This is a genomic window from Pseudacidobacterium ailaaui (assembly GCF_000688455.1).
In the GTDB taxonomy this organism is placed as follows: Bacteria; Acidobacteriota; Terriglobia; order Terriglobales; family Acidobacteriaceae; genus Pseudacidobacterium; species Pseudacidobacterium ailaaui.
The window spans coordinates 3,424,991-3,482,661 of sequence record NZ_JIAL01000001.1; the positions used below are offsets into that span (position 1 = coordinate 3,424,991).

Below are 57,671 nucleotides of genomic sequence, written 5' to 3' on the forward strand. Positions count from 1 at the left end.
AGTGTTGAGTTCTGATTTGGTACGTAAGTAACCTTGAAATCTGCATTATCGCGGTTAAAGAGGGCTGTTCCACTTCCTGTCCAGTTATTCAGCCCATTGCTGGTCTGAAACTCCTGCGAAATGAGCGGCTGTAACAGCTTGATCATGGTCTGGGCAGCGGGGTCAATTCGATTGGGACAAATGACATTCAACACGCCATTGCAGGAAACCTGTTGCTTATTTGCGCCGTGCGCATCGCCAGTGGCGGGGTCGTAAATGATTGGGTTGCCGGGCAAATTGCGAAAATCGCCCTGGATCATCGCAGATGTAGGAAGAGTCCGTGTATCCGGACCAGCCAGTTGTCTTTGGGTCGTGCGTTCATAATCTGCGAAGAAGAACAACTTATCCTTTATGATTGGGCCGCCAAACGCACCTCCGAACTGGTTCTGATTATTTCGATTCTTTTTCGGAAAGAGCTTCGGGTCGGTCTGGAAGTAATTTCTCGCCGCAAAATTTTGGTCAGTATGATATTCGTGCGCGCTGCCGTGAAATCGATTTGTGCCCGATTTGATCTGCACATTAATGGCGGCCCCACCTGCCATTCCCTGCTCTGCATCAAACGAATTGGTAACAACGTTCACAGATTCTATGGCATCTGCCGGAGGAACATAAGCCACATTTGCCGGCAGCCACGGATATGCATCCTGTGCTCCATCAATCCGTGTATTATTTCCCTGGTTCGAGAGCCCATTCATATTCGTATTGATGGCTCTCTGCGGATTTCCGGCGAGGGAGTTTGTTTCCGCAGTCAGTCCAGCTCCCGGGATGGTACGAAGCAAGGACTGAAAATTTGCCCCCTGAGATCCCATAATGGGCAGATTCTCTATTTCCCGCGATGTCAGGTCTGTATGTACATCTGCTTTGTCTGTCTGAAGAATGGGAGGGGCCGTTGTTACAGTAATGCTCTGCGTAGCCGAGGCCACTTTCAGTTGAGCGTCCAGCCTGGTGACTTCATTGGCACGTACAGCGACATTCGTCGTTTCCTGTGTAGCAAACCCTGAAGAAACCACAGTAATTTTGTAACTTCCTGGCAATAAAGTTGAAAACCGGTAGATCCCATTAGAATCCGTAGTCGTAGTCTGACTCGTTCCCGTATGTACATCTAAAGCTGTAACTTGTACTGCATTGATCGCCGCGCCGCTGCTGTCTGTAACGGTACCGGTCAGCGATCCATACAAGACCTGCGCAGATGACCGCTGCACGAAGCTGCAATTCCACAGCAACAAGCAGAGCAACATGCTGCATTTCAAAAACCAATTGTGTTTTCTGCGAACCCTCTTCATTACCGCCTCCAAGCCATATCCTGCTATGTGCGCACCGGGCCTCGTGGGGCCTAAAATTAAATCAATTTAGTACGCGATGCGAACTATATTGATTCCTCCGAAGGATTGTCAACTGGATTTTTTTTGATCCCAGGCAGTCAGAACTGAAGCCTTGTCCAAAGAAAAATCCTGTTTATTTAAGATCCGAAGCAGTTTCTTCTTTTCAGCAATCGCATTACACTGGATTTTCGCTTTATTGCAAACTTTATTGAGTCTAATCAAACCTTTGTCTGGAGCTGCATGAACCCGTGCATTTTTGATTTGAAAGGAAGAACGGCCGTTGTGATCGGGGGCACGTCGGGCATAGGCCGCTCGATTGCGCTGGGACTGGCCAAGGCCGGGGCCGACGTTGTCGCTTCTTCTCGACACTTAGAGGATGTTGAAAAGACATCCGCAGAAATCCAGGCACAAGGCAGAAATAGTCTGGCAGTTACGGTCGATGTACGGGACCGTACTTCATTACAGGCCCTTCACGATAAGGTGTTGGAAAGATTCGGCAGAGTAGACATTCTGGTGAATTCTGCCGGGACCACGACTCGCATCTCTACCCTTGACTGCTCAGAGGACGATTGGAACCTGGTTCTGGAAACAAACCTGACTGGGACATTTCGTTCCTGCCAGATATTTGGGCGCACCATGCAGGCACAGCGGTATGGAAGGATCATCAATATTGCTTCTCTGGCTACCTTCGTTGCTTTTCACGAAGTGGCTGCGTACGGGGCAAGCAAGGCTGCTGTTGCTTCCCTTACCCGCTCGCTGGCGATTGAGCTGGCCCGCGACGGCGTTTGTGTGAATGCTATTGCTCCTGGAATTTTTCCAACATCCTTGAATGCTGACCTTCTTGACAGCACTCCTCGCGGGCATGAGATGCACATGCGAATCCCGATGCAACGCTTCGGGCATACGGACGAATTGATCGGCGCGGCGATTTTTCTTGCTTCCGATGCCGCTTCGTACGTAAACGGACAGGTCATCGTGGTCGACGGAGGATATCTTGCCAGCGGAGTGAATCAGTAATCCAGAGTCATTCCGGTGTACATTGGACAAAAGACGGGAAAGACTTGGGACGCATAGGACAAACAGGAAAAGGAATGCGGCATGTGGACCTGACCTCGGCCGAACTGGCATCGAGTGAAACGGCCCGCCACATTAACCGAGACATTATTCTGCAACTGATCCGGACACGCCAGCCCATCTCTCGGGCCGACTTGGCACGCATCTCAGGGCTTCAGCGCAGCACTGTTTCACAGATCATTGAGCAATTGCTAGAGGAGCGTTGGGTGCGCGAAGGCGCGCTGGCACATCTGCCCCGTGGGCGGCGACCCACTCTTGTTCACCTGAATGACGATTTAGTTGTCCTCGCAGCCGATATTCATCCACGGCAGGCAACAGTAGCGCTCGTAGATCTGAATGGACGCCTGCTGTCCCGGTCTACACTGCCTATCGGTACAAATCCGGCGAAGGCCCTTCACGCCATCACGGAGTGCATGAAACGTATTTGTGATGCGCATCCTAAAAAGTCGATTGAGGGCATAGGCGTCAGTCTTCCGGGACGTGTGGATCCGAAGACGCAGCGTCTGGTTTTTGCACCGAACCTGCATTGGCCAGACTTCGACATTAAAGGCACGATCGAACGTGAGATGCATCTCCATACTGAGATGGAAAATGCCGCCACGGCCTGTCTACTCTCTGAGCTCTGGTTTGGCAGAATGGACGGCATTCGTGATGCGGTGTTGATTACGGTCTCAGAAGGCATCGGCTCTGGTGTAATGACCAATGGACAGATCGTCTCCGGCAGAAATGGGATGGCCGGAGAATTTGGTCATGTTCCGCTCGATCCCTCCGGACCGCGCTGCGCCTGTAATGCGAATGGGTGCTGGGAAATGTTTGCCTCCTGTAATGCAGCCCTGCGCTACTATAGCGAGCTTGATCCAAGGGGAAAACGCATCACATTCCACGAGCTCCTGAGCCTTGCGGAAGAGGGCAATACACGCGCTATCGACGCTCTGAGTAAACAAGCACGGTATCTCGGCAAGGGACTACGCACAGTGATTGCTGGCCTTTCACCGGAAGTCATTCTGGTTGCTGGCGATGTGACCTCAGCCTGGGCACGTTTTGCTCCGCTGGTGGAAGCGGAAATCAAATATGCTGTTCTGGCCGGACATCCACCCCAGCTTCTTCCAACTCATGAGGGCGATGTGGCCCGTCTTCGCGGCGCTGCCGCATTACTTTTGCAAAGGCATTCTGTTTCATGAAGATTACTCGCGCTTGGGTCAATATCTGCTCTCCGGGACGTAATTTCGTTACCCTCAAAGTAGAAACCGACGAAGGCTTTTACGGACTGGGCGATGCGACGCTTAATGGCCGGGAGATGGCGGTCGCCAGTTATCTTACCGAGCATGTGGTCCCCTGCATCATCGGGCGCGACCCTTTCCAGACTGAGGACATCTGGCAATATCTCTATCGTGGAGCATATTGGCGGCGTGGACCAGTCACCATGGCAGCCATCGCTGCCGTGGATGTCGCACTATGGGACATCAAGGGTAAAGCACTCCAAACTCCTGTTTATAACCTGCTGGGCGGCAAGAGTCGGGAAGGCGTGCTTGTGTATGCGCATGCGCATGGCAATTCTACTGAAGAAGTAATCGCTGATGTTCAAAAACATATGGAAATGGGTTACCTCGCCGTGCGCGCGCAGAGCGCCATTCCTGGACTTGATTCTACCTATGGTGTTCCGAAAAAAGCACAACCCTATGAGCCTGCCGAGCGCGGTCTGCCTTCTGAAAGCCGATGGTCGTCGGAGCTGTATCTGCGGCACACTCCGAGGCTGTTTGAGAAATTGCGTGCGGCAATCGGGGAAGATGTGCATCTGCTGCACGATGTTCATCACCGCCTGACACCAATCGAGGCAGCCCGACTGGGCAAAGAGCTTGAGCCGTTTCACCTCTTCTGGATGGAAGATCCTGTCCCGGCTGAGCTGCAAGAGGGCTTCAAAATCATCCGTGAGCACACCACTACTCCGGTTGCTACGGGCGAGGTCTTCCACAGCATCTGGGACGCCCATGATTTAATTCGCAACCAGTGGATCGACTACATCCGCATGTCTGTCGTCCATTCCGGTGGGCTGACGCATTTAAAAAAGGTCGCTGACTTTGCCTCTCTTTATCATGTCCGAACCGGATGCCACGGAGCTACAGACCTTTCGCCTGTAACGATGGCCGCTGCCTTGCACTTTGGCATCGCTGTGCATAACTTTGGGATTCAGGAACACATGCCACATTCAGCAGAAACAAATGCTGTCTTTCCTCACGCATATTCCTTCAAAGCTGGATATATGTATCCCGGCGATGCTCCAGGACTAGGCGTAGACCTGGATGAAAGCCTCGCAAAAAAGTATCCATACCAGCGGGCCTACCTGCCCATCAACCGGAGACTGGATGGAACGCTTACAGACTGGTAACTGGCCATATCTCGCTGTTGAAGATACGAAGATAGGGCCTGACTCCACGAAAGCGCAAAAGGTAAAGCCATCTTACAATAACCCGGACCATATACCAGAGATGGAACTATCAAGCAAACTCAAGCGAGACTATGCTCGGTGCATTCTTAGCTTTTATTCCATACGCAGCACAGCTATCGGGTCCACAGCGGCCGCCTTCCGGGCGGGAAGATAGCTCGCCACAAGTCCGCACACGGATAGGACCAGGACAACAGCCAACAGAGTAAAAACATCATAGCCGTGGAAACCATATATAAAAGAGCGCATGACTCCGCTGATGGCAAAAGCCATGGCAGTCCCTGCAGCAACGCCGATGCCGAGGAGAAACAGAGCATGACGCAAGACCAACCAGACTACGGCTTCGCGAGGTGCTCCTAAGATGAGGCGCACACCGAATTCCCGCGTCCGCTGACTCACGGAATAAGAGAACAATCCATAGATTCCCGCTATGGCGATTCCAAGCGCCGCAAGGCCAAAGATAGCAAGCAGGCGGGCTGCAAGGGTTTGGTCTCCTAAGGAATCGGTCACGATCTGGTCCATCGGACTCAATCCATCAATGGCAATCTCTGGTTGTAATTGATGAACAGCAGTCCGTATTGCGCGTTCCGTGGTATTTGCAGGAAGAGACCCGCGTACGGAAATATTCATGATGAATGAAGCAAGGATAGGATAGAGATCGTCACTGGGTTTTAGCTGCATCAGATCAAGATCAAATTCCGGCTGGGATTCGTCGCCGGCGGAAAGCTGGCGCACGTTGTCTGAGATCCCAACGATGGTAGCCCAATTCCGTGGGCTGTCTGTTTCGTTTACCTTCATCTGCTTTCCGATCGGGTCTTCTCCGGGAAATACCCTATGGACGAAAGCCTGGTTCACAACCGCTACAAGAGGAGAATCTGGTGTGTCCTTCTCATCGAAGAAGCGGCCGCGAAGCAGCTGGATGCGGAAGGTCTGAAAATAGCCGGGATTTACGGTGCGTAGAATTGCATGTTGCTCACTTGCTGCATCGGGCTTCGGGCGGCCTCTTATCCACACTGAACCGCTAAAGGACCAGTTTGGCTGCATCGGTCTTACCGTTTCCAGCCCGACAGCGGTTATACCAGGAGTATGCTCCAGCTTTTCTTCAAGAGGGCGATAGAAGGTCTGAATCAGATCGGATGCATCCGGATTATATTGCAGTCCAAAGGCCCCAGTACCGTGTGTCGGCAGGTAAATTTCTCCCGTCACTACTTTTTCCGGCACAAAACCAAGTTTCGCGTGCTGCAGAACCAACAAGGTCCGAATCATCAATCCGGCCGCAATGAGCAATGTTAGGGTCAGCGTAATCTCCGTTACCACAACAGCATCACGCAAGATGGACTGGCGCCTGCTGGTTCCGGCAGCGATACTGTTCTCGCGTAACCCTTCCTGAGCAGAGGCGTTGGCTGCAATCCAGGCCGGGACCAGTCCGAACATCAAGGCTGAAACGATTGAGGCTACAAGAAGAAATACAGTCACAGAAATGCTGATGTGAATGTTTTCTCCATAAAGCAGCTTTGCTGAAAGATAATGTTTCAACATGCGCAGAATGGCAGCGGCAACACCCAGTCCTGCAATACCTCCGCTAAGCGCAAGCAACATGCATTCGGTGAGGTAGCGTTGCATGATCCTTGCGCGCATGGCACCCAGTGCGGAGCAGATCGCGATTTCGCGGCGTCGCCCGTTGATGCGCGTAAGCATCAGTCCGGCCACATTGGCACAGGCAATAAGCCATACGGCGACTACGGCAAAACTAAGCGCCAGAAGCGCAGGACGCACATTACGGGTGAGTGAATTGCGATAACTTACTACCCGAATGAGTTCTTTGGACTCGTCTTTGGGAAATTCTTTGCGAAGTTGCTGCCGGATCTCATTCAGTTCAATCTGCGTCTGAGGCACGTGGACTCCCGGACGCATCAGACCAATGAGACTTAAACTGGAATTGGAACGATCGTGCATCGATCCGATTTCAGTTTCCAGAGGGGCATATACGAAATCCCCAGTTCTGGGATCAGGAAACCCAATCCCTGCCGGTAATATCCCTATGACCGTGTAGGGATCGCCATTCAGCTTGACGGTGCTGCCGATTGCATCCCGCGCGCCATGCAACTGTTCCTTCCAGACGCTGTAACCAAGAATCACCACATGATTTCTGCCCGGTGTGCCATCATCATGGGCAAAGCTGCGTCCCAACATGGGCCGTATACCAAGCAGGTCAAAGAGATTGGTGCTGCTGATGACCTGCGGCGTCATTCGAGGTTCCTCTGCGCCGCCTAGCGTGACGAATTTATAGGAGTACCAGGCAACTCCCTGGAGAGAACGGCTGCGGGCAGCGAAATCCTGAGCGTCCGGCAACGACATGACTGAAAGATCCTGACCTGAACTGCTCTGCCCTCCGAAGCGAACGATGCGGTCGGCATTTTTGTATGGCAAGGGACGAAGGAACACCTGGTCAATGACCGAAAACATGGCCGCGTTTACGCCAATACCCAGCGCCAGCGTCAGGATGGCGGTGAGGGTGAAACCGGGCGTCCTGCCCAACTGGCGCAGAGCGTACTTTACGTCACTCCAGAGAATGTCCTTCATTCATACCTCGTAGGAATTTCAACACGATACCACATGCCGACCGAGGTTTTCGGCCAAACATAGATCAAGAGTCTTTGAAACTATGCGGGACTGCTTTCGGTCTTTGCTTTTCATCTGGAGGCAGGTAGCAGGAACCAGAAACTCGCTCAATCCTCTTTTCTGACTTTCTTATGGAATACTCTATGCTTACTTTTATGTCCCAGAATTTTTATATAGCCACCAGCAACCCGGGAAAGCTGCGCGATTTTGCTGTTGCGGCTGAGGTTTTTGGGGTTGCCATTGTTCCCTTACCGCGGCTGAAGAACATTCCTGCCCCAGAAGAACATGGAACGACGTTTGCTGAGAATGCCTGCCTCAAGGCCATTTACTATAGCCGTTCGTTCTGGAATCACCTGGTCATTGCTGACGACTCGGGTCTGGAAGTGGATGCACTGGGTGGGCTGCCGGGCGTCCGCTCGGCACGATATGCGGATGATGCAGGGTTTGGTGCTCCGGGGAGTACGGATGAACGCAACAATCTTTATCTGGTGAAACAGCTTGCTGCTTGTGCCGGTGAGAAATTGAGCGCACGTTACCGCTGCGTGATTGCTCTTGCACGCAATGGCGACGTTTTGCTGACAGCAGAAGGGACCGTGGAGGGAGAAATTCTACTATCTCCGCGGGGCACCGGAGGCTTTGGCTACGACCCGCTCTTTTATCTGCCCGGCCTGGGCAAAACCATGGCAGAAATCGACCTGGCACAAAAGCAAAAGCTGAGCCATCGGGGAAATGCCCTTCGTTCCCTGCTTGAGCGGTATGCCGGTCCCGCCCGCGAGAAGGCTCAAAGACCTTAGACTTGTATTTCCTGGAAATCCTTTGACTCTTTCTTGACGATGGTTCTTACCAGCACCAATAATAAATAGTGACTTCTCTGAAAGATTCACCGGTACACAAACATCTCTACCTCAACTCCTGCTTTCTGGAGACCAGGTTGCGGGAAATGAAACCAAAGGCTGGGAAGATCGAATGAGCACTACAGCGGTCAGCCCGCGCGCGCTCCGCGTCGTGGGCTTCTGGGATTCAACGAACGGGAAGAAAGCGGTGATGGCCGTAACAGGGGCCATTCTGTTTCTTTTTGTGATAGGGCATCTGGCCGGAAACCTGCAAATCTACGAGGGACGCGCAAAATATAACGGTTACGCCCATTTTCTGCACACCATAGGTGAGGTGCTGTGGATGGTGCGCGTGGTGCTGATTGCCTCTGTTGTTTTGCATATCACCGCAACAGTGCAGCTTGCACTACGCAAAAAGCGGGCACGTCCGATTGGATATTCACGCAAGCAGGCCATTGCTTCCTCCTATGCTTCACGAACGATGTATTGGAGCGGTCCAATTCTTCTGGCTTTTGTGATCTTCCATCTGCTGCAATTTACGGCCGGATATATTCATCCCCAGTCACAGTTCATTGAGGGAGATGTTTACCATAATGTAATTGCCGGATTCAGCGTGTGGTGGGTCTCAGCCTGGTATATCTTTTCGATGGTTCTTCTCGGCATGCATCTACGCCACGGCATCTGGAGTATGTTCCAATCGGTAGGATTCAACCATCCGCGACATACTCCAATTTTGAAGTCGGCAGCACTGGCGATCGCCACTCTGATTGTTCTCGGTTATATCTCCATTCCGATTAGCGTTTTGCTGGGGTTTGTAAAAGAATGATACTCGACGGAAAAGTACCTTCTGGCCCGATAGAACAGGCCTGGGACAAGACACGCTTCGAAATGAAGCTGGTCAACCCGGCAAACAAGCGCAAGCACACGGTGATTGTGGTGGGCTCTGGCCTTGCCGGAGCGTCAGCCGCAGCCACATTGGGCGAACTTGGATACAACATCAAGTGCTTTTGCTTTCAGGATTCACCTCGGCGCGCCCATTCGATTGCTGCTCAGGGCGGCATCAACGCTGCTAAGAACTACCAGAATGACGGCGACAGTGTCTACCGCCTTTTCTACGACACGGTAAAAGGCGGAGATTTCCGCGCGCGCGAAGCCAATGTGTACCGCCTGGCACAGATCAGCGTCAACATTATTGACCAGTGTGTAGCACAAGGGGTCCCCTTTGCTCGTGAGTACGGCGGTACGCTGACCAACCGGTCTTTTGGCGGCGCGCAGGTTTCTCGTACCTTTTACGCCCGTGGACAGACAGGCCAGCAGCTTCTGCTCGGAGCATACCAGGCGCTGGAGCGGCAGGTAAACGCAGGGACAGTGAAGATGTTTCCGCGCACCGAAATGCTGGACCTGATCGTCATTGACGGCAAGGCCCGCGGTATTGTCACGCGCAATCTGGTCACCGGCGCCATCGATATCCATCTTGCCGATGCAGTCATCCTTGCTTCTGGTGGATATGGAAACGTCTACTATCTTTCGACAAATGCGAAGGGCTCGAACGTAACCGCAAGCTGGCGAGCGCACAAGCGCGGGGCACTGTTTGCCAATCCCTGCTACACGCAGATTCACCCCACTTGTATTCCCGTCTCGGGCGACTATCAATCGAAGCTGACGCTGATGTCAGAGTCGCTGCGCAATGACGGACGTATCTGGGTACCGAAACAAAAGGGTGACAAGCGGCCTCCGAATCAGATTCCTGAAGACGAGCGCGACTACTATCTTGAGCGCCGTTATCCCAGCTTCGGCAATCTTGTCCCTCGCGACGTGGCCTCACGCAACGCAAAATATGTTTGCGACGAAGGCCGCGGCGTGGGCGAAACCGGACTTGGCGTTTACCTCGATTTTTCCGACGCCATCAAACGGCTAGGTGAGCAGAAGATCCGCGAGCGCTATGGGAACCTCTTCGACATGTATCAGCGCATTACAGATGAAGATCCCTACAAGGTCCCCATGCGCATCTATCCGGCCATCCACTATACGATGGGCGGGCTATGGGTGGATTACTACCTGCAAAGCACCATCCCCGGCCTCTTTGTGCTGGGTGAAGCAAACTTCTCAGACCACGGCGCAAACCGTCTGGGCGCAAGCGCGCTGATGCAAGGCCTTTCCGATGGGTACTTCATCATTCCCTACACTCTGGGAAATTATCTGGCATCCACCAAGCTTGAAAAAGTCAGTGAATCTCATCCGGAAGCGCGCAATGCTGAAGCATGCGTGAAGATGACCATTGAGAAGCTACTCTCCATCAAGGGCCGGCGCACAGTGGATTCCTTCCATCGAGAACTAGGCAAGATCATGTGGGACTACTGCGGTATGTCCCGCACTGCCGAGGGTCTTGAACATGCCATTCAGAAAATCCGCGAACTGCGTGAGGAGTACTGGCAGAACGTGAATGTCCCGGGCAGTGGGGATGACCTGAACCAGAGCTTGGAAAAGGCAGGTCGAGTCGCCGACTTTTTTGAGCTTGGCGAGCTGATGTGCATCGATGCGCGGCATAGAAACGAATCCTGCGGCGGCCATTTCCGCGAGGAATACCAGACTCCGGACGGAGAAGCACAGCGCGATGATGAACATTTTTCTTATGTTGCGGCCTGGGAATACCGTGGAGCCGGAAATCAGCCCGAACTGCATAAGGAACCGCTGGAATTTCACTATGTCCACCCCAGCCAGAGGAGCTACAAGTAAATGAAATTAACGCTGAAAATCTGGCGTCAAAAGAACCCCAAAGAGGCCGGGAAATTCGTCAGCTACACGGTTGATAACGTGAATCCGGACATGTCGATGCTGGAATGTCTGGATGTGCTCAATGAGTCTCTGATTGAGCGTGGGGAAGAGCCTGTTGCCTTTGAACACGACTGCCGTGAGGGCATCTGCGGGTCCTGCGGGTTCATGATTAACGGCATTCCGCATGGTCCGCTGCCTGCTACAACAGTCTGCCAGCTCACCATGCGTCACTTTAAGGACGGGCAGGAACTCGTGATCGAGCCGTGGCGTGCCGCTGCTTTTCCGCCGATCAAGGACCTGGTCGTAGACCGCCGCGCCTTTGACCGCATTATTGCGTCCGGCGGCTATATTTCGGTCAACACCGGCAATGCTCCGGATGCCAATTGCATCCCGGTGGGCAAGGACCTCGCAGACAAGGCGATGGATGCGGCCGCATGCATCGGATGCGGTGCCTGCGTGGCAGCATGTCCAAATGCCTCTGCTGCTCTGTTCACGGGCGCAAAGATTGCGCATCTGAGCATCCTGCCGCAGGGCAAACCAGAACGGGACCGCCGTGCCCTGAACATGGTGGCGCAGATGAATGCCGAAGGCTTTGGCGGATGCACCAATATCGGCGAATGCACCGGAGCATGTCCGAAGGAGATTCCGCTGGAAGTCATCGCAACCATGAACCGCGATTTTATCCGGGGAAGTTGGAGGGAGCGCGACAATGTCGTGCGGACGATTACTCCGATGACCGAATGGAGCACCGGTTCCAAACTGGACGTGGACCCACACGCAACCAGTTAGTTAGTTTGAAAAATTCAAAAGCAGATAAGCAGGAACGAGGACTTGCTCTTTCCTGCTTATTTGCTTTGGTTCAACATCTCGTAGAAATAGACACTTCCGCCGGAATTTGATTGGCGCCAATCGATGATTCTCATCAGACCCGGGCCTCAGCTTGGGCTGCACGGTGAGTTTCATCTGGATGCGATAATCTGAAACCACTGTGGTTGGTTTGGATCCCAAGCGGGTTTTCTGCACTACCTGGGTGCTTCTGGCCGGCCTTCCGGCCACTGGGAAAAGTACACTTGCGCATCGGCTGGCGGAGCAGCTTGAGCAGGCGGTCATTCTGGACAAAGACCGAGTGCGACAAGCGCTCTTTCCTGGCCCCATGACGGACTATTCTGACGAACAGAACTCGATCAGTATGAAGGCCATACTGGAGGCGGCCCAGTATCTCACCCGGCAAAGACTGGCCCGATACATCTTCTTTGATGGACGAACTTTCAGCCGCTTCAAGCATATCGAAGAGGTGTGTATGGCGGCCGAAGCCGTGGGGGCGCGATGGCGTATTCTGCACCTTTTCTGCACGGACCAGGTGGCAACCAGACGCCTACATTCTCCTGACCTGAAACATCCGGCCCGCAACCGTGACATGGCCCTCTATTACCGGCTTAAGGCTGCTTTTGAAACCATTCCTCACCCAAAGCTGGATCTAGACACTTCGGGCGGCATCGAAGACCTATTGCCGGACGCGCTTGCTTACATTTCCATCTAAGGACGTAGGATGTATATTCCTTTCTTATGCCCAAAAAGAATGCTCTGAATACGCTCTGCATTGATATCGGAGGCACCGGATTAAAAATCATGGTGCTGGATAAAAACGGAAATCCGCTGACCGAACGTCTGCGAATACCTACACCAGCAGATCCCACACCAGCGAAGGTGATTGCTGCATTAGACCGATTAAAGAAAAAGGCGCCTGAATTTGACCGGGTGGCGGTGGGCTTCCCTGGAGTCGTCAAACTTGGTGTTCTTTATACGGCCGCGAACCTGCATCCGAAGTGGGTTGGATTTAACCTGCAGGCCGAACTGGAAAAGCGGTGGAAAAAGCCGGTGCGTGTGGCCAATGATGCCGCTGTCCAGGGATATGCTGCCATTCGCGGCCAGGGCGTGGAGATGATTCTTACTCTTGGAACGGGTCTTGGATCTGCACTGTATACAGATGGACATCTTTGCCCGGGGCTGGAGCTGGCCCATCATCCGTGGATGAAAGGCAAGACCTATGAGGACTATCTGGGCAAGCGCGGCTTGAAAAAGCATGGCCATAAGCGCTGGAACAAGTTGCTGGCAAAGGCCATCCAGCAAACATCAGCAACCTTTAACTGGGACCACCTTTACATTGGCGGTGGCAACGCAAAATTGATCAACTTTCCACTGGGGGAGAACATTGAGGTAGTCTCCAATGAAGATGGCTTGCTTGGTGGTGTTGCCCTATGGAAACACAATGCTTAAGCTGGCTTTCCTTAGTGGACTGTCTTAGCATGACTTTAGCAGGAAACCATGCCAAGTCGCTTGCAAGACCTATTTCAGAACCGCACCGTGCTCTTTGATGGGGCCATGGGCACCATGCTTTACTCGCGCGGAATTTTCATCAACCGCTGTTATGACGAGCTGAATCTTTCACAGCCTGAACTTGTCCGCTCCATTCATGATGAGTATCTGCAGGCCGGCGCAGAGATTATCGAGACCAATACCTTCGGTGCAAATCGCTTCCGACTTGCGCGCTATGGTCTGCAAGACCAGGTAACAGCCATCAATCAGGCTGGCGTCCGTATTGCGCGGCAGGCGGTCCATCAATTGAAAGACAAACAGGCAGGGACGGCTTGGGTGGCAGGCTCTGTAGGGCCCCTGGGCGTACATCTGGAGCCATTGGGGAAAACGTCCCTGGAAGAGGCCCGCCTCGCATTTGCTGAACAGGTCCGCGCCTTGGCCGCCGGAGGTCCCGGCATTGGCGCAGATCTGATCGTGATTGAGACCATGCCTGCGCTCAATGAAGCCGAACAGGCAATTCTTGCCGCACGAGAAGCCGCTCCGCACCTGCCCGTGATGGCGCTCGTCACAGTGGACGAGGAAGCACATTGCCTGGACGGTGCAACCGCAGAAGCGGCGGCCAGCAAATTAAGCATGTGGGGCGCCGATGCGATTGGGGTAAATTGCAGCACCGGACCCGCCACTGTGCTGACGGCGATTGAATGTATGGCTGCGGAAAGTGATCTCCCACTGGTGGTCATGCCCAATGCAGGGATGCCGCGTGCAGTGGATGGGCGAAATATTTATCTGTGCTCGCCAGAGTACATGGCCAGCTTTGCCCGCAAGTTCCTCAAGGCAGGCGTGCAATTTATTGGCGGATGCTGCGGTACCACCCCTAATCACACCCGTGCAATGAAATCAGCCATGCGTGCAGTGGATGCACAGAAATCGTCCCATGCACATCCGTCGCGCGCCCCCATTGTGACGGAAACACCTCCTCCGCCTCTTGCTGATCGCTCACGGGTAGGCAGGCTGATCCACGAGGGAAAATTTGTCACAATGGTCGAGATTGTCCCCCCCAAGGGGATTGACTGCTCAAAGGAGCTGGCTGGTGCCTCTTTGCTGGCCGATCTGGGTGTCGATGTCATCAATGTGCCGGATTCCCCCCGGGCCTCAGCACGCATGAGCGCGCAGAGCCTGTGCATCCAGATCCAGCAGAAAGTCGGAATTGAAACAATCTTGCACTACACATGCCGTGACCGGAATGTGCTCAGCATCCAGAGCGATCTGCTGGGCGCCGCATCCATTGGCCTGAAAAATATTCTCTGCCTGACCGGTGATCCGCCCAAGCTGGGCAATTATCCGGATGCTACTGCCGTCTTCGACGTGGATGCAATTGGTCTGGTCAACATTGTCCGGCGTCTTAACCATGGTCTTGATATTGGGGGAAATCCAATTGGGGCATCCACTGGATTCACAATCGCCTGCGCAGCCAATCCTGGTGTTCCGGATATTGAAAATGAAGTCCGGCGCTTTGCGTATAAGGTAGAAGCAGGCGCAGAATATGCTATTACCCAGCCAGTATTTGATTTAAGCGTGTTGGAGGCTTTCCTGAGGCGGATCGAGGAGTTCCGCATTCCAGTGATTGCGGGCATCTGGCCACTCACAAGTCTGCGCAATGCAGAATTTATGAAGAATGACCTGAGGGTCTCGGTCCCGGATTCGGTTATGCTGCGAATGCAGGCGGCACCGACTCCGGAAGCAGCGCGGGCAGAGGGAATTCTGATTGCACAGGAAATGCTCGAAGCAGCGCGCCCCATGGTACAGGGCGTCCAGGTAAGTGCGCCTTTCGGACGCTATGCCTCCGCCGCTGAGGTACTGGCGAGAGTGTTGCCAGGGGCAAGACAACCAGAAGAAGGAGCTAGCGTTGGCCAGCTTTGAAGAATCTCTAAAGCGCCTGGAAAAGATTGTAGAGCAACTGGAACACGGCGATTTACCACTTGAAACATCTATTCAGTTGTTTGAGGAAGGCACACGCCTTTCCATGGAGTGCAAAAACCTTCTTGATAAGGCCGAGGGCAGAGTACAGATTCTGATCAAGCATCGAGACGGTACGATGAAGGCAGAATCTTATCCTCCAGGAAAATCTGAAGAAAGCCAGACCGACAGAACTACTGAGGAATAAGCATCACTTTTTGCAGACCTGCGCCCAGGTTTCGCTGACGAACACCACATCTAGAAAACGCGGCCCATGGACGCCTCGAATGCGTGTCATCTCAATGTCAGCTGTGGCAGAAGGACCAGAGACAAAAGTAAGCGGCTCCATAGCCAGGGGCTGTAGCCGCGCAAAGGCCTCCGGAACTGTTTCAACAATCTGGTGATCGCACACCACGCATAGCAGACGGTCGGGCAGAAGCGTAAGTCTGCGCGCACCCACGATCACGATGGTGCCTGTATGCGCGATTGCAACTTCACATCCGCAGATCGCCCCTTCAGCAAGATTCAATTCTTCTGCAGTAGCGTCAGCTTCGGGCTGCCAGCGAAATCCTTCCGGCAGAAGCTTTTGAGGAAATCGATCAGCAACTACGGCCGATTTCTGATGGTTGCGAAGCAGGACTTCAGCAAGAGCGGACGGAAGCGTATCCGGCGTGGCTGCTGTGACACGCGCATCATATTCATGAAGTCGTTCGATAAAAGTCTTCCAAATCGCTTCCCTGCCCATGCAAGCCGTCTGTTGATATGCACGCTCCAGAGAAGCATAGTCAGATGTAGGCAGATCAGCATTGCTCCGCCGAATGCGATTAAAAATCGTTTCGCGTGCCGTGTTGGTCTCATTCATGATTTTTCTTCTCCTGGCGCGTTTTCCACCAACTACGGAATGTCTGCTCCGGCATCGCACGCAGGTCGCGCACAGTGGTCCAGTTCCCTAGCATTCCTGGGAGATGCCTCACCCACCCGTGAGAAACAAAAGGTCTCTGCCCGAGGCGCCCAAGGCGCTGTGCAGCCTCAAATCTGCGGTGGTTCATGAAAACTTGGGCCATGGCCTTCATACCAAGGGCTTCGAGAGACGCACTGCTCTGCTGCTCACGAACAACCCGCCCACGCAGATGAATCAACACCTCAGGGATATTGATCTTTACCGGACAGACTTCATAGCAAGCTCCACACAAAGAGGATGCATATGGCAGCGTCTGCGCATGCTGCATATTAAAAAGCTGCGGCGTGAGAATGGCCCCGATGGGCCCGGCATAAATCGACCCATAGGCAAGACCGCTGGTCTGCCGGTAAACCGGACAGGCATTCTGGCAAGCCCCGCAGCGAATGCAGCGCAGGGTCTGGCGCGATTCTCGATCCGCCAGGATACGCGTGCGACCATTGTCCAGAAGAATAATGTGGAAATTTTGCGGGCCTTCTCCTTTGTGCACGCCTGTCCATAAAGAGTTGTACGGGTTCATCCGCTCTCCTGTTGCCGATCGCGGCAACAGTTGCAGAAAGACCTCCAAGTCACGGAATGTGGGAATGACTTTTTCAATGCCAGCAATCGTGATGAGAGTTTCTGGCAGCGTAAGACACATGCGGCCATTGCCCTCAGATTCAACGACACACACGCCTCCGGTTTCTGCGATGAGGTAGTTTGCGCCACTGAAACCGATTTTTACTTTCAGAAATTTTTCGCGCAAATACTGTCGCGCTGCAGCCGTTAAGTCTTCTGGGCGGTCGCCAAGCTCTTTTAGCTGCATTGCCTGCATAAAGATCTCGCGCACCTGCTGACGGTTCTTATGCAGCGCTGGCACAACAATGTGCGAAGGCTTGTCATGCCCAAGCTGGATGATCATATCAGCAAGATCGGTCTCATGCGCATGTATGCCGCTTGCCTCCAGTGCGCGGTTCAGGCCGATCTCGTCTGAGGTCATTGTTTTGACCTTGATGATCTCGCTACCGCCGGCCTGCTTCACGACGTCTAGAATAATGCGATTGGCCTCGTCCGCATCTGCTGCCCAGTGGACATGACCTCCAGCTGCAGTGCAGTTTTTCTCGAATTGTTCCAGGTAACGGTCAAGATGACGCAGAGTGTGCTCTTTAATGGCGCTGGCCGAAGTACGCAACTGCTGCCAGTCCGGCTGCTCGCTCACAACCACAGCACGCTTTCGAGTAATGACGTTGGTCGCATGACGCACATTTTTGCGAAGCTGTGAATCATCGAGCAGAGGAAGCGCAGCTTTCTGAAACGGCAGTGCTTCAGCGGCCTGGCCAACGCGGATGGTCATTGTCTTCCACCTTCTGTGGATGCGAGGATTTCGGCCAGATGCACAGTCCTGATACCTGCACGGAGCCGGTGTAAGCCGCCAAAAATGTGCATGAGACAAGAGTTGTCGAGTGCCGTGCATACCTCGGCCCGGGTGTCTTCTACACAGCGAATCTTGTCAGCAAGCATAGCAGCTGATACGTCTCCCATCTTCACCGCAAAGGTACCTCCAAAGCCGCAGCATTGGTCTACATCCTGCAACTCAACCAGGTCAATTCCCCGTACATTCCGCAACAGACGAAGGGGCAGCTCACCAACCTGCAGGCCGCGCAGTGAATGACAACTGGCATGATAGGTCACGCGATGAGGGTAGTATGCGCCGACATCCTCAAGACCAAGCTTGTTTACCAGTAATTCAGAAAACTCATAGACGCGCGGCAAGAGCCTTTCCACAGCCTGAACCAGAGCGACTTCGCCAGTGGCCTCAGCCATTTTGGGATAATGATCGCGGATCATGGCCACGCAGGAGGATGAAGGAATACAAACCGCCTCAGCATCGCTAAAGATTTCGACGAAACGGCGCATCAGTGGCACAGCTTCCCGCTGATAACCGGTGTTGTAGTGCATCTGTCCGCAGCAGGTCTGTTCGAGGGGAAAATCGACTTCGTGCCCCAGGCGTTCCAACAAACTGACGACGGCCTTTCCGGTTTCCGGGAAGAGAGTATCGTTGTAACAGGTAATAAAGAGTGAGATCCGCACTTTAAAATTGCCTCAATAGCTGTTCCTTAACGATAATGCCATCCTAATTTAATAGAAATACTATTTCCAATAAGAAATACGTGAAATCGCTATTTCATTACACTGTAGCCGACACTTATGAAGACCAATTCCGTCCTTCTCTGCTTCTTGCTCGTCCTCACAGGGGCCATTGCTGGCCATTGCCAGTCTAACGTAAAGCAGGCCCCTTACCTTGATCCATCCTTGCCTGCGCAACGCCGCGCTGCTGATCTGGTTTCAAGGATGACGTTGGAAGAAAAGGTCTCACAGATGCAGAACCACGCTGTGGCCATCCCGCGACTAGGCGTCCCTGAATACGATTGGTGGAGTGAGGCCCTGCATGGGGTAGCTCGCGCAGGATATGCCACAGTGTTTCCGCAGGCCATTGGGCTGGCTGCTACCTGGGACACAGAACTGGAACACCGTGTAGCAAGCTTGATATCGACTGAAGCGCGCGCCAAATTCAACGAAGCACAACTCCAAGGTGACCATAGTATTTACCGCGGCCTCGACTTCTGGTCGCCTAATATCAATATTTTTCGTGATCCGCGCTGGGGGCGGGGACAGGAAACCTATGGCGAAGACCCGTTCCTGACAGGACAGATGGGTGCGGCCTTTATTCGCGGAATGCAGGGTGACGATCCGAAAATCTTCAAGACCATCGCCACGGCAAAACATTATGCGGTCCACAGCGGCCCGGAGTCCACACGACACAAAGCGAACATTGACCCTTCCGCTCATGATCTTCAGGACACTTATCTGCCAGCCTTTCGCATGGCGGTGATCGATGCAAAAGTGGATTCCATCATGTGCGCCTACAACAGCGTCCATGACTCTCCGGCCTGCGCCAGCCAGTTTTTGCTCGATGAGACCCTGCGGAAAAAGTGGGGCTTTGAAGGCTATGTGGTTTCTGACTGCGGAGCAATTAGTGACTTTTTCAGCGCCGATGGGCACCACTTTTCTCTCGACGCTGCCCATGCCTCAGCAGAGGCTGTGAAGGCTGGCGATGATCTAAGCTGCGGCTCAGAATACGCCTCACTGATCAACGCCGTGCACCAGCACCTGATTGATGAAAAAACAATCGACCAGGCCGTCGAACGGCTCTTTACCGCGCGTTTCAAACTGGGGCTGTTTGATCCTCCCGGATCAAACCCCTTCTCGCGCATTTCCCCCGGGGAATATGCTACTGCGGAACATGCAAAGCTTGCATTACAGGCTGCACAGGAATCCATTGTGCTATTAAAGAACGACACCCATACGCTACCGCTTTCTGGCAGGGTAAAGAAGATTGCGGTGATTGGCCCGAATGCAGAGTCGATCCTTGCGCTCGAAGGAAATTACAATGGCGTACCTTTATATCCGGTAACTCCGCTGGCCGGGATCGTGCAGAAGTTCACGAATGCAAAAGTGCTCTATGCACAGGGATCGCCGCTTGTGTCTGAGTTGCCGGTGGTTGTGCCAAGCTATGTCTTTCGCGACAAAAATGGTAAGGTCGGAGGACTCACGGCCGAGTATTTCGCAAATGCGGATTTCAGCGGACCTGCTGTCATCCAGCGCGATGCACACATTGATTTCGACTGGAACCGGGTAGCGCCCGTTCCGATACGAGCTGCGAAAAGCTTCAGTGTTCGCTGGAGCGGCAGTTTTCAACCGCTTGCACCAGGAGATGTAACCTTTACAGTGCAACCAGGGCGCTGCGAACCTTACTGTGCTGCTCCTTATGCCTACAGTGTTTTTGTAGATGGCAAAGAAGCCGCACATGTAATCAATGATCATCCTCGCCACAAGAATCAACCGCTTACCTTTACAGTCCACTTCAATGATGCAAATCCGCACCCATTTCAAATGGAGTATGCGCGTCAATCTGTTGACTATGGCGCAGGTATCACACTCCAATGGAGACCAGATGAAGTGCAATTGCGACAACAAGCGGTTGATCTGGCAAAACAGGCTGACGTTGTTGTGGCTTTTTTAGGTCTTTCCTCTGAGGTCGAAGGCGAGGAAATGCCGGTGCATGTTCCTGGATTTTCTGAAGGCGATCGCACCGACATCGCCCTCCCTGCGGTGCAAAGCGCATTACTCAAAGATGTTGCTGCAACAGGAAAGCCTCTCATTGTAGTACTGCTGAATGGCAGTGCTCTTGCGGTAGATTGGGCACAGCAACATGCCGCGGCTATTTTGGAAGCATGGTATCCGGGAGAGGCTGGAGGAGCAGCCATCGCTGATGTTCTGAGTGGGGACGCAAATCCAGCGGGCAGACTACCGGTAACGTTTTATCAATCTGTAGATCAATTGCCTCCATTTGATGATTACAGAATGGAAGGTCGCACCTACCGCTATTTTCGCCAAAAGCCGCTCTTTGGATTTGGCTATGGACTGAGCTATGCAACATTTAGATACAAAGATTTACGCCTTTCATCAGTAAAATTGAGAGCTGGCAGCGCGCTTCAGGCCAGCATAAGCCTTGAGAACACCAGCAACATAGCCGGAGATGAGGTGGCGGAACTGTACATTACACCACCGCCGGCACCCGGTGCCCCTAACCACTGGCTGGCTGGATTTCAACGCGTGCATCTGGGGCCGCACGAAACAAAACAGCTCACCTTTAACATTGATGCGCGCGATCTCAGCATGGTAGATGAAAACGGCCACCGCGCTGTGCAAGCAGGCAATTACAAAGTATTTGTTGGCGGCGCACAGCCGGGAGACGCTGCTTCCGGCGCAGAACAGCACCTTACAATTGTAGGGTCGCAGAACATTCAGTAGATGCGGCCTTGATCCGCAAACAACTGAAATTCCCGAACATGCGCTTCACTGCTTGTCGAAAGCAGATTGAGGCGCACCCGCTGGGTAGTTACGGGCTTAAAGATGTCTATTTTTTTATGCCCGATGGCCTGGCCCTTCACAATACGCTGCCATGCTCCATTTTTGTAGATTTCAATGGCATAACTCTGGATGTGCTGTCCATCATTTAACCATTCCATGGTGAGCGCGCGATCAAAGGTTACGGGCCTGGGAAATGTAACTTCAAGGGTTGCATGATGCGACCCGATTGGCGCAGACCAAAATGTCTCCGGATCATTGTCAAATGCTGCTGCTTCATCCGATGTTGCAGGACGGGCATGTTCTTCTGTGATGAGATTGTGGCTATAAAGCTGACGAATGGCTTCGCCAAATTCCTGTAAACGCTTCACATCAGCTTCCGGCAGCCGTCCGGTATTGTCAGGAGCGATGCCTAGCATGAGTTGTCCGCCATGTCCCACTGTTTTGTTATAGATGTCTACCAGTTCAGACACGCTTTTCAAACTTCCTTGATCATTCGGATGCCAGAACCAGTGCAGTTTATGCAAAGGGGTGTCGGCCTCAATCGGACGCCAGCGCAGATAACCACTGCGATCCACTACGTTCCAGTTCTCATAGGAGATTTCGCCAGCTTCGGTTCCAACCCATCGCAGGTCAGCGAATTTAAACAGGCCCACGTCAGAAAAAACCATCGTATTCGGCTGATAGGTACGCAATTCATTGATGATCTTTTCAAAATCATAGGTGCGGCCGGCGCTCCCTGCTCCATCTAACCAGAACTCGACCAGCTGCCCATAACCGGATGCCAGTTCAACCAGTTGCTTCAGATAAAATTCATCGTAGGCGATGGGGTCTTTGTACTTGGGCTCATGGCGGTCCCAGGGCGAGAGATAAATTCCAAACTTCAGCCCGTTCACACGAGCTGACTCAGAGGCCATGCGAACCAAGTCACCCTTTCCGTGCATCCATGGACTGCTCTTCACACCATAATCCGTCTGTGCGCTGGGCCACAGATCAAAACCGTCATGATGCTTGGCCACCAGTACGGCATACCTGGCTCCGGCCGCCCTGGCTGCTTTCATCCACTGGTCTGTGTCGACGCAGCAAGGATTGAAAACGCTGGGGTCCGCAGTGCCGTCACCCCATTCACGATCCAGAAAAGTATTGGTTCCAAAATGAATGATGACACCAATCTCCATGTCCTGCCATGCAACCTGCTGCGGGCTCGGCGTAATACTAGAGAAATTCTGGGCATGCGCAACAATGGCAAGCATCCCGGCAATGAGCAAAGACAAAACAATTGGGCGCAAAGACCTTACAGCCATAGGCTCCTCTCACTGGATGAGGTCTTTTCCAGTATTGCAAAGAATCTTTTATTTATGGAAATGAAAAGGTACCAGTCTTGTAGCTTTTATCGAGAAATCATGGCATTTTGCATCGGAGCAGAGACAGCAACACGCTTTTCGGGCTGCGCCGGTGCAGCCGATGGATGCACTGCCTGATAGCAGAATTGCAGCCCGATCAGGAAAAGCCATACCGTCAGCACTAGTCTTAACTGCCTGTGTGGAAGCTTGGGAGCAATCAGGGTGCCTGTGATGGCCCCAACCACGCCTCCAGCAAGAAGCTTTACCAAGAGCGTAGTGTCTGGGGTATGCGCCAGCAGATGCAGGCTACCACCAAGGATGGAAAGACACATGGCAAAAGCCAGATCTGTACCCACGACTTCTGAAGCACTTAAATTGGTAAAACCAAGCAGGGCGACGGTTCCCAGAGCACCCGCCCCAGAAGAGGAGAAACCAAGTTCAGCGCCAATAGGAATCATCAGAACAGCAAGCCAGCGACGGCGCTCCTTACGTCGGGGCGTATCTTTTTTTGCACGAAGGGCCTTATAAAAATGCAATCCTGAAGCGAAAACAATGATGCTGCCCAAGGCAAAATATAGAGGGGCATGGTGGCCATGTCCCACCACATGGCGGAAGAGGAGCACACCAAGCAAGACTCCCGGCAGGCCTCCCAGCAACATCATTCCCAGCACCTTCCAGACCACCTGGTTGCGCATGATCTGGACCGGGACCACGATCAGCTTTACGATCGACGCATACACAAGAGCAGTTCCCACGGCAACAGGCAACGGCACATGCAGAAACATGACCAAAGCCGGGGCCGTGACCGTACCCGCCCCGACGCCGGTAATCGCGATGGCAAATGCGATGAGAAAGCCGAAGAGCAGTTCCATTCTTTATTGGGCCTGAATGTGGATGCCGCACTCTGTTTTGCGTCCGGCCCAGCGGCCTGAACGCGGATCTTCGGGATCAAGAGGCAGGCTTGTACACGGTTCACAGCCAATGCTTGAGTAACCCCTGTCGTACAGCGGCAGAAGCGGAATGCCGTGCTCCTGTGCGTAATACCAGACATCGCGGGTCGTCCATTCCGCAAGCGGACTGATTTTGACCAACTCATGCCCGCTGGGTAATTTGAAATGGTCTACAGGCTGCAGATTTGCGCGCGTCCTGGCCTGCTCACGCCGCATACCCGTGAACCATTTTGTGTAATGCTCCAGTGCAGAAAAGAGCGGTCCAACCTTGCGCAACTTGCAGCACTGGTCAGGAGCGGTCTGGTGCAGAATGCCGAATCTGGCCTCCTGCTCAGCCACGGTCTGTTCAGGCAACAGGTTGATGAGGTTTAGGTTCCAGGCTTCAGTCATTTGGTCACGGTATGTATATGTTTCAGAAAAGTGATAGCCCGTATCCAGAAAGAGCACAGGCACAGCCGGGAAGATGGACCGCACCATGTGCAATACAACCATGTCTTCTGCCTGAAAGCTACAGGTCACGCACTCAGTAACTGATTTTGTTACACTTTCTGCAATCAGACGACGCGCAGCACTGACTTTTTCTGTAAGGCCCGGGACTTCAAAACTCATTTTCCATCTCCAATAAAAGTGCATCTGCCTGTGCCTTGAGGTCGTCCCGGCGTGGAACCGGCCTTCTCAACAGCTCATGTGCGTCTGGCCCGAGGGTAATGATCTCTGCTATCGCCTGTGATTTTGAGGGCACCAGAACAGAAAGTCCTGTATAGAGGAGAGCCCGCCATACTTCAGGCTTCTGGCTGCGGGTAATGACCACGTCTCTTCCGCTGGCAGAAAGCTTTTCTTCAAGCACACTTACTAAAACCTCTCCGGGCAACAACAGCAGGGTTCCGCTCATCTGCGAACGTTGGTTCTTGTCGAGGACCGTCTGCCGGACCATCCCCGCTCCCACAGTCGCATTATGGACCGGATCAATCAGAACAAAGCTGCCAGTTGTTCTGTTCTCGCTATATGCATCGAGTAACAACGGGCGGTTCGTGCGGACTTCAACCTCGCCAATCTCGTTGAGACGGAGGAGTGGCGAGGAGTGGCGATCCAGGGTTTCAATGTTCAACCTGTGCACCACACGCAGATGGGTCTTTACAGTCTGCGTTGTGTGCTTAAGCAGATATGTTTTTCCAGGCACAAATGGTTCTGTATGGAGCCAAACCAACGAGGCAGTGAAACGATCAGACACAAAAGGAGCATCCTCTATGTGTGCGATAAGGTCGCCCCGGCTAATGTCAATCTCGTCTTCGAGAGTGAGGGTAATCGATTGTGGTGCAAAGGCGGAGTCGAAATCACCGTCAAATGTATGAATGCCTTTGACGCGACTCGTTCTGCCCGAAGGCAAAGCGACAATTTGATCACCTAGTTTTACCGTACCCGAAGCAATCTGTCCTGCGAAGCCACGAAAATCCTGGTTGGGGCGGATGACGCGCTGCACCGGAAGGCGGAATGCAGCACTGCGCACTTCTTCCGCAATAGGTACACTCTCCAGATGCTCCAGCAGCGTTGGACCGTGATACCAGGGAGTCTTTTCGCTGCGCGAGACTACGTTATCGCCAAGCAAGGCACTCATGGGGATGGCCAGAAGATCGCGGATGCCGAGCTTTGCTGCGAGATCCAGAAGGGCCCGCTGGTGGTTCAGAAAGACCTCTTCGGAAAAATCCACAAGGTCCATCTTGTTGACAGCGGCCACCACATGGCGGATTCCCAGAAGCGAGGCAATAAACGCATGGCGTCGTGACTGCGTCAGGATTCCCTTGCGCGCATCCACCAGAATGATGGCCAGCTCCGCGGTAGACGCGCCGGTAACCATGTTGCGCGTGTACTGTTCGTGCCCTGGAGTGTCGGCAATGATGAACTTGCGCTTTGGCGTTGCAAAGAACCGGTACGCTACGTCAATGGTGATTCCCTGCTCTCTTTCGGCCCGCAGCCCGTCAGTCAGCAGAGCAAAATCAATGGCGGATGCTTCTCCAACATGACTGCGCGTAACCGCCTTGACCTGGTCTTCATATACGCTACGCGAGTCATAAAGCAGACGGCCGATTAGCGTTGATTTGCCATCATCTACACTGCCCGCGGTCGTAAAACGCAAAAGGTCCTTTTGCTGCTCGGCAGCCAGAAACTCTTCGATCGTGAAAGGAGCCGCGTCCTGATTCAGATCATCCAACACATGAGACAATACAGCCATCAGAAATATCCCTCGCGCTTCTTTATCTCCATCGAACCGTCCTGGTCGTGGTCAATGATACGGTTGGCACGTTCGGAGGACCGAAAAGAAATCAGTTCAGCAATAATTTTGGGTAGCGTGTCTGCGTCTGAACGAATCGCGCCCGTGCAAGGGCTGCATCCCAGTGAACGTAGCCGGCAGCGCACCCACTGCTCTTCTCCAGGCAATCCTTGTACAAAGGGCTGCTCTATCGGAATCAGGCTGTCCCCACGCACCAACATCCGGCGCTCTTTGGCAAAGTAAAGCGGCACAATGGGAATCTTTTCAAGGTGGATGTAGTGCCAGATGTCGAGTTCCGTCCAGTTAGAAAGCGGGAAAACGCGAATACTTTCTCCAGGACCAATGCGTCCGTTGTAAAGGTTCCACAGCTCAGGACGCTGATTTTTGGGGTCCCACTGTCCATTTATGTCGCGAAAAGAAAAGATGCGCTCTTTGGCGCGCGATCGCTCTTCATCACGGCGGGCACCTCCAAATGCTGCATCAAAGCCATAGAACTTTAACGCATCCAAAAGCGCTTGTGTCTTCAGAAATCCGCAGCATTTCTGCGTTCCCAGTGAAATTGGATTTGCCCCATTGGCCAGTGCTTCCTCATTCCGCCAAACCAGCAATTTCAGCCCCAGCTCACGTGTATAGTTGTCGCGAAATTCCAGCATTTCGCGGAATTTATAGCCAGTATCAATGTGTAAAAGCGGAAATGGAATGGGTGCCGGCCAGAAGGCCTTCTGCGCGAGGCGCAGCATTACAGACGAGTCCTTGCCGATGGAATAGAGCATGACCGGCTTATGAAACTCGGCCGCAACTTCGCGGATAATGTGGATGCTTTCGGCTTCCAGCATCTTCAGATGCGTCAGCCGTTTCTGACTCGAAACGATTGCTTCCTGTGAATTGTAGATTGCTGTGGCCACGGCTTTGTAAGCCTTCCTGTTTCGGGTGAAATAAGAGAGGCGGGAAATAAAAAACCCGCGCTCAGGACATCTGGCTGCGGGTCTGATCCTTACCTTAGCTGTTCCGTGTAGAAAACTCAGCGATTTCTACTTACATTCCAGCTTCCATACCCTCGCCAAGACGCGCTGATGGTGTGACAACAGCGACAGTCCATTCGACATGCGAGAGTACAGAACATGAAAGCCATGTGTTTTTCAGGATCTCGCAAAATATGATAGTTGTCAAATAAAAGTTGACTCAATTCCAATCTTGACGCATACTCTCACGTATGCATCGCACTCGGAACAATCTCTCCTGTCAATGTTGCGCCAGCAACTTTGTTCCGTCGCCTGGATGCAGATACTGATCTCTTCCCTCAATTTCATATCAAAACCAGCGCTTGCAGGGCTCAGGTAAAAGCATGTTACATCCTCTGATTCACCCGCATCTTCTTCTCATCGACTGTCACATCGCCTGTTGTTGACGCCCCCGCTCCTTCTTCTGTCATTTTTCAATTTTCTTCCCAGGAGTTTGCTTATGAAGCGCGTTCCCTTGCGCACCCATTTTGTCTTTTATTTCTATTTCTTGACGGTGTTCTCATTCTTGCTTGCAAACACGAGCGCAAAAGCCCAGGTTGTCGGCGCCACCATCTCAGGGACGGTGCGTGACGCATCCGGTGCCGCAGTCCCTCAAGCTTCCATTACGGTACACAATTTGGAAACGGGGGCCGAGCGTAGAGTTTCTTCTGACGGTGAAGGTCACTATGCTGTTCCATCCGTTCCTGTCGGACGCTATGAAGTGACCGCAGAAAAAGATGGTTTCTGCTTGCAATCCCGGAGCGGTGTCAATCTGGTCATCGGAGAAAGCGCCGTAGTGGATTTCTCTCTTGCTGTGGGTGAAGTCAGAGAAGAGATTGCCGTAACAGATGCGCCCCAGACGGTAAATCCAACGACACAACCTGTTTCTGGCCTGGTAAACGAACGGCAGGTAAAAGAGCTTCCCCTCAACGGACGCAGCTTTGATGAGCTGATTACCCTAAATCCGGCGGTGGTGAATTATACCGGTCAACGTTCCGGCTCAGTAGGTACGACGAATTCCGCTCCTGGAAATATGTTTGCCGTTGCAGGACGCCGCCCGCAGGACAACCTGTTCCTACTGAATGGAATTGAGTACACGGGCGCATCGGAGATCAATGTTACTCCCGGTGGCGTGAGCGGCCAGTTGCTCGGAGTAGACGCAGTGCGGGAGTTTAACGTCGTCTATGACACCTATGGCGCAGAATACGGGAAGCGGACCGGTGCCCAGGTAAGTATTGTAACTGCATCAGGCACAAATCAATTGCATGGCAGCGCTTTTGAATTTCTGCGGAACAGCGCCCTCGATGCACGAAACTACTTTGACCAGGCAGATATTCCCATCTTCCAGCGTAACCAGTTTGGCGGATCCCTGGGCGGTCCGCTACTAAAAAGCAGACTGCTGTTGTTTGGCAATTATGAAGGCTTCCGCCAGACTCTGGGTCTTTCCAATGTAACTCTTGTGCCGGACAACACCTCGCGCGCACAGGCCATTGCCAGCGTACGGCCATTGCTGGATCTTTGGCCAGTGCAAAATGGCCCTGAACTGGGAGGAGGCATTGCCATCGCCTACAATCATCCCCTACAGCACATTCGCGAAGACTTTGGTACTACACGGCTTGATTACAATATTTCGCAAAAGGATTCGGCTTTCGCCGTCTATACAATTGACGACAGCACAGCAAAGACCCCGACCGTCAATCCCCTTAGCGTAGTAGACACAGATCTGCGAGAACAAGTACTGAGTGCTCAGGAGCAGCACATTTTCTCATCCGACATCCTGAATACGGTGCGCATCGGATTTTCCCGCGGCGCATTTTTCTTCACCGGGGAAACCCCAGTCAGCATTCCAGGTTGGGTTGCGGGCAAACCTATCGGCGCGATTGTAATCGGCGGTGGAACAGCACTGAATGGCGCATCGCAAATCAGTCTGGCAGGGACGAACGCAGGCAGTAACCTAAGCGCTGTACGCAATCTTTTTACCTGGGACGATCACGTCTTCATCTCGCATGGTAAACATCAGCTAGAAGCGGGCGCATGGTTGCAAAAGCTTCAATCCAATAGCAACCTTGCACAGTATCAATATGGACAGGCATCCTTCACTAGCCTGAATGCATTTTTGAGTGGAACAGTAACCACCTTCACTGTTGTTCCCACTCCTACTGAGCTGGGCTGGCGATCACTCGAAGGAGCAGGCTTCGTGCAAGACACTTTACGCCTCAAACCGAACCTAGAGTTACGCTTTGGCTTTCGGTTTGAATCAACCAATGGATGGAATGAGGAGCAGGGTCGGGCATCAAACTTCATCTTTGATGAACACGGTGTGCTCCAAACCAACCCGCGTGTCGGTAGTTCTGCATTTACGGAGAACCGCGCAAAGTTTCTGCCCGAACCGCGCGTTGGTCTTGCCTGGTCACCAGGACAGACGACTACTACGGTGGTCCACGCGGGATTCGGTATCTATCGCGCCCTGCTGGACAGCCTGGATTATCGTCTTGACCAGAATGCCCCATTCAATACAACGCAAAGCATTAAAAATATTCCGGTCTCGGATCTTCATTTCGCACCTGGGCAGGCTCCTCCAACCGGCAGTCTCATCTCACCCAGCGGCATTCAACCTGACGCTCACACTCCTACGCTACTTGCATGGTCGCTCAATAGTGAGCAACAGGTTGCTCCTGCAACATCACTCACGGTTGGCTATTTGGGATCGCATGGATATCATCAGATGCTTTCTGCGGATATGAACGAACCAGTTCCCGTCATTTGCCCGGCATCTCCGTGCCCCACTACGCTCACGGCAGGAACAGTGTACTATCCCAAAGGTGCTCCTTTTGCGAACCCCGCTTTGGCCAATAGCACAACCTGGATTTCACGCGGTGTCGCATCCTACAATGGACTCACGATAGATATTCACCGCCGGTTCCAGGACGGATTCCAACTTCGCGCTGTTTATACTTTTTCAAAAAATCTTGACGAAGGCACCGCATGGAACTCAAGCGTAGGTGCGAATGCTCCAGGATTTGTGATGTATCCGGCGCACCCCGACTGGGACTATGGCCCAGCCAACACAGATATCCGTCATCTCACCGTGATTAACGGGACCTACGAGTTGCCCTTTGGACAAGGAAAACACTGGCTTCGCGACAGCAACTTTTGGCAGCAAAAGTTAATCAGCGGATGGACGGTAAGCGCGATAGCCAACCTGCAATCGGGGCTACCCTTCACTCCGCAGCTTGGATTCAATCCATCGAACAACGGAGATAGCCGTAACCCGGTGCGTCCTTCCATCAATCCTGAGTTTCATGGCAAGGTGATCGAAGGCACGCCAGTGCAGTACTTTAATCCGACTGCGTTTGTCGTGCCCGTTTCCGGAACTTATGGAAATCTTGGTCGAAACACGCTTACAGGTCCCGGACTCTCCTCACTTGATTTTTCATTAAGAAAAAATACTGCACTTACGGAACGACTGAATTTGCAATTTCGCGGTGAAATCTTCAATCTGTTCAACCACGCGAACTTCGGCACTCCAAATACAGTCGTTTACTCTTCAGCATCTTCAGCACCGTCCCCAACAGCGGGGGTCATTACTACTACCGCAACCACCTCACGCCAAATCCAATTTGGCCTGAAACTACTGTATTGAACAATAGGTGACAAGCGAAGGTCTGCTTTTGCCTGGCCCTCGTCGTAGAAGTTGGTCAGCAATTCGGGCAGGAAAGCTTTCGAACAGCACCGTAGCTAACGGCTGCTTTCCTTGCCCATCCTGCTCGCAAATCATTCCTGGTCAATCCGGGTGCTGGATGGGAATGTAGACATCATGATGCTAATGGATGGGTCCTTGAGGAATGGGTAAAGGTTGCTGCGGATCCAACGCTATGGGACCGAAGGTCTGCTCGTACTGAGCGATGTTCTGGCCAAGAATGTTGCATAATGCCTTGGCCTGCTGCGGACTGAGATAGATACCTTGTGTATTTTGAATATTTACCGCGTCAGGAGATTCCTGGTGGACCAATCCAAAGACAAGGAAAAAGTCCCACACGCTGACGCGAACCTGCACACTATTGGCATAGTTTTCACGGTATTCGGGAGACTGTGTGACGGAAATTTTGGGCTGCTGTGGTTGTGCGGGAATCATATTCTTCAGGGTATCCTAAGCGGCTGGTGCGAAAGGGGGGACTTGAACCCCCACGGGTTGCCCCGCCAGATCCTAAGTCTGGTGCGTCTGCCAATTCCGCCACTTTCGCACGTGGTGTAATCATTATAGGGGAAACGGTTCTGAATCTTTGAGTCAATTTCGTCTGGAAGACTATTTGTAAAATTCAGAGCGCAGGCTCTTGCTGGTGCGATATGATAAGTGCCGCAAAGGCAGTAGAGGTCGAACTGCGACCGAAAGCCGAATGGTCAAATTAAGGTACACACCGTTTTTCTTCATTTTCTGCTTCTCACTGCTTCATTGTGCAAAACTAGCCCGCCAAAACTCTGTGCAATCGATGATGACACAGGGCGGCCTACGACCCGGATATGTGGGCGACAAAGCCTGCATTCGCTGTCATCAAACAGAGGGCCTTTCTTATCTGCATACTTCGCACCACCTGACTTCCCAATGGGCAGACAAGGCTTCTGTGCTGGGAAATTTTCTGAATGGATCGAACATTCTCATCATTCATGACCCCGCAGCAAAAAACGGCGAGCCTGGCCTGTATTTCAAGATGGAACAAAAGGACGGTAGGTATTACGAAACAGCGGTGACTGGATGGCCCCCCGACCTCGAAAGGCGTAGCGAGCCGATCGATATCGTAATTGGTTCCGGTGTTCGTGGCCTTACCTACCTCTACTGGGATGAAGACAGACTCTATGAACTTCCTGTGAGCTATTGGAAAGCAGGACATCGCTGGATCAACAGCCCAGGATATGAAGACGGAACTGCCAACTTTTCCCGTCCGGTTACACCGCGCTGCATGGAGTGCCATGCTGCGTATCTTCAACCATTGTTCTCAGATCCATTGATGAACGCATATAACAAAGACAGTTTTGTGCCAGGAATTGCATGTGAAACCTGCCATGGTCCGGGCCAAAAGCACTTGTCGAAACAAATGGCAGGTTTGGGGGCAAAGGGCGACGGAACCATTCTGAATCCCGCAGAATTTCCCCGCGAACGACAGATGGACCTTTGTGCTCTATGCCACAATGGAGTGCAGCGCGAGGAAATTGCACCCGCCTTTTCCTATGTACCTGGAGAGCCGCTTAGCCAATATTTTCGTCCTTTGCCCGCAAGTAGCGAGGAACATCCGGATGTACATGGGGACCAGATTGGGCTACTGGAGAAAAGCCGTTGCTACCGTGAATCGAAAACCATGACTTGCTCAACATGCCATGATGTTCATGCACCAGAAAAAACGGCAGCTTTTTATTCTCAACGCTGCCTGCAGTGCCATGCCTGGCAAAGCTGCGGTAAGGCCAAAGTGCTCGGCGCGAAGATTCGACAGAATTGCACGACTTGTCATATGCCCGTTGAGCCGACACAGGTCATCGTTTCAAAAACCGCAGGAAAAGAAATACGGGCAATGATGCGAAATCATTGGATCAAAATCTATCCTTAAATCCATATTCAATCTTACTGAGCAGTGTTACGAGATTGGCCCAGTTTTTGCACCAGGGCCTGGACAGATTGGTTGGTCATCGTACTGGCTTTTTCCAGTTCAGCCTTGGCTTCATCTTTTTTGCCCATGGATTGATAGAGATGTCCAAGACGCCAATGTGGCGACACGTCCTTTGGGTCAAGCTCAATGGCCTTTTTCAATTCAACAACCGCTTCGTCTTTGCGATCCATACTGGCATACACGACGCCTAAATCGCGATGGACAAAAGCGATAGCGGGAGCCAGCGCAGCAGCTTTTTCCAATTCAGGCAGTGCGCGATGATAGTCATTCAGTTCTACCCAGGTGTCTCCAAGATAGGCATAAGACTGTGCACTTGAGGGATCATTTTCAATTTCAGCCTGGAATTCCTTAGCGGCCTCTTCATACTGCTTTTGCTCCCAAAGCAGATAGCCAAGTCCGAAGTGCACATTCGGCTCATGCGGATTGGTCCGAACGGCAGCTCGAAATTGCTGGGTGGCTTCAGCAACTTTCCCCTCTTCATCCAAGGCCTCTCCAGCCAGCATGTCAGCTTCGGCCGATTCCGCATTTAAACCGAGAATCTGCTTATAAACATCCATGACGCAAGCATCCTGCTTGCTCCACAGACAGGCATGGGCCAACGCAAGGAGTAATGGAAGATTTTGGGGGTCCTGGGCGGCAGCCCGCTTAAGATATGGGACCGCAATCAGGTAGTCACCCATGCCATAGTGAGACATACCCAGCAAAATGAGGAGCCTATGGTCGCCGGGGTGCTTTTTCAGCTCTTCGGTAAATGGCCGGATCGCATCCTGAAAACGGTTGGTCTTAAAAAGTGCCAGCCCCAGATCCATCTGAAGCCCGGGAAAAGCAGGGTCCAGTGACAGTGCCTTTTTATACCATAGAATCGCCTGATCAAAATGCTGTTGCTTTGCCTCCAGCAGACCTAAATGAGCAAAAGCTTCAGCGTGATGCGGATCCTGTTTTGCAATTGTTTCCCATATCGCTTCTGCTTTGACATATTCTCCCTGGTTTTCAAGGGCAAGCGCGTTTTGACGGCTATTCTGCGCCGATGCCATACTAACGGCCAGAAATGTTAACCCCATCATGCAGATATTTCGACGCATGAGATCTCTTTACAGCACACTATCCGTTTGTTGATAGAAAGGCAATTGCATCCACGTGCGACTTTCATTCCAGACAGCAATTCCCCTTCACCTTCAGGCTATGAAATTTGAGCTGAAAGAAAAGGCACAGCAGACAATGCTGCTGTGCCTTCAGGTACAGATCAGAAGTTAAGTACAGCACCAAGTTCAAGAACACGTGGGTCCCAGGTATTTGTGGGCTGACCAAAGTTTCCCGAACCATAACTGCCACCTACATTGTTGAACTCCGTGTGATTGAAGGTATTAAACGACTCAAATCGCATCTGGAGGCTGGCCCGCTCAGTAAAGGTAAACGTCTTGTAGAGCGAAGTGGTGAAGTTCGTTCGTCCAGGTCCAAGAGCGACATCCTTGCGCGCATTCCCGAAGCCCTGATTGGTGCCACCGGCCCACGCAGGTGTTGGCGTACTGAAGGGAGTAGTATCAAACCATTGTGTAGCCTTCTTCAGATAGTGCATTTTACCGCTGAAGTTTGGACGGTTTGTGTAACCACCACCCAGCCCGATTGGATCAAAGTTAATGGATAGGTTGGGTCCTTGATTCTGGATGATCACGCCAGACTCAAACACGGCAGTCCCGGCAATTTCCCATCCACCTAACAACGAATGTGTAAGACCATTGCCCTGTTCAAAGAACGGCAGCTTATAGATGTAATTAGCATTGAGAATATGCCTGCGGTCCAGGGCGCCGGAACCTTTGTCATACTTCAGGTTCCATGGATTGCTAACACCATTCAGATCATAACTGGTGATATCAATTTCATGTGACCACGTGTAGTCCAGCTCTCCACTCAGGCCATGTTTGTTTTGTGCTCGGATCCCCGTCTGAAAACCATTGTAGTTGCCGTTAGTCGTGTTCTCCTGCTGGTTGATACCAGTGTAGCCTTGGTATGTCCGATAAATATTTATATTCGCAAGAGAAGTGCCTCCGGGATTTGTTCCGGAATGGTTGCTTGGGTCCCCAGCGTTGGCCCGGACTGAAAGTGAAGTGTCCAGGGGGAAGTTGTTGATCTGGCGATCGACGTTCTGATGCCAGGCAAGATTTCCAACATACTGCACAACCCAGATCACCGATGGGACAACTTCATGCTGGACTCCCAGGCTAAACTGCGCGACCGCAGGGGCAGGATACGAGCGGGCCAAGGTGGTAAGGCCCTGGGCAAAGAAGGGCGTGGTTGCGGTCTGCCCTGTTACCCAGGAGGTGTGCGGGTCAGAAAGATAAACGTTGCTGGCCGAAGGATCGTTGGCAAAAGGCGGATTGGTTGCAGTGTTATAAATATCGTTGCCCTGCATGCGTTCATAGAATGTGCCCAGACCACCACGCAGGACGGTCCTTCCGGTACCCATCAGGTCCCAGGAGAACCCTACGCGAGGTTGTAGTGTCGCATAGTCATTGTTGACGACGCCCCTGGGATAGCCGTTTTGTCCAGCAATATACATACCATTTAGATAAAATGGCGTACCGTTGACATTTTGGAAGCCAGGCCCATTTGGATTCATGGAACCATCACTTAGCCATTGAGGTGCCTGGCTCTGCAGATACTGGTAGGGATCAAAGTTTGCGATGTAGTTCTGTCGTTCCCAGGCATGTGGCAGAGCATCGTAGCGGAATCCCAACTGAAGACTCAGACGTGGGGTAGCACGCCAGTTGTCATTCAAGTAGACAGAAGGGGTCTGGTTCACATAATGACGGATGGGAAGCGCCTGGTGCTGATCATAACTGCTAGCTAGCCCCAGCAGCATGTCCATCATTGAATCGTTCGTGAGAGTACCGAAGTAAAATTCTCCACCAGGTTGGCCAAACAGCTGCTGGTTCTTCGTGTAGCGGTTATAGCTGGCTCCGAACTTAAACGAATGCGTCCCGACTGTATAGGAAATATCAACACGCGGCATGAAATCCTGTGCAGCATTATGCCAGGGAGCCGAGCCGGGATTCTCCTGCGTGTTATACGGAGCGCCCCAATGCATATTGGGAAGGTTCTTTGAAGTGTTATTGAAATAGCGGTTCACGGACCAGCCGCTGGGCGTATAGGAATTATTACTGTTTACGATGTTGATGATATTGCCGTCGTAATTCATGCTGACTTCGAGCAGGAGATTTGGTGAAATACTGCCGGCCAGCTTGATCGTGGCACTATAGGAAGGATTGGAAAGCGTGCTGGTTATGGTGTTATAGCTGGCACCGGACCATCCAAGCATTGGAGCGGAATAAGCCTGACTCACAGCATCATGCATGAAGTGCCCCAGGAGATGCCACTTGTCATTGATATTGTGATCAATTCGCACCACATCATCGCGCACATCTATCGGTTGATTGGCAGAAGTCACCACGTTTCCGTTCGATAAATTTGGCTTGGGAATGATGCCCGAATTCAAATAAAGCACAGCGTTTGGATCAAACAATGAGGCAGGGATCGTATTGTTCGGGAATGGCTGTCCCGGGGTCAGGCCAAGAGATGCAAGCTTCGTGTTGTAAGCAGGGTCCTGAACCTTGGGAACCAGCAATTGTGTATTGGGTGCGAAAGCGGGAGGAACATAGTGTAGGTCCTGGCCGGCCGTGGGAAAATCCTGCGCTGGAAGCGTCTGCACAGAATTTGGGCTGCTGCCCTGGATGAGCTTACGCCATTCTTCGTTGACGAAGAAAAAGGTCTTCTGACGATCGGTGTTATATACACCTGGAATCATCAGTGGCCCGCCTACATTGAAGCCAAAGATGTTGTAGTTCAGTTTTGTGCGGGGCTGGCCGGACTGGTTGTTAAACCAGTTGTTTGCGTTGTAAGCAGTGTTGCGATTAAATTCCCAGAGCTGACCGTGGAAGTTCCGTGAACCACTTTTCAGTCCTAGAGTGATCGTAGCGCCGGAAGAGATGCCGTAGTCAGGGGGGTAATTGCTCGCAAGCACCTGAAACTCAGCGATGGCATTCTGCGAAGGCATAATGTCCATGCCGCCTGCGCCGCCGCGGTCGTCTGCCTCACCACCATCAATAAGCCATATGTTATGACTCTGCCGCAAACCATTCACACTGATTGTAAAGTTTGCCGCCACCGATGTCGGAGTATTGTTGTCGGGTAAAGCCGAGCTTACACCCAGTCCCAGTGCAGCCAAAGCCGCAAAATTTCGGTTCTCCGTTGCTATTTCGCTGATCTGATCAGCATTGATCAACGTGCTAACTACATTGGAGTCTGCCTGTACCTGTAAGGCATTTGCCTGGACGGTAACAGTTTCCTGTACGCTTCCAACCTGTAGCGTTATGTCGGCACGCACGGTTTGGGAGACATTGACGACGACTCCCTTGCGCAAGTAAGTCTGGAAGCCAGCGGCAGTAGCCTTCAGGTCATAGGTGCCAACGTTTAATCCTGGAAAACTGTAGACACCGCTGGAATTCGTCTGAGTGGTAAGCTCTGTGCCGGTGCTGGTTGAAGTGAGGGTTACTTGTACATTTGCTAGAGCAGCCCCATTAGGATCAGTGACGGTTCCGTTGATTTCAGAGTTCTGTTGTGCAAACGTGGTAAAGCTTGTGATTGCAAGAAACAGCGACAATAGAATCCACACACGTACGACGTTTCTACTCCATTGCATCTCTTTCCTCCAAAAGATCGGTCACATGCCGTACAGCTTGACCTCTTCTGTTCGGCATCCGCAGTCCCCTTTACAGAGAATCAATAAAACGATTTAGAACTGCGGCGAGAAATGTAGAAAGCAAGAGGAAGAGTTGTCAAGGTTTTTTTTGCAGAACAACCGAGGACATAATCACTTTTTAAATACATCTGATCAGATGTTGTTACATATATATACAAACCATTTGTCTTCGTAACATTAGAATGGGATACGCCTTTTTCTTATCGCTCGCAGCTTCTTCGGCTTCTTTACTGGCCGCAAGTTGCCATTGGCAGTTTCCAGGCTCGACGGAAGAAGCAGCCAAAGCTGACAAAATCCGCAAGTGATAAAAATACTAGTACGACCGTTCGTGCTATTATTCAAGAACATGAAAGACACTAAAAAGCGCATTCTTGCCCAGGGGCTCGATCTGCTGGCACAGAGAGGGTTTGCCGATGTCACGGTCGGCGTGCTTGCCCAGAAAGCGGGCATGTCGAAGAGCGGCCTCTTCGCCCATTTCGGCTCGAAAGAAGAAGTGCAACTCAAGTTGTTAGAGGAAACGTTGCGTGTTGGCGCAGCCGCATTCATCGAACCGGCAATGCGCAATCCACCGGGCCTTACACGATTACGCGCCATCGTTCACGCTTGGTTTGGATGGACACAAAAGGCCGGGTTGCATGGTGGATGCCCTATTGCAGCCGGTCTGTTTGAATTCGACGATGCACCTAAGAACCATCCCGTGCGTAAAAGGCTCTTGGCCATCGAACAGCAGTGGAGGGACCGCCTCGCTGCAATCACAGGTGAAGCCATACACAATGGTGAACTTCGGGCCGATCTCGATATCGCACAGTTCGTTTGGGAACTGTGCGGGATCTATCTGGCGCATCATGTATCCCAGCGCTTTATTAACGATCCGCTCGCAACCAAGCGTGCTGAAATAGCGTTCGAGGGGTTACTCTGCCGGTCGGCGCAGACCGGTCGGGAGCTCGCTGCGAGTGAGAACTTCGCCGCGCGTAAGCCGAAGCGCATTGCTCGTCCATCTAAGACAGAGGTACCCCGATGATTCGAACGCTTCTTCTTACCATTGCAGCCGGGGGGATTGCCCTTGTAATCGACCTTGCGATTGGGACGGCAGCCCCAAGATTCACTGATGTGCCCCGAGGATTTCCGCCGTTTACCTTCCTCCCGATTCTTTCAGGCACGGTCGGCGGTGCAGTTCTCGCCTCGATTGCATATTCAATTATGCGCATCACCTCACGTAATCCCGACCAAATCTTTTTCTTTGTATCGTTAGCTGTTTTTGCTCTATCGCTTGGTCTACCCTTGCGCTTGTCCTTCACTCATTCGTCTCATTTTGCGGGCGTCACGCCGTCCGCTCAAATGGTATTAGTCCTAATGCACGCCATCGTCATGGTCGTCAGTTTTGTCACGCTGACAGCAAGGCCACAGTCGTGATGAATTCCTCAACGATGAACGGTTATGAGAGAGGATTTGCAGTTCGTAAAACTCAGCTGCTAGGCAGTGGCCCTGTGGCAGTATCTACCGGCCAATTTTGGAAAGGACAACCATGTATATCTTGACGCCGCAAATCGGTATGACGAATGTCATCGCTCCAGTCATAGTTTCGGGAATCTTTATCACCCTGACTTCACTGTTCAAGGAGCCTACACGTCAGCAATTCAGTGCGCTGATGATAGCTGGAGCGGGCTTTGTATACTTCGGCGGGGGATTTCGCTTCTGGGAAGTCGGCTACGGCGTATTCTTCCTTTGGCTCGCATTCCGTTCACTCACTGACTACCGTTTTGTCGGAGTTGGTTGGATGCTTCATGTTGGATGGGACATTCTGCATCATCTGTACGGACGTCCAATCCTTCCCTTCATCCCGCTCTCCTCTCTAGGGTGCGCTATCTGCGATACCGGCATCGCCGCCTGGTATTTTCTTGGAGCACCCTCTATTTGGAGAAGAACTGCTGTACTTCAGACCACGGCTCCATCTCAGTGATTCGAGACACAAGACGGATTCGAACGCGATGTCGTTAATTATAAGGATATCTATGACCGATTCGCTAGGAGCCGACATAGGCCGCATCGCTCGCCGGATTGTGCGGAATGCCGCGCTCGGCAGCCAGGAACAAGCTGGTCATTTCGGCGCGCAGCTCCTCCTGGGCATAATTCAGGTCGCCAAAGCGATAACTCTCATTCAGTGTTTGCCGGTTGAGCCGGCTGGGATGGCCGGTCCAGTGAGCGAGCTCATGAAGCGCGGTTCCGTAGTAATCCGGCGCGGAAGAGAACGCTGCCTTGGGCGGCAGGTGAATCGAATCAGCGGAGCGATTGTAGAAGGCGCGATCGTTCTGATCGTGCAGGATGCGCGCGCCCGAGTGCTCCAGGATGGATTCGGCAGCTCGTACGATCTCGAATTCCTGGCGCTGCTTCGGCGTGTAGGACGGAATCCCATCGATCTGTTTTGCGTTGAACACAGTGTAGATGCGGTGAATCATCCGCGGCGCGATCTTGTCGCCCTGCTCGGAATGCGGCTGACTACCGCGTTGCTCCCGCTCGCGCGATGCGGACGGAAACTCCCAATATTCAATCTGCGTTCCGGTCTCGCCTCGACGGACCTGCCAGCCGCGTTGTTGCGCCTGCTTGTAGCTCATCCATCGCGGATCGTCATAGCCGCGTTTGGCAGCAACCGCCATGAGGTAGACGGCATTGCCGCCGCGGTATGGCTTTTCGGTGGTCGGATTGAATGGCGTTACGATCGCGCCCGATTGCCACGGTTTCTGCCACGGTGCAACACCTTCTTCGAGCATGCGAATGATGGCGTCTGTAGCTTCCTGCCGGAAATCGCGTTTGAAACTTTGCGGCTGAGGGCGATCAGTCGTTGCCATCCTCGCCTCCCTCATCAAAGCCGTCTTCCGGCTGTTCGTCTTCGAAGCCTGATCCTTCGAGCGGCTCGCCGTCTATAGAATCAAGAGGATTGGTAGAGTTTGGTTCAAAATTCTTCGGCATTTTAAAATCCTCTGAGATGCCGTACTATCCGACAGTCGTAGACGATCCCGTCAACTGCGATCGGCATCCCACTCATTAGGTATTGAAGGGATCGGTATGTGCCGCGAGAAATTGCGGATCTTGAAGGTTTCAGTCTCAGGCGGCCGCTTGTGCGTCAGCCTGAAGCTGATTGGGTGCTTGGAGCTCCGGTAGACGAGAACACGGGCAATCCTACGGCAACAAGTCCGTACTTCTGATAACGCAACTTAAACGCTTCCAGACCGCCCTCCATGACCTCGGCTATCTCGCGATTGATCTCGGGCACGTCGATTGCGCCGTGCACTTAATTTGCCCACCGGATTCCGTAGCCGTCGTTCGATAATCGCAGCACATTATGTATTCGGCATCGCCATTGACGACAAGGTTCGCGTTATGGCTTGCAAAGATCACCTGCCGGTGCGCCTTCGCCTGCCACAGCGTCTCCACGATCTCGTTTATGACTTTCATGTTCAGATCGTCTTCTGGCTGGTCGATGAGGAGCGGCGGGCCGTCCTGCAGCAGAAGGATCGAGAGGAGCGCCGTCGCTTGCTGGCCTGGCGAGGCGTGTTCGAAAGGCAGAAAATCGTCGTCGCGGACCTGATACTCGAACACGGGAAGGTCCTTAAGGTCGAACAATAGGAGCTCCAGCCACGCCGCAGGCTGAATTTGACGGGCAAGCGCCAGCTTCTCCCTAGCAGTGAAACCGGCGTTGTCGAAGCGCGGTGTGGTCGGCAACTGTGTGGTCGCCTCGTCCTCGACCCGCACCCACGCGAGCGATTGGAGCTCGTCCAGAATGGCATGCCAGGTTTCCAAAGGATCGGCAGCGTCGGAAATCTGCTCCACAAGTTTGTCGATGCGCTCGCCGCGGGCTTTCGTGCCTTTAATGATCTGCTTGAGTTTCTCCGCGAGCGGCGCGATGTCGGCCGCCCGCTTCAAAACGGCGTTGAGCCGCGATTTTGAAACCTTCGTAAGTTCTGAGCACTGGCCTTCGAGAAGATCGGCCCGCTTGCGATGTGCCGCCTTCCATTCGTTGCGCAGCGCCGTGAATTCCGCAGCTGGATCCCCGAGCCGAGCGAGTTGCTGGTTTTTGCCGTCCGCGATCTCATTGAGCTCTGCGAGCCGTCCTTCCAGTCCCTGTATCTGCTTAAGGGTCTCCTCGTGCGCGGCGGCGCGCCTTTTGGCCTCCTCATATTCCTTGCGATGAAGTTCGCGCCGCTCGCGCCATTTAGCAATGTTTGCGAAGTAGCGTTCCAGCGGCCTACCGGCGCTGGAGTCGTTGCAGGCGTCCTGAAACTGGGCGATGGCATTCTGAATGTCACCGATCCATCCAGCGATGCTCGCGTGCGCTTCTTTTAACAGTTCGCCATTTTCAGTGGCTTTGCCCGTGTCGATTGCTGTGGGGAGACGCTTAAATTCATTGGCCACGGCAGCGAGCGCCTGTTTCGCCGCGCCCATATCGCGTTCGAGCGTCTGGACGATCCGCTGCTCTGCTTCGTAAATGGCCTGCCGCGCAATGATAGCACGATCCTGCGGCGAAAGTCCCTTTAAGGATGCGCGGAGTTTTCCAATCTGCTCGTTAAGCGATTTGCGCTCGATCTCATGCGCCGCAATCTCAGATTGGAGGGTGCGGTAGCGGACAACCTTGTCAAAGCCGGCCCGGAGCTCGATCGCCAGCGCGCCAATTCGCTCCTGCAAAGCGTCAAGTTCGCCCTGGATGGGCGCATGGACGAAGCGGCGTAGCTCATCGAGGCGCGCCCCCACTGCACTAAGCTGCTTCTGGCTGTAGGCCCGTATGGGGAGCAGCTCCCGAACGTTCTGCTCCGTGCAGGACTGAAAGGAAGCGTCACCTATCTTCAGTGTCAGTTCTCCCGAAGCCTTTCGCCGGACAACATGGGCCACACCGTTCAGCAGGAACGATACATCGACAACCGCGTCGAGCGGCAGCAGCGTACCTTCGATGAGCGTTTGCCGTCGCTTCTGGAAATCCGCAAGTTCTTCGCCACTGTTGTCAGCGCTCGGCGGTTGGTCGCAGAGCGCCCAGCGGATGTATTCGAGAATCGTAGATTTACCGGTTCCGCGCCCGCCAATGACCGCATTGTACTGAGGGTTGAAATCGAGAGCGATAGGGCCAAGGAATTTGCTATTCGACACCTCCACGCGGGTAATCCGGATGGCGGGCAATCGGGGCTCGACGTGCGAAATCCGCGAAAAGCGCGCCAGGCATGCTTGGCGAAGCGCTTCCGCGGTGGGCCGCGCCCATTTCACCCAGGTCACATGCTGGCCGAGTTCCGAGAAATTCCGGTTACGGTTATCGGATGTCTGAAAGACGGCAATCGCCTTGTTGCCGTACTCTTTGTTCCTCCCATCGAGAATCTCGATATTCCCCTTGCCGTGTTGCGCTACGGAACCATCTACGAAACCGCCGACACAAGGCATGCTTTTGTAATGCGCGGCGAAGCCGCTTCGTAGCAGGGTGGAGTTCCCGCTCTCGCCGACATGCGGGAAGACGATGAAGCGGTCGCGTAGAAACTCGCGCTTGTTCAGTTCGTCGTACAGTTCTTGCAGGGTCTTGATGTGTTCAAGGCGCTGAACGGGCGCGTGCCGCGCAGCGCCGTCCGGAGCGGGCGTGACGCTTAGGGCTTGGACGACTTGGGGCAATAGATCGACCGGAAAATCTGCGTCCAGAATGAGAAGGGCCTGACAGGGCACGGCCAGCGTCAGTTCCATGCCGGAAAAACGGTCAGCCGCCGTTCCGGCGGCAATGCGTTACCGTTCTCATCTGTCTCCAGTTCGGCAGCCCGTCGAATATACTTGAACATGCACACGTCGTGGTGGTCCGTGATCGCTATGGCGTCGAGGCCCTTAGCGCGACATGCGGCAACAAACTCCTGGGCATATTGTGCGCGCTCGTCCTCCGTGACTGCGCCACCGCCTTGCCAGTTGAGATCCCGTGGTGTATGTACCTGAAAGTCGCATTTATGAAAATGAGCTCCCCTGTCCACAATGATTCCCTTTCTTTGTCAATAACACCTTGTATGCTCTCTACTCTACCAACGCCTTGAACACCGCATCCGCGGCGTCCTTGTAGAACTCAATGCTGATGCGTGTCCAGAGTTCGTCAGAGAGATCATTTAACTGACGGCGGGCTGCGACCGGCATCAGCAATGTCTGGGCCTGTTTATCAATAGCAAGCTCCGCGATCTGAACCGCATTCGGAATCAGGTCCACAGAACCGCCCAGGTTCAGTGCACCCACCACAATCGTTCCGCCGCGCGTATTTTTGCCAAGCAGGGCTCCGCACAGCGCAACCAGTACAGGGAGTCCTAAGCCTGTGCCGGAACGATCCGCATCGATGGCGCGCATTTGGATCGAAAACTCGTGCTCTCGGGGATCACGATCGCCGACGAGTTCCTTTGCTCGTGTATAGAGGTTCTGCTCTCCAATTCGGACGCTCTCTCGAAACGCCGGTGGTACGGGCTGGTTCAGAATCTTCACTCCGCTGCCTGGTCCCGAGGTGACCTCCAGTCGATATAGCCCCACACCCGTTTCCGGCGACCCCATGCTGACGGCCCAAACCTGCCCTGGTGGTAAAGGATCGCTCTCAATCGCCTCATCGCTATGCAGCTCCGGTGTCGAAACGAACTGCTCGACGCCCTCAACGCCGAGCGTGTAGCTGAAATGCGTATTCCGAAATTCGCTCTTAAATACTCGTTTCTGCTGCTCTTTGACCCGCCGCCGTGATTCCAGAGCCAATCGCGTCATCCACTCCAGATCTTGATCTGGCACCGGCATCTCCGGGTTCGGATAGAGCAGTTTCAGCAGACCGCTCATCGTTTTATTCACCGCTTCAATATCGCGGCCACTCAGCGCGCCGCCCCAGTACACCCGCCCTTGAAGTGCATTTACCCGCGTGCCGGCGCGCAGCTTGTTCCAGCATTCGCTGAGAAAGTCACTCACCAGGCCAAAATGATCCGTCAGATGCTGCCCCGTCTTAAGCTTTGGAAAATCCCATCCCGGCGCGTAGGCATGCAAGCGGTCCAGGAATGCGGTATCGTTGCGCATCTCCGGCGGCAGTGGGCTTAGCAGGTGACCGATTCGCTGCTGGTGTTGTATGTCGACATCCAGATTGCCGAGCATCACGATGCTGCCATCGGCCCGGATATTCTCCTTGCCCCGGCTGAACTGGCCGGACGCCATGTAGCCCTTCATGATGTTCACGCCGTCCTTCTGGTCGAAGGAAATCCCGGAGACTTCATCGAAGCAAACCACGTCATACTGGCAGACCAACCCGCGCTGGCCGCTGGCCATGTTCACGAACATCTTGGCTACCGTCGCCTTCCCGCCCGAGATCAGGTGCGAGTAGGGCGAAATCTGCTGGTAGATATGACTCTTGCCGGTGCCGCGAGGCCCAAGCTCCACCAGGTTGTAGTTGCGTTCGACGAACGGGACCATCCGCAACAGGGCCACCCGCCTGGCTCTTTCGTCCAGGCTCTCCGGTTCGAGGCCCACGGATCTTAACAGCAACTCGATCCATTCCTGCGTAGAGAACTTCGCCCGCCCTCGCGCCAAGACGTCGAGCGCGTCAGCCTTGGACATCTGAATCGGCCGAAGGCCATCTACAGCGAAGGCGCGGCCGTTGTGTTCCTGGCCGACCACAGCGTCATAGGAGAGTGTCACCTCCGCATAGAACCCGTCAGTAAGCATCCGCTCGTTCTCGCGAACCAGCTCATCGGCAATCCGGGCATCGCCGATCGCCAGGCTGGGCAATTCCGCCACATAGCAATCCCGCCGCGTGTCCAGCCGCGCCCGGACGATATCGATCACTTTCACTGGCCCGTGTTCCTTCGCCCGCGCCTTAAACAGCTCTTCCTGACCCGTGCGCACCGTGCGGTCTTTGAGTTGCTTCTCTACGATGGCCAGCCCTTCCTGAATCTCCTGTTCATCCACGCTCGCGCAATAGCGCCCGAGGAGGAACTCCACCACATAAGTGGGCACCGGATACTGCCGCGCGTATTTTCGCACCAGGTCCTTGCGCACCAGGTAGCCTTCAAAAGCCTCGGCGGCTTTATGATCTAAGGCGTCCATCACCACAGTCATGATTTCTCCCCTACACGCGTTGTTTGCGAGGTGATCACCTTGCCATCGCGGTCCAGCACGACAACCGAAGCTGCCGTGCCCTCGTGCGTATCGTCGGGAACCGCCAGGCTGACCTCGCCGCTTGCGCCCACTTCTTTAATGGCTGCGACAATGCTGGTCCCCTCCTGCTTCCAATTCGTTCGCAAGTCTACTTTCACCAGCGGATCGTTCGTCTGAACGCGGATGCGGCAGCGCATTCCGCGCCATTCGACCGATTGGATGGTCGCTTGCGCGCCGCCGAAGCCGCGCTCGACATCCACGACGGGGATGACGCATTCCTGCGGGCTGATGCCGCCGTGCGCGTAAACTTCGCCGTGGCGGAAACACGCAATTCCAGGCGGCGATGCGATCCGTACATCTGGGTTCCAATGCCACGGAGCCACAGGCGCCGACAACTCAGGCTGCCCTTTCACCAGTGCACATCTCGCCCATTTCGTTTCGGTGAGATAGGAAGGCAAATCGACCTTCGGCAACCCGCCGGGCAGAAGCAGCCAACCATGATCGGTCACCAGTCTTACGCGTTGCCAGCCGGCATCGAGCAGCGCCGCCACGCGCTCGGCGATTCGCTCAGTTCGTCGGATAAAGAATGGACCAGGTCGGCCTGAAGGCTGTGGCCACGGCTGTCGATCGATCCACACTCGGTCCATCCGCCGCGCGACACGCCTGAGGCATTCCGGATCTCATCGGCATCGAGCACTTCGACGCCGGCAGCTTCGAGCCTTTCCCGAAGGATTGGTGCGGTTAACGGCCGTGGCCCGGTCTTCGTCTCCATGACGGGCGTGAAGTCGGCGCCGTCCGCGCCGCGAATGCCGTCCTGGAATGGGATCGCGGCCGGTTTAGCCGTCGGAGTCACGGTCGGCAGAGGCGCGAGCCGCCAGGAGAGCGTGGCCTTCAGGGATCGTTCCTCGAGTAGCGCGGCAAGCTTTGCGGCCTGATCGAACCTCAACCCATCCACGAAAACCAGACAAGTGTCCTGATTTGCAGAGGTTTTATCCACCCGCTCACGAGCAGTTTTAGGATCGGCTGCGAGCAGCGATTGAAAATGCCGGGCCGAGGTTTCGAGCCACGGCTGATATAACGCGCGCACCACTTGCGCCATCAGAGACGCATTCGCTCCCGCGCCGAAAAGGGCCAGAGCCTCCATCGCCGCCGCATCGCACTGCCAGCCGGACTCGGCGTAGGCGGAGGCGGCTGCCGTAAGCCCCGGCCCGCCTACCGGGGTCTGCGCAGCGCGGGCGAGGCACGCTAACGGCGCAAGCGCTTTCGCCCAAGGGCTCCAATCGAGACGAGCCCACACCCAACCCCGCCGTTCCCCGTGCCGGGCTTCGAGTTCCAGCACCTTCGCGCATGCAGCGGCATGGGCCAGGTGTGGCACGGCCGCGAGCGCCTGTCTGAGTTCGTCCTCCTCCCGCTCATTGATTCGAGGATCTCGTGAACCGTCAAACGTGAGTTTCCCCTGAACGGCGGCTGCGGGATCGCGCATCAGCTTGGCAACACCGCTATAAAGTTGGGGAGCCTCCGCAAAACGGTTCCACACCCGGTCCAGGCGCGGCTCGGCGCATACCAAAAGCCCCGCGATTTCCGAGGGGGGGTTCTGCTCGGGGTCCAGGGCGAACTCGCTCCGGCAGACGGAGCGGAAACTCCCCCAGCGCGCGCCCTTTGCGCCTGCTTCGAACTTCTCGGGATGATTGAGCCAAAGAAGAACGTCCCTCACGGGATCAGCGACCGCGAGCTTGTCGAAATCGTCCGCATCGAGCCGCCGTCCTTCGAGCGCGCGAAGATCCACCTCGGCCAACAGGGGTAGGGCGCGCAGCATCGCTTCCTCGGTCTGCCGGTCGGCGGCGATATCGAGGCCCAGGCCATCGTTAGAAACCAAAAACGCCCGCACGGTCCAGTCGTGGCCATTCGATTGATGCCAGACGCGCCCGCGGTATTGGAGTTCCACCAGCGGCTGCAAATGCGCGGGGCAATCCGCCGCGGCGCGCAGGTCCTGCCTCCGCACGTGTGGAAGATAGAGAACGGGAATCTCGCCCGGAGGCAGACCGTCCGGCAGGGCTCGATCGACCACGCACTTGAGCCAGATCGCCGGCCCGGTGCGCGTCTGCGGGTTGTACGAGCCGAGTGTATAGATCCAGGGAAAGACCGCGCGCAGCGCGGGCAGCAAAGAGAGCCATTGCGCCTCGGCATCGGTCCAAAGGATGGTCGCCGGCGCGGCCCAACCCTCAGCCGGCCGCATGGAGGCGGCCAGCGATTCTTTGATCGCGTCAAACAAAGTGCGATGCTTCTTCACAGGAGCCTCCCTTGCTCAGCTCTCTCCCATCGCGATCGACGCGCTTCGAAGGTCCGCCTCGCCATCTCCTCAATGCGCCCAGCCGCTTTCGCGATGAGGTCGAGTGATACGGATTCCGGAATGGCTCCCTCGCTGAGGTAACGTGACACGTAGGATGCGCTCGTGCCTTGCAGGCCGAGTCGGCTTGTGACCAGAAAGGCCACAGCCTCCGCTTCGATCTCAACCGTTTTATGACTCAAGTTGGTTCGGCTCGGCCACCAATAATCCTCGTCGGTTCCGAGATGGCCAAGATAGATGTGTGCAAGCTCGTGGCACACAACACCGTATCGACTGGGAGCGTCGAGTTCCTCGTGAATGGCGATCCTCATCTTGGACTCACGGTCCCCGCGAGCAATCGTCGCGAAGCCCGCGTTCGTTGAGGACAGCCGCTTGAAATCGATTCGGATCTTGTCCCGTTTGGCTGCATTCCCAAGAGTCCGTTCCAAGTATTCATCCTTCCACTCGCCGGCAAACGAAGCGAACTTGCTCAGTTCTTCGGGGAGGTCAGGACCTTCTGTCTGGTCCAAATCGTACACAAGCAGCACCGGATGCATCGGCGCGAGGATGAGCATCGGTCGCGCGTCCTCTTTGAGCCGCCGTTTGAACCTCCGAAACCAGTCTTTCTCCGTGGCATAAAACGAGCAACTGGGATTCTGAATGCGGACTAGCATGTTGTTGTAAGGGGCGTAGTCCTTGAATCGCCCCATGAAGTCGATCATTTCCTGAAAGGCTTTCGAACTGCGGTAGGCGAGGCTTTGCCGCAGCAAGGAGTCGATGCCGGATTGAATATCCTTCCGGGGCGATTCAGCTCCAGCCAAAACCTGATCGAGTTCATCTCGTTCGAGAAGAGCGTCCAGGTATTGCCGGCAGGAGTTCTGGAGTGAACTATCTTTCGTGAGCGCCTTGGCTGCGTCCTTGATCATCCAGCGGGATTGCCAACCGAACGCTGACTCGATCTGCTCAACGAGTTCCCATGCCGAAGGTTGACGGTTCGAAAAGAGGATGTCGCGAATCGCCGCCTCGATCTGCTGTTCCGACACGGTTGCTTCTGGATTCAGTTCTTGGCTCATGCTCCCGCCTTTCGCTTGCGCTCCCGCGCCTGCTTCTTGGTCTTGAGCGAATAGTGCAAGTCGTTCCAGCGGGCGCCGTCCAAGGCATCGCCGCCCATAAAATCGTCGCTGTGCTCGTCCCAACTCCAGAACCACGGGAAATCTTCCTTCGACCGGTGCGGTTCCTTGCCGCGATCTTTGCCGTAGTTGATCTTGGGCGTCACGCGCAGGATGCAGGCGCCCTTTTTGGGTTTGGTGACGGGCGCAAGCGAAGTCTGGAGCCACGGGCGGATGTTCAGCCGCACGCCGTCATTGATGTCCGGCGCCCAGCCGATCGGCTGCTCGCGGAGCGGCTTCCAGCGGATAAAGAGGTCGTAAGGTGTTTCGCCTTCAAGGATTTTTTCGAGTTCGGCTTTGAGATGCTGCGCGGCGGTGAGCCGGGCGTCCGCGCCCTCCTTGCCGGCTTTCACTTCGCCCTGCTGGCGCTCGATCCAGCGGCCCACGTAGGTGTAGATCAGCTTTTCAAGCGTCTTGCGGCCTTCGCCGTTTGGCGCGGCGAGCTTGTGATAGTTCGCCAGCGCATGAAAGCCGTCCTTGCGCCCGTCCCAGATGTGCCAGACGAAGGGGCGCTGATGGAAGATCTGACAATGCTCGGCAAAAAAACCGTCGCGGAGCCAATCTTCGAGCGAGTCCCATTCGCCCAGGAGTTCCTTGAGCTTTGCGGCGGACCATTCTTCGCCGTAGGCGTCTTTGAGCAGGGCGCGCAGGCGGTCGGCGGCCGAGGCTTCGCCAGCGATCGAGGCCAGCGGCACGATGCCATCGGCGTCGGCGTGCACTTCGAGGCCATCCGGGCCGAGCGCAGGACAGTCGAGGAAACTCGAACCGGTCTGCCGCGGCCAGCGATAGCCAAGCAGGCGGGCGACGGCGACCTGGAGCGGGTGGTCGAAGCCTTTGGGGTGGCCATTGAAGAGCCACTGCGTGGGGTTGTCGGAGTGCGGCTTGGGGAGGCCGTTGGGAGATTTCTCTTGGGCGACGCGCTGCCAGTGTGCGAGGTCGAAGGGGACTTGAACTAGAGTGCCGGTGGCGGCATTAAGTTTGGATGTGACCATGCGAACATCATCGTTGTACTGTTGGGACTCACAGTAAGCCAAGATGGCAGGAAGAAAGGCATCGTCTATTGGAACCAACACCGCCGTGATCTTGTCATGCGGCTGCCCAAGTGACAAACTGCAAAGCAGGGTTCTCATCTGCCCGACAACAACTCCAAGACGTCCCCACGCTTGAAAGCCTTGAACCCGCGCCGCTTCCGACTGCGCAAGGTCCCCCTCGCCGCCTGCCCACCGCAGAACACTGTCCCTTCTGAAGTCACAAGCGGCGTCTTGAGGTGACCGCTGGAACGCTACCCAGTCGCCGGTGACTCATAACCGCACTTTTTCGGTTATGCCGATTAGTATATTAAATTTAACCGGCAAGTTTGCCGGTTAATGCATAAACCTCTTTAGACGAAGTCTCTGGTGTGGCCGCTGCGCCGTCATCTGCCCCGCGAAGTGTAAACCTGAGGAGGACTCGAAGATGTTTTTCTCGTTCGCATACGACGCCGACACCCGCCGTAGCGGCAATGAACGTACCGCGAGTACGCCGCCATGGAAGAGTCAGATCAATTCATGCTGGTTCCCAAATGCCCTGATGGCCAATCCGATATTTACTGGCTTGTACGATTCTCGTCCCGGGGATCCAACATACGAATGCCAAAGAAGGCTTGGATCCGAACGCTCCGCTTTCGGTATTCGTCTCGCGGCCGACCAGTGGCTCAATTGCGCCTTGGTAATTATCGGCATCAGACGCCAGCGTGTGAGCGCCAAGCGCCGAATGACTAGGCACCTCGATGACTGGTCTTTCAGGATTCGTGTGCGCCGGGTATATGCCGAAACATGGTCCTTCAAGCGGCGTGACGGTGAAGGGCCGCACGCGTCCCCACCCGTACGATCTCTCGCCGCCGATCTGTAAACGATTCAGAGCGCCGCGCCAGTTGAGTGTTGATCCCTCCCGTTCAAAGAGATATCCCGTGAGATACACCTGATCGCCGAAGCACGTGCGCGGCGCAATATACTCGACCTCATGCAAAGCGCCGTCGTCCGCGCTGTGGCCATCCTCAAGCGCGGTGCTCGCAAAACTGCTGAGGTAGAGCCACTCGAATTCGCGCCGGTTCCCGCCCCACGGCCAGAGGGGCACCTTGCCCGGAGTGGCTGAGATGAAGAAGTACGTCCACGCCAGTTCTTCATGAATCCGTCTTCCAACCTCGGCATAGTCCTGGCCGCCGGCATCGCGTGTGATGCGGGTCGTGAGAGCTCCCCAAATCGCCCGGCCAGGGACGTAGCGGCGTGTTGAGGCCAGATTTCCTATTCGTCTGTGCCCGACATGAAGCGGGGACAGAAGCTCGAGGACGATCTGATGTGCTTTCCACATCTGCCTATGCCCCAACCTGCGCCTTCAGGCTCTTTGCCGAATGCCTTGCGTAGATCAAGGCCTGCTCCCAAGTTTGTTTCACAAGCAAGAGGAGGTGCAGGTCCGAACAAATGTTCTTGATGACGAAATCGAGAATCTTGCGAAAATCGCCGGATTTCGTCAGGCTTATGGCGCCGAGCGTCTCAGCCAGATCGAGCAGGTTAGTCCGCACGGAAGTGGCCACGATGGAGGTCGAATCCTTCTCGCCGTTGATTTTCGAGCACAGGAATACGATGGCGGCGTAAGGGCCATTCTCCTGGATTACGCCAAGCGTCTTCGTAATCAGGTCTTCGGCAGCCTTGGCGGCTTGCTTCGTGGCTTCCACGTCCTTGAGGATCGCCTGCGCGGTCTTTGCGGCCCCCAGATCAAGATCGAGCGCGATCATGCTGCTCCCCCCTGCGTCCAGTCATGGACCACGCGCAGCCTCCCGAACCCACGTGTGCCCATGCCGCCGACGCCCATGTATTCCATCAACCGGAAACCCGAGGAAACCACGTCTAAAGGGCGGCTCCAAGTGACGCCCATTGGGCCGCCGCCGTTATGTCTGTCGATTGTCACCGGGAAGGCGGGGTTGTAATCGTCTTCGATCACATCACACCACAGCCAGGCGCCACGAGGAATGGCCTCGTAGGTGAACAGTGCTCCCTCTTTGGCCGCGCCTGTCTCAGAATCGATGCTCACGGATGTTCGGACCTCCAGGTTGCTGCTGACAACCTGCTCGAACATGCGAGGAGTGACAACGACAATCCGATCCTTGACGGCGGCGAAGGATGGTTGCACGGTGAGGTTTCCATCTGAAATCGTTGTTAGCACAGGCTTCTCAAAAAGCAGCCACGAAAGGTTGATACTTCGGTTCCAGGCTAATGTGGCTGCGGGCCGCTCATCTCCCGGTGGACGTTGCGAAACCGAGAAGCCAGCCTCCTCCAGCAGTTCGGCTGTGCTTGCCCATACTGGCCCGGCCATCGACCGCACAGGAAAGAGCAAAAGCCTCGCATCGAAGATGCTCACGCGCCCTGCTTGGCCGCCAGATCCGCGGGTCGTGCCGAACGTGTAAACGATCGGGCAACGTCTTTTGTCTTCATCCTTGAGCTTCCTATGCTGTCCTGCGGCTTCAAGTTTTCCATACTCCATCGCGGCATAGCTCCGGGCAGCGCCCGCGAGCGTGGTCCCCGGAATCTTTGGCAAGTTCGTTCCGGGCTCCCGCGCAACCGGCATGTCCACGCGACCCAGCCGGAAGCCTCCTGTGCCAACATGAATCGGGTCCAACGTCAGAAATACAAACCGGCGTTGTTCGTAAATCGGCGCAGTTTGTGCTTCACTCATCGTCACCTCCCACTTCCGTCTTGCGCTTCAGGAGTCCCACATACAGCTCGATCGCATCTTCCAGCAGCCCGTCGGTGCCGGCCTTCGTGAGGAAATCAAGATCGTTTCGGCTGAGCGGCTGCTTCCAGTCGGCCGTCGCAAGCGTATCGCGCACGAATGCCTCGAGAGTCGTATCGCCGGTCTCTGCCCACTGCCGTCGCTTTGCGCCGATGTCGGCCTGGATCGCCTTGATTTGCGAGGTTGCCAGAGCCTTACGAAGCAGCTCCCAAACGCGCGCGAGATCATTCCAATTCTCAAGCAGGTATGGCCGCGGAGATCTCCGCTTCCTCCCTGCGTCGCTGTACTCCAGTTCAAAGCGGGTTGCGGCACAGTCCAGAAACTGAAAATCGAAGTGGCTTGGTGTCAAGTAGACCTGGCCGCCGGATCGCAAACCGCCGACATCAAGGGCGCCGCCAGAATTGGCTGGAAGAAAATATGCGTACCACTTATCTTCTGTCGTTCCATCGCCCATAGACGTTGGGATTTTCCAAGCAATGCCGTTCGAGAATTCCAGGCCACAGATGCCACTGTCGGCCACGGATACTTTGGAGACAGCCCACAGCTCCTCGTTCACTGGCAGATCCATCACTCGGCGGCCGGCATCCAACATTATGGAAAGAGGCGTGTGCGCCTGACCAAACACGATGCCAACCGCGATCGGGAGCCGGTTTCGCACGCGCGCCATCTCGGCTTCGTACTTGTTCTTGATTGTATTGACAACGTCTGCAGCGCCGTCCGCGGGAACCAGCATCATGAAGCTCCGCGGATCAGCGAGAATCGAGATCGATGGGCGGTACTGAACGGAATCCAGATCGGCTCCCAGGACTGTTCCAGTGGCGATGCTGGTGAGCCTGGTGTAGCCCGCCTCATCGTTGTACGTGTCCTCCAGTACAGCGCATGGCTTTCCCCGGATCTGCTCTCTCAGCTCGTCTGGCGAGGTCTTCTGGTGTTTCGCAAGCCGCGCCAGATTCTCCGCCGTGATGAACTTCCATCCATTCTCATCCGTGCAGGCGACCGCGAGCCGTCCTACGTCAGGGATTTCGAGCTGATACGCATGCGTCCGCACGGGCGGATCATTACGTCCGGGACCAGGCCGCAGCGTCAGACGCCAGCGGATGCCGGAAACCGGAATCACACATTTGGCGATCTCTCCTTCGATCTCCTCCCAAAAGCGGGCCGTCGTATCCCAGATCCGCCGCAGCCGGGCGAAAGTCAATTCTTTGGACCGGAGCGATGGCGTCGGACTCACAATCAGCGAGCTTTCGATGTACCCGCCGGGCTCCAACCACTTCTCAATACCGAAGCGCCCGACGATCAGGGCGACGCGGCCGTTAACGTCAGCAACCTCATCCAGCCAGATGGTTGTTTCCAGTTTGTCGAGCCACTGTTCGCAGCGGTCATCGCGCAGAGCCTCACAAGGCACGCATACGCGACGCTCTTTGGCCTTCCGTGATGTTCGACCCGGCGGATGGCCCTGTGGTCTCACGCCGCAAACCGTGCAAACGTCAGCGCGTTCCACGTCTTGCCACCACTGGCGCACGGTCTCCGGTTTTGCTGTAACGAGCGGAACCGGCTTGGCCAGTTCGCCGGCGAGTCCAAGGCCTTGCGCATGCGCCACGCTAACGGAAAGCGCCGGCGTGATCTCCAGCTTTACTGCTTTGGAAGCCTCCGAGCGCTCACGTTGGCGCTCATCGCCATCGCCGGCTTCGATCGGGGTGATGAATGCGCTTCGGACATGGGCCTCGATCAAACTAAGGAGCATGCTGCCCCGCTCATCCTCCGCCTCCAGATCCGGAACGACAAACGCGGAACCAAATTCGTCCCGATAGACCTCATTCCCGAGGGGGCATTCCTGTTCGAGCAGATCCTTCACCGCGTCGAGGCTGTGTGTGATGATTTGTTTCCGCGCCAAAAGGTCGGGAAGCCTGGAGACGTGCTCGTAGAAGGTGGGGCCGTCCAGCGCGATCCGTAGAATTCGCCACTTGAGGTACTCCTTTTCGGTCCACTTGCCTTCCAGGAGCATCTTGGCGAGCGCTGCCTTGAAGAATGCGGCGACGGCTGAGGAGACGTCCCATAGCGTGATATCGTTCAGCGGCCTTCGAGTTTCGGCGAGCGCCAAGGTCATGAGTCTACGGGCATCCCGTAGGTACTCATTTCGCTTACCTTGTTGAATGGAGTCCAGGAGGCTTTCCCGCGCATGCCTCAGCGTGGAGGCATCAATCCCACGCTCGTGACCGAACACTGTGGCAACCTGAACCGGAGGTTGTGACTGTCTCCCCTCGTCACCGGCTCCCTCCTTGTCGATTGCGGAGGCCTCGTGCGAAGCCCACAGCAACTCCGTAAGCCGTGAAGTCGCGACCCATCTGCCTGGCCGCCGTTTGGGGTCGGTCAGAGGGCGGTAGAAATCATAGTTTTGGTACTCAACAAAATCGCCCATGCAGTAATCGACTCGGTCATCAAAAGGTGGAGGCAGCACAATGGGTGTGCTTGCGAGCCAATTGCGCGCCTTCTCGCTGAGGAAACCGGTTGTTTCCGGCTTTGGCTGATAGCGGTCAGCCTGATACTTATACTTGATTCCAACAACGTTTTGGAACTCGAAGCGGCCACGGTAGCGAGTGACGATCGGGTCGGTATTGCCCGCATTTGCGAGTTGCACGAACAGAAACTCCTCCCCGAACTTCCCGATGTTGTGGAGGAACGCGCCCAATTCCGCCTTCAGGATCTCCTGGCGGTTTTGACGGAGAATTTCGAGATCATAGCCCGGCATCGTTACGCGCTCCCCTGAATTCGGGCGGCCAACGCTTCGGCCCTTTCGATGAGTTCCGAGAACTTGGCGAAACTGGCGGGGCCTCCATCCAGCCCCGCCACCTCGATGATTCCGCGCTCGCCCACCAGCGCATCCGTAGCCGCCCCATAGCCGCTACTCTTCTTGGCGGAAACGCCGTAATCTCGCATCGCACCTCGAACACAGCGGGCAACCGCAATCAGGTCGCCCGCAACCTGCTTCCGGAAATCGGGTAGGGTCAGGCTCCGGGGCCGCTCGTCGCGTGGGAGCGCCAAGTACAACAGCGCGAGGCGGCTCCGTGCACCCCTGGGCACGCACTCGATACGAATTGGATTCTTGCCAATCCGACGGACCCGATCATGCGGGTTGACGATCTCGGTTGCGATCTGGGTAAAGAATGAAGTAAACGTGCAAATCCTGCCCTCATGCAGCGCGGCCGCCGGCTCATCGCCCCGAGAATTCTTCGGTGGCTCCGGTCCAAAGAGCCTATCCACAGCCTCGCGAGCTTCGATCAGGCAGGCGTTACGCAGCGCCCCCTTCCATGTGGTGGCGGCAATCAACGGCAAGCCGAAAACCCAGTCCTTGCGCACGGGGTTTTCGGTAACGGAAAAGACGCGATCATCGCGGCTCAGATAGGGAGTTTCCAAGGCAAAATCCGCCCGGAGAAAAAAAGATAAAGGCGGCAGAACGTTCAGATCGATACGGGCCGGCGTCCCAATCTCAAGTTTTTCCATCAGCGCGGCGCCGCGTTCGAGGCGCTGCCGGTACGCCTCCGTCTTCAGAAGCCTGGCGTAGGTGTCCTGGCCAAGGATTTTCGTGTCCTCGCTCGCAGTCGTTTGCGCCAGTAGGTCGATGAGCGCAACCGGGTCTGTGGACTCGCTCTCCAACGCCAGCACCTGCTCGCGTGTATAGAGCGGAAAAGCCGCGTAATAGTCGCTCACAGGACCTCCTTCTGAAAGTCGCTCCAGCCATAGGTTCGGCACCTGTTCCCTGCAAACATCTCATTGACGACGTTCTGGATTGCATCCGTAATTGCCGGCCGCTGGCGCTCCAGATCCGGTGGGACATGAACCCAGCACCTCAGGCGATACGGTTCTTGCGGCTTGCGCCGGTATAGATGACTGACAAACACGCGGCTGGCGGACCGGTTCGCGCTCCGAGCGCTCGTGCCCACGATCTCCTCAGCCCGCCGGCCCAACAGGTTCTTCAGCGCTGGGCGGATGCCCCGATCTCGACCGGCTCCGGAGCGAAAATTCCCGGTGCTGCTCTTGTAGCGAATATCGTAGGCGATTGGCAGAACGCGGCTGAGATAATCGGGGCTGGCCGATGAAGGTATCTTCGTGGCCCCGGCGTAAGCGCCGACATTGCTTATCTCGAAGCTGAGGAACGCCGTTTCCCTGACGTTGAACATTCCATCCATTTCGCGGCTGTCTTCGGGGAACGCAGTGATGAACCGGCTCAACGCCTTTCGGTCAAATTGCGGCATTTCGCGCCAGGCGATCACTCCCCAGCCGTTTTGCGGTTTGGCCGCCAGGGCTCCAAAGCGGGCGACCGCATTGAGGAGGCTGCAAAAGACGCTGTCAAGATCCGCGTCTCCTAGCGCGTCGGCTCCGAGAATGTGAGGCGTGAATTGCAGTGTAAGCGCATCTCCCCACAGAACCTTGCTGCCAGGTAGCTTGTACACACGGCGCAGCCAGTTCTTATGTATAGGGGCGACCTCGGGAGCCGCCCGTATGCACCAGTCGCTCGCGTGCAATCCGGAACCGGTCAAGCGGAACCGCCGGGCCCAGCCAGTCGTCCCAAAGAGCCAACACGCCGGGCACAGGCCGTGGAAAGGGTTCTTCTTAGGGTCGGGATCGTACTGACAAGCCGCTTCCGTCGGGTCACATGCGTGGCGGCCGAGGGCCCGCACAATCCCTTCAAACCACCAGCGCAGCGACCCCATCAAACCCGTGATACGCAGGGACCCGCTGATGCCTTCGGCATCGCCGGTCCAGATCGGAGTCAGTGGTGTCAGGGTCAGGTCCATGGGCGCCCTCACGCGAGACTTGGCTGGGCGGCCAGTCTCAGCCGTTCCGTCAACGCGGCGATCTCGTGATCGACTGTCTCTCGCCGGCGCTTCTCTCCCCGAGGAAGTTCCCGCCAGCACGCATCCAGCGCCGCTTTGCCCTGTTCGCCATTGATGCCGCCGATCACCGCGACCGTATCCTCAAACGTCTGGCCCTCAGAGGTGAGCAGTCGTTCCTGCAATTCATGTAAGACTGTCGTTCGACCCTTGAGATGGCGCCTGCG

Annotated in this window: 45 protein-coding genes and 1 tRNA gene (2 of these 46 running past the window's edge); 17 read left to right on the plus strand and 29 right to left on the minus strand. The window is 54.7% G+C overall.

What is annotated here, in order from left to right; all coding sequences use genetic code 11:
• Positions 1–1,241, minus strand: the beginning of a protein-coding gene (locus N655_RS19365) for a TonB-dependent receptor (protein WP_238324793.1). Its footprint begins 2,254 nt before the window's first position; only the first 1,241 of its 3,495 coding nucleotides appear in the window; the start codon lies at positions 1,239–1,241; its stop codon lies off the left edge, out of view.
• A gap of 360 nt (positions 1,242–1,601) precedes the next feature.
• Between N655_RS19365 and N655_RS0115325 the strand changes: the two genes are divergently transcribed.
• The 3 genes from N655_RS0115325 (at position 1,602) to manD (ending at position 4,821) form a co-directional block, all read left to right on the plus strand.
• On the plus strand, positions 1,602–2,378 hold the full coding sequence (locus tag N655_RS0115325) for an SDR family NAD(P)-dependent oxidoreductase (protein WP_026443694.1): 777 nt from the start codon (positions 1,602–1,604) through the stop codon (positions 2,376–2,378).
• 74 nt (positions 2,379–2,452) lie between these two features.
• On the plus strand, positions 2,453–3,616 hold the full coding sequence (locus tag N655_RS0115330) for an ROK family transcriptional regulator (RefSeq protein WP_044934855.1): 1,164 nt from the start codon (positions 2,453–2,455) through the stop codon (positions 3,614–3,616).
• A complete protein-coding gene (gene manD / locus N655_RS0115335; protein ID WP_026443696.1) occupies positions 3,613–4,821 on the plus strand; it encodes a D-mannonate dehydratase ManD in 1,209 nt (402 codons plus the stop codon). The genes N655_RS0115330 and manD overlap by 4 nt, the downstream gene beginning before the upstream one ends.
• A gap of 153 nt (positions 4,822–4,974) precedes the next feature.
• Here the strand turns inward: manD and N655_RS0115340 are convergent, their stop codons facing one another.
• Positions 4,975–7,461, minus strand: a complete 2,487-nt coding sequence (locus tag N655_RS0115340) for an ABC transporter permease (protein WP_026443697.1) — start codon at positions 7,459–7,461, stop codon at positions 4,975–4,977.
• Positions 7,462–7,643: 182 nt separating this feature from the next.
• Here N655_RS0115340 and rdgB point away from each other — a divergent pair, with 182 nt between their 5' ends.
• The 8 genes from rdgB to xseB all read left to right on the plus strand — a co-directional run bounded on the left by rdgB (position 7,644) and on the right by xseB (position 15,588).
• On the plus strand, positions 7,644–8,294 hold the full coding sequence (gene rdgB / locus N655_RS19370; protein ID WP_238324794.1) for an RdgB/HAM1 family non-canonical purine NTP pyrophosphatase: 651 nt from the start codon (positions 7,644–7,646) through the stop codon (positions 8,292–8,294).
• Between the two features lie 172 nt (positions 8,295–8,466).
• Positions 8,467–9,159, plus strand: a complete 693-nt coding sequence (locus N655_RS0115350) for a succinate dehydrogenase cytochrome b subunit (protein WP_044934858.1) — start codon at positions 8,467–8,469, stop codon at positions 9,157–9,159.
• On the plus strand, positions 9,156–11,069 hold the full coding sequence (locus tag N655_RS0115355) for a fumarate reductase/succinate dehydrogenase flavoprotein subunit (protein ID WP_026443699.1): 1,914 nt from the start codon (positions 9,156–9,158) through the stop codon (positions 11,067–11,069). Before N655_RS0115350 ends, N655_RS0115355 begins: the two co-directional genes overlap by 4 nt.
• Positions 11,070–11,897 (plus strand): succinate dehydrogenase/fumarate reductase iron-sulfur subunit, encoded by an 828-nt coding sequence (locus tag N655_RS0115360; protein ID WP_026443700.1) that lies wholly within the window; start codon positions 11,070–11,072, stop codon positions 11,895–11,897. It begins immediately after the preceding gene.
• Between the two features lie 199 nt (positions 11,898–12,096).
• Entirely contained in the window at positions 12,097–12,648 is a 552-nt protein-coding gene (locus N655_RS0115370) for a P-loop nucleotide/nucleoside kinase family protein (protein ID WP_044934862.1), read from the plus strand.
• Between the two features lie 26 nt (positions 12,649–12,674).
• On the plus strand, positions 12,675–13,385 hold the full coding sequence (locus N655_RS0115375) for an ROK family protein (RefSeq protein ID WP_026443703.1): 711 nt from the start codon (positions 12,675–12,677) through the stop codon (positions 13,383–13,385).
• A 48-nt stretch (positions 13,386–13,433) separates the two neighbouring features.
• The gene (locus tag N655_RS19375; RefSeq protein WP_044934864.1) at positions 13,434–15,344 is read left to right on the plus strand and encodes a bifunctional homocysteine S-methyltransferase/methylenetetrahydrofolate reductase; all 1,911 of its coding nucleotides are present in this window, start codon (positions 13,434–13,436) and stop codon (positions 15,342–15,344) included.
• Positions 15,331–15,588, plus strand: coding sequence for an exodeoxyribonuclease VII small subunit (xseB, locus tag N655_RS0115385; RefSeq protein ID WP_026443704.1), 258 nt, complete (start codon positions 15,331–15,333; stop codon positions 15,586–15,588). The genes N655_RS19375 and xseB overlap by 14 nt, the downstream gene beginning before the upstream one ends.
• Before the next feature lie 3 nt (positions 15,589–15,591).
• Here the strand turns inward: xseB and N655_RS19380 are convergent, their stop codons facing one another.
• Genes N655_RS19380 through N655_RS0115400 form a run of 3 tightly spaced genes read right to left on the minus strand, consistent with a single transcriptional unit; the run spans position 15,592 to position 18,408 of the window.
• On the minus strand, positions 15,592–16,242 hold the full coding sequence (locus N655_RS19380) for a LutC/YkgG family protein (RefSeq protein WP_044934867.1): 651 nt from the start codon (positions 16,240–16,242) through the stop codon (positions 15,592–15,594).
• Complete coding sequence (locus N655_RS0115395; RefSeq protein WP_026443705.1) at positions 16,235–17,671, minus strand: LutB/LldF family L-lactate oxidation iron-sulfur protein; 1,437 nt, start codon at positions 17,669–17,671, stop codon at positions 16,235–16,237. The genes N655_RS19380 and N655_RS0115395 overlap by 8 nt, the downstream gene beginning before the upstream one ends.
• The gene (locus N655_RS0115400; protein ID WP_026443706.1) at positions 17,668–18,408 is read right to left on the minus strand and encodes a (Fe-S)-binding protein; all 741 of its coding nucleotides are present in this window, start codon (positions 18,406–18,408) and stop codon (positions 17,668–17,670) included. Before N655_RS0115400 ends, N655_RS0115395 begins: the two co-directional genes overlap by 4 nt.
• A 117-nt stretch (positions 18,409–18,525) precedes the next feature.
• Here N655_RS0115400 and N655_RS19385 point away from each other — a divergent pair, with 117 nt between their 5' ends.
• Positions 18,526–21,192: a glycoside hydrolase family 3 C-terminal domain-containing protein gene (locus N655_RS19385; RefSeq protein ID WP_044934871.1), complete on the plus strand. Its 2,667-nt coding sequence runs from the start codon at positions 18,526–18,528 to the stop codon at positions 21,190–21,192.
• On the opposite strand, the gene N655_RS0115410 is transcribed toward N655_RS19385, so the two are convergent.
• The 5 genes from N655_RS0115410 to cysD form a co-directional block, all read right to left on the minus strand.
• Positions 21,186–22,553, minus strand: a complete 1,368-nt coding sequence (locus tag N655_RS0115410) for an alpha-L-fucosidase (RefSeq protein ID WP_026443707.1) — start codon at positions 22,551–22,553, stop codon at positions 21,186–21,188. The genes N655_RS19385 and N655_RS0115410 overlap by 7 nt on opposite strands.
• Positions 22,554–22,639: 86 nt before the next feature.
• The gene (locus N655_RS19390; RefSeq protein WP_044934874.1) at positions 22,640–23,464 is read right to left on the minus strand and encodes a sulfite exporter TauE/SafE family protein; all 825 of its coding nucleotides are present in this window, start codon (positions 23,462–23,464) and stop codon (positions 22,640–22,642) included.
• A 3-nt stretch (positions 23,465–23,467) separates the two neighbouring features.
• Complete coding sequence (locus N655_RS0115420) at positions 23,468–24,151, minus strand: phosphoadenylyl-sulfate reductase (protein WP_026443708.1); 684 nt, start codon at positions 24,149–24,151, stop codon at positions 23,468–23,470.
• Positions 24,141–25,772 (minus strand): sulfate adenylyltransferase subunit CysN, encoded by a 1,632-nt coding sequence (gene cysN / locus N655_RS19395; protein ID WP_049961477.1) that lies wholly within the window; start codon positions 25,770–25,772, stop codon positions 24,141–24,143. The genes N655_RS0115420 and cysN overlap by 11 nt, the downstream gene beginning before the upstream one ends.
• Positions 25,772–26,716, minus strand: a complete 945-nt coding sequence (gene cysD / locus N655_RS0115430; RefSeq protein ID WP_285222255.1) for a sulfate adenylyltransferase subunit CysD — start codon at positions 26,714–26,716, stop codon at positions 25,772–25,774. The genes cysN and cysD overlap by 1 nt, the downstream gene beginning before the upstream one ends.
• Positions 26,717–27,272: 556 nt before the next feature.
• On the opposite strand from cysD, the gene N655_RS0115435 reads away from it, so the two are divergent.
• Positions 27,273–30,455, plus strand: a complete 3,183-nt coding sequence (locus tag N655_RS0115435) for a TonB-dependent receptor (RefSeq protein ID WP_081823751.1) — start codon at positions 27,273–27,275, stop codon at positions 30,453–30,455.
• 180 nt (positions 30,456–30,635) lie between these two features.
• Here the strand turns inward: N655_RS0115435 and N655_RS0115440 are convergent, their stop codons facing one another.
• On the minus strand, positions 30,636–30,947 hold the full coding sequence (locus N655_RS0115440; RefSeq protein WP_026443711.1) for a DUF3467 domain-containing protein: 312 nt from the start codon (positions 30,945–30,947) through the stop codon (positions 30,636–30,638).
• A gap of 24 nt (positions 30,948–30,971) precedes the next feature.
• Positions 30,972–31,056 (minus strand) — tRNA-Leu (locus N655_RS0115445).
• Between the two features lie 96 nt (positions 31,057–31,152).
• On the opposite strand from N655_RS0115445, the gene N655_RS0115450 reads away from it, so the two are divergent.
• Complete coding sequence (locus N655_RS0115450; protein WP_238324837.1) at positions 31,153–32,412, plus strand: cytochrome c3 family protein; 1,260 nt, start codon at positions 31,153–31,155, stop codon at positions 32,410–32,412.
• 14 nt (positions 32,413–32,426) lie between these two features.
• On the opposite strand, the gene N655_RS0115455 is transcribed toward N655_RS0115450, so the two are convergent.
• Both N655_RS0115455 and N655_RS0115460 read right to left on the minus strand, forming a co-directional pair.
• On the minus strand, positions 32,427–33,554 hold the full coding sequence (locus tag N655_RS0115455) for a tetratricopeptide repeat protein (protein WP_081823752.1): 1,128 nt from the start codon (positions 33,552–33,554) through the stop codon (positions 32,427–32,429).
• Positions 33,555–33,715: 161 nt separating this feature from the next.
• Positions 33,716–37,168, minus strand: coding sequence for a TonB-dependent receptor (locus N655_RS0115460; RefSeq protein ID WP_026443714.1), 3,453 nt, complete (start codon positions 37,166–37,168; stop codon positions 33,716–33,718).
• Between the two features lie 406 nt (positions 37,169–37,574).
• On the opposite strand from N655_RS0115460, the gene N655_RS19400 reads away from it, so the two are divergent.
• The 3 genes from N655_RS19400 to N655_RS19405 all read left to right on the plus strand — a co-directional run bounded on the left by N655_RS19400 (position 37,575) and on the right by N655_RS19405 (position 39,188).
• Positions 37,575–38,249, plus strand: coding sequence for a TetR/AcrR family transcriptional regulator (locus N655_RS19400; RefSeq protein WP_069955834.1), 675 nt, complete (start codon positions 37,575–37,577; stop codon positions 38,247–38,249).
• Entirely contained in the window at positions 38,246–38,641 is a 396-nt protein-coding gene (locus tag N655_RS0115470) for a hypothetical protein (protein WP_026443715.1), read from the plus strand. The genes N655_RS19400 and N655_RS0115470 overlap by 4 nt, the downstream gene beginning before the upstream one ends.
• A gap of 112 nt (positions 38,642–38,753) precedes the next feature.
• Positions 38,754–39,188 carry a DUF6010 family protein gene (locus N655_RS19405; protein WP_049961479.1) on the plus strand — a complete coding sequence of 145 codons (435 nt, stop codon included), beginning with the start codon at positions 38,754–38,756 and terminating at the stop codon, positions 39,186–39,188.
• Positions 39,189–39,252: 64 nt separating this feature from the next.
• Here N655_RS19405 and N655_RS19410 read toward each other — a convergent pair whose 3' ends face one another.
• From N655_RS19410 to N655_RS0115545, 15 genes are all read right to left on the minus strand, one after another.
• The gene (locus N655_RS19410) at positions 39,253–40,074 is read right to left on the minus strand and encodes an ArdC family protein (RefSeq protein ID WP_049961480.1); all 822 of its coding nucleotides are present in this window, start codon (positions 40,072–40,074) and stop codon (positions 39,253–39,255) included.
• On the minus strand, positions 40,061–40,195 hold the full coding sequence (locus tag N655_RS21075; protein WP_285222256.1) for a hypothetical protein: 135 nt from the start codon (positions 40,193–40,195) through the stop codon (positions 40,061–40,063). Before N655_RS21075 ends, N655_RS19410 begins: the two co-directional genes overlap by 14 nt.
• 279 nt (positions 40,196–40,474) lie before the next feature.
• Positions 40,475–42,940, minus strand: coding sequence for a TrlF family AAA-like ATPase (locus N655_RS19415; RefSeq protein WP_049961481.1), 2,466 nt, complete (start codon positions 42,938–42,940; stop codon positions 40,475–40,477).
• A 315-nt stretch (positions 42,941–43,255) separates the two neighbouring features.
• The gene (brxL, locus tag N655_RS0115495; RefSeq protein ID WP_044934877.1) at positions 43,256–45,310 is read right to left on the minus strand and encodes a BREX system Lon protease-like protein BrxL; all 2,055 of its coding nucleotides are present in this window, start codon (positions 45,308–45,310) and stop codon (positions 43,256–43,258) included.
• On the minus strand, positions 45,307–45,900 hold the full coding sequence (locus tag N655_RS20395; protein ID WP_049961483.1) for a hypothetical protein: 594 nt from the start codon (positions 45,898–45,900) through the stop codon (positions 45,307–45,309). Before N655_RS20395 ends, brxL begins: the two co-directional genes overlap by 4 nt.
• Positions 45,864–47,639, minus strand: a complete 1,776-nt coding sequence (gene pglZ, locus N655_RS19420) for a BREX-1 system phosphatase PglZ type B (RefSeq protein ID WP_049961484.1) — start codon at positions 47,637–47,639, stop codon at positions 45,864–45,866. The genes N655_RS20395 and pglZ overlap by 37 nt, the downstream gene beginning before the upstream one ends.
• On the minus strand, positions 47,636–48,748 hold the full coding sequence (locus N655_RS0115505) for an ImmA/IrrE family metallo-endopeptidase (RefSeq protein WP_026443717.1): 1,113 nt from the start codon (positions 48,746–48,748) through the stop codon (positions 47,636–47,638). The genes pglZ and N655_RS0115505 overlap by 4 nt, the downstream gene beginning before the upstream one ends.
• Positions 48,745–49,974, minus strand: coding sequence for a hypothetical protein (locus N655_RS0115510; RefSeq protein WP_155987620.1), 1,230 nt, complete (start codon positions 49,972–49,974; stop codon positions 48,745–48,747). Before N655_RS0115510 ends, N655_RS0115505 begins: the two co-directional genes overlap by 4 nt.
• A 415-nt stretch (positions 49,975–50,389) precedes the next feature.
• Entirely contained in the window at positions 50,390–51,208 is an 819-nt protein-coding gene (locus N655_RS0115515; RefSeq protein ID WP_155987621.1) for an RAMP superfamily CRISPR-associated protein, read from the minus strand.
• Positions 51,198–51,617, minus strand: a complete 420-nt coding sequence (locus tag N655_RS0115520) for a hypothetical protein (protein WP_026443720.1) — start codon at positions 51,615–51,617, stop codon at positions 51,198–51,200. The genes N655_RS0115515 and N655_RS0115520 overlap by 11 nt, the downstream gene beginning before the upstream one ends.
• A complete protein-coding gene (gene cmr4, locus N655_RS0115525) occupies positions 51,614–52,555 on the minus strand; it encodes a type III-B CRISPR module RAMP protein Cmr4 (RefSeq protein ID WP_044934879.1) in 942 nt (313 codons plus the stop codon). The genes N655_RS0115520 and cmr4 overlap by 4 nt, the downstream gene beginning before the upstream one ends.
• Positions 52,548–55,361 (minus strand): hypothetical protein, encoded by a 2,814-nt coding sequence (locus tag N655_RS0115530; RefSeq protein ID WP_026443722.1) that lies wholly within the window; start codon positions 55,359–55,361, stop codon positions 52,548–52,550. Before N655_RS0115530 ends, cmr4 begins: the two co-directional genes overlap by 8 nt.
• Positions 55,362–55,363: 2 nt before the next feature.
• A complete protein-coding gene (locus N655_RS19425; RefSeq protein ID WP_049961485.1) occupies positions 55,364–56,320 on the minus strand; it encodes a hypothetical protein in 957 nt (318 codons plus the stop codon).
• Positions 56,317–57,408, minus strand: coding sequence for a type III-B CRISPR module RAMP protein Cmr1 (gene cmr1, locus N655_RS0115540; protein ID WP_155987622.1), 1,092 nt, complete (start codon positions 57,406–57,408; stop codon positions 56,317–56,319). The genes N655_RS19425 and cmr1 overlap by 4 nt, the downstream gene beginning before the upstream one ends.
• Before the next feature lie 8 nt (positions 57,409–57,416).
• Positions 57,417–57,671, minus strand: partial view of a hypothetical protein gene (locus N655_RS0115545; protein ID WP_026443724.1) — the 3' portion only. It continues 693 nt past the right edge of the window; only the last 255 of its 948 coding nucleotides appear in the window; the start codon falls outside the window, past its right edge; the stop codon is at positions 57,417–57,419.

Coding starts and splice junctions, on each gene's coding strand:
- N655_RS0115435 (WP_081823751.1), top strand. CDS start 27,273: ATGAAGCGCGTTCCCTTGCGCACCCATTTTGTCTTTTATTTCTATTTC.
- N655_RS19385 (WP_044934871.1), top strand. CDS start 18,526: ATGAAGACCAATTCCGTCCTTCTCTGCTTCTTGCTCGTCCTCACAGGG.
- N655_RS0115350 (WP_044934858.1), top strand. CDS start 8,467: ATGAGCACTACAGCGGTCAGCCCGCGCGCGCTCCGCGTCGTGGGCTTC.
- N655_RS0115470 (WP_026443715.1), top strand. CDS start 38,246: ATGATTCGAACGCTTCTTCTTACCATTGCAGCCGGGGGGATTGCCCTT.
- N655_RS0115355 (WP_026443699.1), top strand. CDS start 9,156: ATGATACTCGACGGAAAAGTACCTTCTGGCCCGATAGAACAGGCCTGG.
- N655_RS0115360 (WP_026443700.1), top strand. CDS start 11,070: ATGAAATTAACGCTGAAAATCTGGCGTCAAAAGAACCCCAAAGAGGCC.
- N655_RS0115505 (WP_026443717.1), bottom strand. CDS start 48,748: ATGAGCCAAGAACTGAATCCAGAAGCAACCGTGTCGGAACAGCAGATC.
- N655_RS0115455 (WP_081823752.1), bottom strand. CDS start 33,554: ATGCGTCGAAATATCTGCATGATGGGGTTAACATTTCTGGCCGTTAGT.
- N655_RS0115410 (WP_026443707.1), bottom strand. CDS start 22,553: ATGGCTGTAAGGTCTTTGCGCCCAATTGTTTTGTCTTTGCTCATTGCC.
- manD (WP_026443696.1), top strand. CDS start 3,613: ATGAAGATTACTCGCGCTTGGGTCAATATCTGCTCTCCGGGACGTAAT.
- N655_RS0115325 (WP_026443694.1), top strand. CDS start 1,602: ATGAACCCGTGCATTTTTGATTTGAAAGGAAGAACGGCCGTTGTGATC.
- N655_RS0115440 (WP_026443711.1), bottom strand. CDS start 30,947: ATGATTCCCGCACAACCACAGCAGCCCAAAATTTCCGTCACACAGTCT.
- N655_RS19410 (WP_049961480.1), bottom strand. CDS start 40,074: ATGGCAACGACTGATCGCCCTCAGCCGCAAAGTTTCAAACGCGATTTC.
- N655_RS0115375 (WP_026443703.1), top strand. CDS start 12,675: ATGCCCAAAAAGAATGCTCTGAATACGCTCTGCATTGATATCGGAGGC.
- N655_RS19390 (WP_044934874.1), bottom strand. CDS start 23,464: ATGGAACTGCTCTTCGGCTTTCTCATCGCATTTGCCATCGCGATTACC.
- rdgB (WP_238324794.1), top strand. CDS start 7,644: ATGCTTACTTTTATGTCCCAGAATTTTTATATAGCCACCAGCAACCCG.
- N655_RS0115460 (WP_026443714.1), bottom strand. CDS start 37,168: ATGCAATGGAGTAGAAACGTCGTACGTGTGTGGATTCTATTGTCGCTG.
- N655_RS19405 (WP_049961479.1), top strand. CDS start 38,754: ATGTATATCTTGACGCCGCAAATCGGTATGACGAATGTCATCGCTCCA.
- N655_RS19415 (WP_049961481.1), bottom strand. CDS start 42,940: ATGGAACTGACGCTGGCCGTGCCCTGTCAGGCCCTTCTCATTCTGGAC.
- N655_RS19400 (WP_069955834.1), top strand. CDS start 37,575: ATGAAAGACACTAAAAAGCGCATTCTTGCCCAGGGGCTCGATCTGCTG.
- N655_RS0115395 (WP_026443705.1), bottom strand. CDS start 17,671: ATGACCATCCGCGTTGGCCAGGCCGCTGAAGCACTGCCGTTTCAGAAA.
- N655_RS0115420 (WP_026443708.1), bottom strand. CDS start 24,151: ATGAGTTTTGAAGTCCCGGGCCTTACAGAAAAAGTCAGTGCTGCGCGT.
- N655_RS0115530 (WP_026443722.1), bottom strand. CDS start 55,361: ATGCCGGGCTATGATCTCGAAATTCTCCGTCAAAACCGCCAGGAGATC.
- N655_RS0115340 (WP_026443697.1), bottom strand. CDS start 7,461: ATGAAGGACATTCTCTGGAGTGACGTAAAGTACGCTCTGCGCCAGTTG.
- N655_RS19375 (WP_044934864.1), top strand. CDS start 13,434: ATGCCAAGTCGCTTGCAAGACCTATTTCAGAACCGCACCGTGCTCTTT.
- N655_RS0115510 (WP_155987620.1), bottom strand. CDS start 49,974: ATGAGAACCCTGCTTTGCAGTTTGTCACTTGGGCAGCCGCATGACAAG.
- N655_RS0115520 (WP_026443720.1), bottom strand. CDS start 51,617: ATGATCGCGCTCGATCTTGATCTGGGGGCCGCAAAGACCGCGCAGGCG.
- cysN (WP_049961477.1), bottom strand. CDS start 25,772: ATGGCTGTATTGTCTCATGTGTTGGATGATCTGAATCAGGACGCGGCT.
- N655_RS0115330 (WP_044934855.1), top strand. CDS start 2,453: ATGCGGCATGTGGACCTGACCTCGGCCGAACTGGCATCGAGTGAAACG.
- cmr1 (WP_155987622.1), bottom strand. CDS start 57,408: ATGGACCTGACCCTGACACCACTGACTCCGATCTGGACCGGCGATGCC.
- N655_RS19380 (WP_044934867.1), bottom strand. CDS start 16,242: ATGAATGAGACCAACACGGCACGCGAAACGATTTTTAATCGCATTCGG.
- N655_RS21075 (WP_285222256.1), bottom strand. CDS start 40,195: ATGCCGAAGAATTTTGAACCAAACTCTACCAATCCTCTTGATTCTATA.
- brxL (WP_044934877.1), bottom strand. CDS start 45,310: ATGACTGTGGTGATGGACGCCTTAGATCATAAAGCCGCCGAGGCTTTT.
- cmr4 (WP_044934879.1), bottom strand. CDS start 52,555: ATGAGTGAAGCACAAACTGCGCCGATTTACGAACAACGCCGGTTTGTA.